Below are 56,952 nucleotides of genomic sequence, written 5' to 3'. Positions count from 1 at the left end.
ACCCTGATGCGGTGGGCAAGGTGGCCAATGGCACCAAGCTGCGCATCCTCGATGAGGAGGGCCACCCCGTTCCTCGCGGCGAGGTGGGCGAAATCTACCTCACCAATTCCACCGCCATGACCGGCTATACCAACCCCAAGCTCAAGCTCAATCGGATCGATGGATTGTTGTCGATCGGTGATCTTGGGTACATCGACAAGCAGGGCTTCCTCCACGTCGTGGGCCGGGCCGATGACATGATCATCGTGGGCGGCGAGAATGTCCACCCCCAGTCCGTGACCGAGGTGCTCGAGGCCATGCCCGGCATCGATGAAGTGCACGCGGGTGGTGTGGAGGATAGCGAGACCTTCAGCCGCATCGCCGTCTGGGCGGTGCCTACTGCCGATGCCGCCGGCCGCGAACTGACTGCCGATGCCATCCGCGCCTGGGTGCACGAAAAGCTCGCCGAGCACTCCGTGCCCCGCGATGTGCATTTCTTATCCAAGCTGCCGCGCAATGCCACCGGCAAGGTGGTTCCGCGCCTGCTCAAGCACGGCGATTAAATTTTTCAATGCCCCACCACATCGGTGGGGTAAAGAGCACGGCAATAAGCCAATAAATCAACCAGAAGCTGCCGTTTAGCCCTACCACCGCGATGCTAACTATAAGGATCGCAGCCGTCACCGCACTGGCATATACGGATTTTCTTAAATTATTATCGGACTGATTCCCAGACTCGGTTTTCGACTTCCCGCTGAGCTTCCGATCAACTGCGCGTATGATATCGCCGCCAAAGACCAGCGAAAATGCGATATAAAAAGCTGCGAAACCGTGCATGAATCCCGCTTCGCCGTCATTATGCAGAATGAAAAATGAGAAAATTAACAAGACTATGTCAATAATTGGCGTAGCGATAAAAAATGCCAGTCCAATTCTTGGGGCCTTAACGATGTAGCGGAGAACACCACCCAGAATGAGGCACGCCCAAAAGAGAATTTCTGCTGCGACGGTAGCAATAAGCAATGTATCGTCTGCTCCCTCATCAAGGCCATATGGCCTGCTTCAATTGAAAGAGAGTTTACATTAAGGAAGAAACCCGCACAGATAAAAATGGAGCCGCCTGCGAGAATCGAACTCGCGACCTTTTCATTACGAGTGAAATGCTCTACCGACTGAGCTAAGGCGGCGCGCTACTTAAGCAGCACTGGCGATTCTATCGCAGGGGTGGCGCGGAAAAGAAATCGGTGCCTAGGCCTGGTTTTTGGCGGGCCGGTGTTAAACTCCGGCCCGATACTAGCGACGGTCCCGGTACTAGACAGCCCCCCAGCGCTAAAGGCAGGCCCGCCGCAGCCTGCCCACCAAGCCGTCGAAGGCAATCTGCGTACCTACGTTCTGGGTCAGCTGCTCGCGGCAATAAGAAATGGCGGACTGGCACTCCAAGAGGCCCTCCTCGTTCACCCGCTGCGCCAGCTCGCCAGATAGCCCCGCGAAATCCGGGTGGGTCATCTCCACCTGCGCGCCCACCTTTGTCATCAGCGCGTCGCGGTAAATTCCGGAGAGATCGACGAGCACTAGGTCGAGGTTATCGATGACCCGTCGCTTCGCCCGCTTCTTGTGCTGTTCTTGTAGGTCCTTGATGGCGGAGCGGGCATCACGCTGCGCCTTCGCCGCGCCCTTGCCCTTCGCGCCCACGCCAAAGGTATTTTCCAGCTTGGCCAGCTCCGCTTCTTCTTCCTCCTTGTGCGATTCCTTCGCGTCCGCATCCACCAGCTTGAGAAGCGAGGTCACCGCCTGAAAGCCCTGGGATTCGTGGAAGATGTCCTCGGCCAGGTTGATGGCCACAGCGCGGCGTTTTTGCACCGTCGGCTCTGCCACCAAGTGGCGCGCCCTGCCCACGTGGCGCAGGGAAGTGACGGCGGCGAGGCGGGCATCGTGATCCGAGGCGCCTTCGCTCACCAGCTGGGCAACGATATTGTCCACCGACGGCGAGGGGATGTACAGGTGCCGGCAGCGCGAGCGCAGGGTCTGGGAGAAATCCTCGGGGGCATCGGAAGGCGCGCACATGATAATCACGGTGCGCTCCGGCGGCTCCTCCACCGTCTTGAGCAGCGCGTTGGCGCCGTTATTGTTGAGGCGATCCGCGTTATTGAAGATCACCACGCGCCACGGGGCGACCGTGGGCAGGCTCGCGGCGCGCCCAATGACCTCTCGCACCGTATCCACCGGGATTATGACCTCCTGCGGGTCCACCAAGACCAGGTCCGTGTGCTGCTTGGTGCCTAGCACGGCGCGGCAGGCCTCGCATTTTCCGCAGCCCGGTTCCTCCGGATCCGTGCACATGAGCGCGGCCGCGAAATCGATTGCGGCCAAGGAACGCCCCGAACCGGGCGGGCCGGTAAAGAGCCAGGAATGGCTCATCGCCCGCGGATCTGCCCCCGGCATCCCCCGCGCCGCCCGCGCGGCACCCAAGATAGTGCGGGCCACACCTGGGGTATCTGCCAATCGTTGCGCAACGCTTCCCGTATTCACTCGCTCTAGCCTACTGGTCTTACTACAGTAAGTAGTTATGAACAGACTATTGCGTGGCGCTCGTTGGCTTATGGGAACCCAATGGCCGGTATACGCTGCCTTGGTCTTGGGCGCCAATCTCATCGGCGCCATCGCGATCATGACCTTCATCCTCTATTTCCTGCCCATGCCGGAAATCGAGGACTTTGCCGCCGAGCTGCCCAACCTCAAGGGCGTGGCGGCGGTCTACCTCATCTTTGCCGTCATCATCGGCATCGCCGCTACCCTGCTGCTCTTCCGCCCCGTGCTGGACTGGCAGCGCAATCCCGATGCGCACGATCCAAATATGGTGCGCACCCTCGTACTGCGCATCCCTGTGTACCAATCCCTGGTCGCGGCCGCGGTCTGGCTCATCGGCATTATCCTGACGGTGGTTATCTCCAGCGGGCAGTCCGGGCGTCTCGGACTCGTCGTGGGGGTCTCCACCACCCTGGCGGGCCTAGTGGTCATCATCTTGACCTACCTGCAGGCAGAGCGCCTCGTGCGGCCCGTCGCCGCGCAGGCCGTCGCCCGCCGCTTTGAAGATTCCACCGTCGAACCGCCCATCAAGTATCGCCTCTTTTCGACCTGGCTGATGACCTCCGGGGTGCCGCTACTCGGCATCGTGTTGGTGCTGCTGGGGCAGCACACCGGGCTCTTCTCCGGCGATACCAGCGAAATCATCCCGGCCATCGTGGCACTGGCCCTCACGGCCTTGGCCACTGGGTTTATCGGCACCAGCTTCGCCATCATGAGCGTGGTCGATCCCATCGTGGAATTGCAGGATGCGATCAACCGCGTGCGCCGCGGCGAGTCCGATGCCGAGGTCGATATCTACGATGGATCCGAGCTCGGCGTCCTGCAGGCGGGATTTAATGAGATGATGCGCGGGCTGCGCGAGCGCCAACGCGTCCGCGATATCTTCGGCCGCTACGTGGGCACCGAGGTGGCCCAGCGCGCCCTTGATGAGCGCCCCGAATTGGGCGGGGAGGATCGGAAGGTCGCGGTGCTGTTCATCGATGTCATCGGTTCCACCACCTTCGCGGTCAACCACTCCCCCGAAGAAGTGGTCACGGAGCTCAATAAATTCTTCGAGCACGTCGTGACGGTGGTGCACCGCAATAAGGGCATCATCAATAAGTTCCAAGGCGATGCCGCCCTCGCCGTCTTTGGCGCGCCGCTCAACGTGTACGACTCGACTTCGATGGCGCTGCAGGCCGCCCGCGAGCTGCGCGGGGAATTGCGCGGGCTCGAGCTGCAGGCCGGCATCGGCGTCGCCTCCGGCCACGTGGTGGCAGGCCACATCGGCGGCGCGGATCGCTTCGAGTACACCGTCATCGGCGATGCCGTTAACGAGGCCGCCCGCCTGACCGAAATGGCCAAGGACACCCCCGGCCAGGTCCTGACCAACGCTGCTACCTTAAAGACCGCCAACGAGGCCGAGCAGGCCCGCTGGACCGTCATGAAATCCATCGAGCTGCGCGGGCGCCGCCGCATGACCCAGCTGGCGCGCCCCATCCGCGCCAGCCTGGCAGAAAGGTGCGAAATCTAATGGCCAGCACCCGCCTCATCGTGCCCGACGCGGCGCGCGGAATGGCGCTTTTAGGCATCGCGATAGCGAATATGACCACCGCGTGGATCATCACCGAGAATCGCCCGGGCGCGTATTTCGGCGGCATCCTCGATGACAGTGTGCTCGATAAAATCGCCGTCGTCTTCGGTGCTTTCTTCGTGCACAACCGCGGCCTGCCCATGTTTTCTACCCTGCTGGGCTTCGGCGTGGGGCTTATTGCGATGAGCCTGTGGCGGCGGGGATTTCCGCTGGGGGAGGCAAGGAGGGTCATCGCCAAGCGCTATGGCTTCCTCGCGCTGTTGGGCGCGGTGCACATGGTGCTGCTGTTTTGGGGCGATATCATGTTTGTCTACGGCATTGCGGGCATAGTCATTGCCCTGCTGCTCACGCTGCATAATTCTACGCTGCGCAAGATTTCTTATATCGCGCTCGGGGTGCTGACGATGCTCGGCATCGCCGCGTTTATTTTCTCCGCGGTGGACGGCGGGCTCGATATCCCCGTCGATGCCATTGGCACGGTGAATTCCTACGGTGACCTGCTGCTCAGCCAGCTTCTCACCCTGGGCGCGCAGATCATCTCCGCCCCACTCATCGTGCTGATGTACCTGCCGGTCATGCTGGTGGGCTTTGTGTGGGCGCGCGAGGGCGTGCTTGCCGATGTCCCCTCTCACCGCCCCCAACTCCTGCGCTGGGTGGCCATCGCCGCCGCCGTAACGCTGGTCATTGGCACGCTGTGGTCTTTGGGCACCCTCGGGGTCATTGATGAGCGTTGGGCGAACGCCGCCAGTAGCGCCAATTCCACCCTCGGCGTGCTAACCGGGCCGGGAATCCTCGCCGGGCTCGCCCTTATCTTGCAGCCCGTGCAAGAGCGCCTAGCAACCGGTGCCTCCGTGCCCGCGCTCTTGTGGCCCTTCGTCGCGCTGGGGAAACGATCCATGAGTGGTTATGTGGGCCAGTCGATGCTGTTTTTCCTTATCGTGCACCCCTTCACGCTGGACTACGGCCACGACTTAGGAGCCTTCGGCCAAGCCGGGCTCGCCTGCGGCGTGTGGCTGGTCACCGTGATTGGCGCGTGCGTGCTCGAAGCGCTGGGCCTGCGCGGGCCCTTCGAGGTGGTGCACCGCCGGCTGTCTTATGGCCCGAGCATGCAGCCGGAGCGGAGCTTGCCTAGGCAGGGCCTTACCTAGACAGGGCATCGACTAGCAGGAAGTGCCCGAGGGCCAAGGCACCAGCCTCCGCCGCGCCCACTGCTCTGGCCGCCTTCGAGGGCTTGGCATGTTTCTTGTCCTTCTGAGACCCGGCTGCTGCTATTCGCGCTCGCAGCGCAGTCAGGCCTTCCGCCGCGACCAAGAGATTGGCGCCGTGGCTCAAGCCCTTCGTCGCATCGGTGCGCAGGCGCGGATCGCCCGCCAGCGCCGAGGTGGTCAGCACCGCCGCGCCGCCCACCGCTACCGCGGTCCGAGTGGGCTGCTTGCGCGTGGCGACGAGCGCCGCCGCCCACGCCATGGCGCGCAGGCCCCAACCGCGGGCATCGTTGCGCGCGCCGCGCCGATAAAGCACCCACGAATACGCCGCGTGGCTAGCGGTAACGCCTGCCACCCCAAGGAGGGAGGGGCGGTGCAAGCGGCGCGACTTTTCCACCTGGCCCACCGCGCCGGCCAGCAGTGCGGGGCTCAGGGTGGGGTTTTGCGCCTCCGCCGCCAAAAGGGGCAAAAGCGGCGCGCTTGTGATGGTGTGGGCCTTCTTCCAGCCAAAGAGGCGGGCCCATACCGTGGATTCACCAAGCGCCAGGTACGCGAAACGCCGCCAGCCCCGCGGCGTGCGCCGGGCTGGGTCGGTGACATCGGCAAAGGTTTCGGACACCGCGCGGGTCAAGGCCGCGGCGCCTTCCTCGGTGCGGGCAAGAAAATCATTCATGCCCGCCACCTTACTAATTTCTTCGCTTATTTCTTCCGCGAGCCGGCCTTCACCACGTTCTTCGTGCCGGGCGAAGGCTTCGAGCTGGATTTCTTAGCCGCCTTCTTCGCGCCCTTCTTAGTGGCCTTCTTGCTGGACTTCTTGGTCGCCTTCTTCGTCGATTTCTTGGTCGACTTCTTTGTGCTCTTCTTAGAAGACTTCTTCTTCGTCTCCCCAGAGGCCTCTTTGGCGCGGCGCTCGGAAAGGAGCTCGTTGGCGCGGGCATCGGTAAGCTGCTCCGGATCGTCGCCGCGGCGCAGGGACGCATTGGTGGTGCCGTCCGTAACGTACGGGCCGAAGCGGCCATCCTTAACGGTCATAGGCTTGCCCGAGACGTCATTATCGCCGAGTTGCTTGAGCGGCGGCTGTGCGGCCGCGCGGCCACGGCGCTTCGGCTCCGCATAAATGCGGCGGGCCTCATCCAAGGTGATGCTAAAGATCTGCTCTTCCTTAGCCAGCGAGCGCGAATCCGATCCCTTCTTCAGGTAGGGGCCGTAGCGGCCGTTTTGGGCAGTGATCATCTCCCCGTCGTCCACGCCCACCTCGCGCGGCAGGGACAGCAGCTCAAGGGCCTGTTCCAGCGTGACGGTCAGCGGCTCCATCGAGCTAAAGAGCGAGGCCGTGCCCGGCTTCAGCTTCTCATCAATGTAGTCATTGATGCGCTTTTCCTTTTGCTTCGCGGCCGTCTTGGTCTCCCAATTCTTGGCGCGCTTGCCTTCCTCGGCGCGCTGCTTATCCTCTTCTGCGCGCTCCTTCGCGACGATCTCCAAGGCCTCCGCCTCGGCCTTTTCCCGCTCATCATCGCGGACGACCTCGGTGACATAGGGGCCAAAGCGGCCTTCCTTCGCCACCACCATGCGGCCGTTTTCGGGATTCTCGCCCAGCTGGCGCCCGCCCTGCGAGGTGGCGAAGAGCTTTTCCGCCAGCTGTTCATTCAGCCCGTCCGGGGTCACGGTTTCAGAGAGGTTGGCGCGCTGATATTCCACGCTGCCGTCCTCGTTGGTGCCGATCGCGCGCTCGATATAGGGCCCGTAGCGGCCGACGCGCACGAAGACCTCGCGGCCCTCCGAATCGGTATAGAGCTTCAGCGAGTTGACCTTGCGGGCATCGATGGCCTCGAGGTTGACATCGATAAGCGATTTCAGCCCGCCATGCCGCGCGATGGAGGCCGCCTTGTGCTCGTTGGCCTCAGCGTTGCCAAAGTAAAAGCCGTTCAGCCAGTCCGTGCCATCCTCCGTTCCGGTGGCAATCGAGTCCAGCTCATCTTCCATGGACGAGGTGAAGTCATAATCCACCAGCTCGGTGAAGTTTTCTTCCAAGAGGCCCACGACGGCGAAGGCTACCCACGAAGGCACTAGGGCGTTGCCGCGCGAGACCACGTAACCGCGGTCTTGGATGGTCTTGATGATGGAGGCATACGTCGACGGGCGCCCGATGCCCAAGTCTTCCATCTTTTTCACCAGGCTCGCTTCTGTATAGCGCGCCGGCGGGTTGGTGGAGTGGCCTTCTGCCGATACCTCTTCGGCCTTCAGATCGCGGCCCTCCTCCAGGTGCGGCAGGCGGTTCTCGCTCTTCTTGCTCGTATCCTCGTCGGCGCCGTAAGCCTTCAAGAAACCCGGGAAGGTAATGGTGCGGCCGGTTGCGGAGAACTCGACGTCATAGGTGCCGTTATCCGTGGTCGCGGTGCCAGCCACGGCCACCTTCATGGAGGTGCCCTTAGCATCGGCCATCTGCGAGGCCACGGTGCGCTTCCAAATCAGGTCATAGAGCTTAAATTCCTCCGCATCCAGCTGGCTAGACAGCTGGCCCGGGGTGGCAAAGGACTCACCGGCGGGGCGGATCGCCTCGTGCGCTTCCTGCGAGTTTTTGACGCGGCGGTCATAAACGCGCGGGGAATCCGAGACGTATTCTTCGCCATAAATGCTGGTGGCGGAGCTGCGCGCGGCGTTCAAACCCTGCTTAGACAGCGAAGAGGAGTCCGTACGCATATACGTAATGTGGCCGTTTTCGTAAAGGCGCTGTGCAATGCGCATCGTACGCTCAGAGGTAAAGTGCAGGCGCCGGCCCGCCTCCTGCTGCAGCGTCGAGGTCATAAACGGCGCATAAGGCTTGCGGGTATAGGGCTTGTGTTCTACCCCGGACACGGTCATGCCCGCGCCCTGCAGGGCCTTTTCCAAGGCCTCCGCCTGCGGCTGGGTGATGACGATGACGTCCTTGGTCTTCACGTTTCCGCGATCGTCGAAATCACGGCCCACAGCCACGCGCTTGCCATTAACGGCGGTCAGGCGCGCGTCAAAGGCCGACGGGCCCTCGCCGCTGCCCGCCCCCGCGTCCAGGGTGGCGAGCAAATCCCAGTAATCGGCGGAGATAAACGCCATGCGCTCGCGCTCGCGCTCGACGATGACCCGCGTGGCCACCGACTGCACGCGCCCGGCCGAAAGCCGCGGCATGACCTTCTTCCACAGCACGGGCGAGACTTCGTAGCCGTAGAGGCGGTCGAGGATGCGGCGGGTTTCTTGGGCATCAATAAGGTCATAGTCCAAGTCGCGGGTGTTTTCCGCCGCCTCCAAGATGGCGGACTTGGTGATCTCATTAAAGACCATGCGGCGCACCGGCACCTTGGGCTTTAAAACCTCCAATAGGTGCCAAGCAATGGCCTCGCCCTCGCGGTCCGGGTCTGTTGCCAGCAAGAGGCTATCGCACTGCTTCAGCTTGGATTTGAGGTCAGCGACCTTTTTCTTTTTATCCGGGCTGACGACGTAGAGCGGGGCGAAATCATCTTCCGGGTTAACACCCAAGCGGGCCCAAGATTCTTTCTTGAACTTCGCCGGCACGTCGGCAGCGCCCCGCGGGAGATCGCGGATATGCCCTACGGAGGCCTCCACGATGTAGTTATCTCCCAGGTACGGCTGGATCTTCTTCGCCTTAGTTGCCGACTCCACAATCACTAAAGTTTTGCCCGGCTCGGCCGCTTCTGCCACTTCGACTTCATCCCTTTCGATGATGCGAACATTAAAATTTGTGCGCTTTCAGCAATCGCCCCTAGCGTACACAGGTGGTTTATACCGTTCTTCGCACCATATACTCGGTAACACCAAAAGGCTTTGTAGGGGGCGCTTCGCACCCCCACCGAACCGGTCTATACTGACCTTTTTAGAAAGTCCAGCAGCTGTGAAAGCATTGTTGGGGACGATAGCACACCCACAACACACCCCGTGGAGGATTAGATGGTTGACACAGTAACGATGTGGATTGAAGCCATCATGGGCACGGAGTGGGTTTATCCAATCGTGGGCCTGCTCATTTTCGGGGACTGTTTCTTTCCAGTGCTCCCCTCTGAAATCCCGCTGAATATGGTCGGCGCTTGGGCCGGTTCGCAGGGATTTCCACACCTGCCCACCATGTTCTTTGTGGCGCTCGTAGCCGCCATGTTGGGTGATAACCTGTGCTTTTTGCTGGGCACGCGGTTTATGCCATTGCTTAACCGCATTCAAAAGGGAACGAAGGCCTACGAGGCCCTCACCTGGGTAAAACGCAATGTACGCCGCGGCGGTGGCGCGGCCATTATCATTGCCCGCTTTATCCCCTCGGCCAGGCTCTTTATGACCATTTTGCTAGGGTCAATGCGCTTTCCCTGGCCGGTCTTCCTCTTCTTCGACACCATTGGCGTGATGCTCTGGGTATTCCAGGCCTTGGCCATTGGTTATGTGGGCGGCATGGCGTTCTCCGATACCCCACTGTTTGCGATGGTTATCAGCATTATCGCCGCCGTATTCATCGGCTTCGGACTACAAAAGGCCCAAAACAGCATCACTGAGTGGTGGGATACCCGCCGCGGCTACGCCGAAACGCCCTAGGGCGATTAAAACCCTAGAGGGCGTTAGAGAATGGAAACGGCCTGCGCCTGGTCGCCCTTCGGGCCGGATCCAACCTCGAAGCTGACCTTCTGGTTTTCTTCCAAGGTGCGGAAGCCGCTGCCCTGAATTTCGGAGTAGTGCACGAAGATGTCTCCGCCGCCGTCCTCGCGCTCGATGAAGCCGTATCCCTTTTCGGAGTTAAACCACTTAACGGTTCCTTGTGTCATGGTGAACTGAGTTCCTTTTCTTAAAGAGGTAGCGCGCATTGCCGCGCCGGTAGTTATTCGGTAAATGGGTCCTCGAGCAGTACCGTGAAGTATAAAACCGCACCAAGACAACATTGGCCTGTCAACAGTGTGACACGTTCCACGCCAAAGCGATAGATTTAACTCACAAGGGGGTAAAAAATTGTCTCACCCGGCGGGCAACAACCCCATTGGTGAAGAGCTCCTAGACCTCATTCAACGGCGCCTTTCTGAGTCCACCCTGACGTTTCACACCACGCTCCCGGCAAAGCGGGCGCGCTACGCCGAATGGCCAGAGTGGGTGCTGCCGGGGTTGAAGGAGCAGGTGGTAGATGGGGGCATCGGCAAGCTCTATGCGCACCAGGCCGAGCTCGCCGAATGCGCGTGGCAGGGCCGTGACGCAGTAATTTCCACCGGCACCTCGTCCGGAAAGTCTTTGGGCTACCAGCTGCCCATCCTCACCCGGCTGGCAAAGGATCAGACCGCGTGCGCGCTCTACCTCACCCCCACCAAGGCCCTCGGATCGGACCAGCTGCAGTCCGCGCTTGAGCTGTGCCGCGGGATTCCGGAGCTCAAGAACGTGGTGCCCGCACCCTATGACGGCGATACGCCCCAGGAGTCGCGGGCGGGCGTGCGCGAGCATTCGCGCCTGGTGTTTTCCAATCCCGATATGGTGCACATGTCCATGCTGGCCGCGCACGCGCGGTGGGCGCGGGTGCTGCGCCACCTGGAGTTCATCGTCATCGATGAATGCCATTCCTATCGGGGCGTATTCGGCGCCAATGTGGCCCTGGTGGTGCGCCGCCTGCTCCGGCTGTGCCGCCATTATGGATCGCGGCCCACCATCATTTATGCCTCCGCAACCATGAATGATCCGGCGCGGCATGCCGAGCGCCTCACCGGCCGCCCGGCGCACGCGATTACTGAGGATTCCGCCCCCACCGGTGCGCGCACGGTCGCGCTCTGGGAGCCTGGGTTTTTAGAGGGTGCGGAGGGCGAGCACGGCGCCCCCGTGCGACGCGCGGCCACGACTGAGGCCGCCGAGATGATGGCAACCTTCATCGCGGAAGGCGCCCGGACCATGGCCTTTGTGCGCTCCCGCCGCTCCGCCGAGGTCGTGGCGATGGTAGCCGCCGAGACCCTCTCCGGCAGTTTGGGCCGGCCGGATTTCGCACAGCGCATCGCCGCCTACCGCGCAGGTTACTTAGCCGAGGACCGCCGCCGGTTGGAGCAGGCGCTTGACGATGCCTCCCTATTAGGCGTTGCCACCACCTCCGCCCTCGAGCTGGGCATCGACGTCGGCGGGCTCGATGCCGTGGTTACCGCCGGGTTTCCGGGCACCGTGGCCAGTTTTTGGCAGCAAGCCGGGCGCGCCGGCCGGCGTGGGCAAGGCTCGCTCGTGGTGCTTGTCGCCCGCGATGAACCCATGGATACCTACCTGGTGCACCACCCCGATGCTCTCTTGGGCAAGCCGGTGGAAGCGAGCGTGTTTAACCCCACGAACCCCTATATCCTCTTTGGCCATATCTACTGCGCGGCGGTGGAAAAGCCGCTGGATGATGCAACCATTGCTGAGTGGGGTGCCAGCGATGTCATCCACCAGCTTGCAGAGCAGGGCCTCGTGCGCCGCCGCGAGCGCGGGTGGTTTGCCGTACCCATTCCCGCCTCCAGCGCGGAAGAGCTCTCCCCGGAGACCGCCCACTCGGCGGTATCGCTGCGCGGCGGGGCGGGCGAGGAGGTCATGATCGTGGATGCCTCCGATGGGCGGCTACTGGGCACCATCGATGCAGCGCGCGCGACCAGCCAGGTCCACCCCGGCGCGGTCTACCTGCACCAGGGCGAAAGTTTTGTCATCGAGGAGCTCCTCCTATCCGATTATGTGGCACTCGCCCGCCCGGAGACCCCCGAGTATTCGACCACCCCGCGCTCTACTACGGATATTCGCATCGTGCGCGAGGCCGATAACCTGGTCAATTATTCCCCGAGCCTGTGGGTGGCGGACGTGGAGGTCGAGGTCACCGACCGCGTCACCGGGTACCAGGTGCGGCTTGCCAATGGCACCATCGGCGACGATATCCCCCTCGATCTCCCCGAACAGCGGCTGACCACCCGCGCCGTGGCTTATACCATCGACCCGCTGGCGCTTTCTGCGATGGGCATTACCGCCGCCGATATCCCCGGCACCCTCCATGCGGCCGAACACGCCGCCATTGGGCTGTTGCCGCTTATCGCTACCTGCGACCGCTGGGATATCGGCGGCGTATCCACCGCATTGCACGCGGATACGCAGCTTCCCACCGTCTTTGTCTACGACGGCCACCCCGGCGGCGCCGGGTTTGCCGAAGAAGGCTTTCGCCGCTTCCCCGAGTGGATCGCGGCCACCTTTGAGGCGGTGCGCTCCTGCCCCTGCGAGGCCGGGTGCCCATCGTGCGTGCAATCGCCCAAGTGCGGCAACGGCAATAACCCACTAAGCAAGGACGGTGCCATCAAGCTGCTCGGCGAGCTCGTCACCATGACGCAGGAATCCGCGGTTTAAACAGGGCCCGCCTTGGCCGTGGCGCTCTGGCCGCGCACCGCGGCAACGGCGATGATATCGGGCGCATTGTCGGTGCATTCCTCGAGGCTCGCGCCGTTATCCCGCGCGGTGCTTTCTGCGGCCGCACACGCATCCTTGCCGGTGGCCAAGGCCCACGCGCCGGCCACGGCGGCAAGGTCCGCGGCTACCTGCGCTTCGTGGCGCGCGGTCACGCGAGACCCCACCGCCGCGATGACCAGCAATAAGCTGATGATGGCGACGATGATTCCGGTGGCGGCGATGGTGGCGTACCCGTCCTCACCGCGGAGTTTGCTAGTCATTGCCGGCCACCTCCGCGGGAAAGACCGCTTCCGCGCTCATGGTGCCGATGGGAGCATCGACGCTTACCGATGCCCTGATAAGCCCCGCGCTTTCCTGCACGCTTACCCGGGCATCCTCGCGGGCCGGTTGGTACTCGACGCCGATGGCGTGCGACCTAGCCGCCGCGCCCGCCATGTCCACCGCCGCGATATAGGACGCCATCGTCGCGATCGCACCGATAATGCCCGCCGCCACGAGGACGAGGGAGCTTAATGCCAGGGCGGCTTCGATGGTCACGGAACCATCGTCATCGACTACCGTGCGCATGATTCCTCCTTTCTTGTGTTCTAGTGCGCCCGGTTAGCTCGGGGTATTCGACAGCGCATCGGTGATGATTCCCTCGATGGCATCGACCACGCCGCCGCCGTTAATGACCATGTACAGCACGCCGGCAAGTGCCGCAGGCGCAAGCGATCCCATGGCGTATTCAATGGTGCTCATCCCCTCATCGTTGCGGACGAGGGCGCGGGTGAGCTGGGAGTACTTAATAAATAGTGCAGACATAATGGGAAGTCCTTTCTTATAAGGTGTGGTGGTTGAGTAGAAGTGAAAAATGGTGCATCTAGAAAAGCTGCGCGCCCAAGCTGATCACTACGGGCGCGAGGCCTAGAACGATGAATGCTGGCAGGAAGCACACCGCCAGCGGGAGGGCAATGAATACTCCTGCGCGCTCTGCTTTAGCCGTAGCGTGAGCAGATGCTTCGGCGCGCAAAGAAGTACAGATTCGCGTGCATCCGGCGGCTATGGTGGCGCCGGATTGGCCCGATAAGATGACAAGCCCCGCCACGTCCTCTAGTCCCGCATGGCCCTTCATGTGGTCCCATGCAGATTCCGTGGGCACGCCAACTCCCAGGAGCGCGGATACCGTCTCCCACAAGTGCTGGGTATCGGCCTCTGCCGTACGCGCGACCGCCGTAGCAGCGGCGTGCACCGTCAGGCCCGCACTCAGGCAAGCTGCGAAAAGTTCGATATCCCCGGCCACGAGGAGTGGATCCACGGTGCTAGAGGGCTGGAGTTTGCTCATCAATCCCCCGCGCACTGTTGCGCCATTGAGCTTTCTTGGGCCGGCGCGCGGGGTCTTCGCCGTGTGCTGCGCTGTGTTTTGTGCCGTAGAAGGTCCCAGCCGCCCCTTGGTGGCCGGCAGCCCAACGAGCACGGCCAGCGCTAAGCAAATAAAGGCCATCATGGTGCCGCCTTCCTGATGATGACGCGGGACCAGGCAAAGCCGCCGCAGGCAAGCCCCACCCCGATGACCAGCAGGATTCCGCCCAATCCGCCGCCGAGCAAGAAGCCAAGCGAATTAGCACCCATCGCCCCGCCCATGGCGATGCCCGCGATGGGAAGGCAGGCCAAGACCGTGGCTGTAGCTTGGGGTCCTTGCAGCCCGGCCGCGGTGGATTGGTGGTGGCGGCGCAGGGCATCCATCCTGCTTTGGGCCTGCTCAAAGAGGCTTGCCACCGCGATGCCGTGCTGTGTGGATAATTCGAGCAGGTGGCCTAACCGGGTAAGTTCTGCATCCGCATGGGCGCCAGAGAGCGCCACGTGTGGGGGCGCGCCGCGGGCCGCCGCGGTAGCGGTGGATTCTAAGGCCGCGCTCATATCCCGCGGCGTCGTCGAGGGAAGGGACTCCGCCCCGCGCGATAGCGCGCTTGCGAGGGTCGCCCCGGCGCGCAGATCAGCGGTGACGACCCCGAAGTATCCGGCTAGGGCCTCGCGGCCGCGCCGGCGCGTGCGGGCGGCCATGACGTCCTTGATATACCACGACACGCACCAGGCGATGATCGCCGCCGCGACCGCAATGCTTATCCGCCCAACCGAGAAGAAGACCAAGCTGCCGCAGAATACGGCGCCCAAAATGACCAAGGAGCTGGCCTTTATCCGGCTGTCCTTGCCAGCAATGCGGGATGCGCTCGAGGGCGCAGACAGCAAGAGGGCTGCGGCGAGCAATAAGAAGCTAAGCATCCGCCTGACCTCCTGCTTCTTCGCGCCGTTCCTCCAACAGCGCGGCGGAGAATTTCGCAAAGCCGGGGGCGGACCCCTCGGTTGCGCTCCAGACAATGCGCGGGGTGACCGGATTGCCCTCTAAGACGCCGATATGGGCCAGGCGCCGGCCGTGCGGCGTGCGCTCCATGGTGAGCACCACGTTGACGGCAGCCGCCAATTGCGAGTGCAGGGCGCTGCGGTCCAGGCCGCCGAGTGCGCCGAGGGCCTCCATGCGGGCGGGTACCTCAAAGAGGGAATTGGCGTGCAAGGTACCCGCACCGCCATCGTGGCCCGTATTCAGCGCGGCGAGGAGATCGACTACCTCTGGGCCGCGAATCTCACCGACGACGATGCGGTCTGGGCGCATGCGCAGCGCTTGCCGCAGCAATTGCGCCATGGTGATTTCCCCGCTGCCTTCAGCGTTTGCCCGGCGCGAGACGATGCTCACGCAATGCGGGTGGTGGGGTGATAGCTCCGCCGTATCTTCGATGACCACGATGCGCTCGCGCTCGGATACGGTTCCCAATAGCGCCGAGAGCAGCGTCGTCTTGCCGGAGCCGGTACCTCCGATAACGAGGAAGGACACTCGCTTTTTCACCATCGCGGCAAGCAGCTGGCTGATGTCCTCCGGCACGGTGCCATTGGCCACCAACTGCGGCAGGGTGGTCTGCGCCTGCCGCAATACGCGCAGGCTAATGCACGTTCCGCCCACTGCGGGTGGGCTTAAAAGGGCATGCACGCGGAGCACGACGCCATCGGGGCGCGTGACGCGGCCATCGGCAAAAGGCTGGGCATCATCAAGCCGCGTGCCCGATGCCGCGGCCAACCGAGAGGCAAGCTGGCGCACCTCCCCATCGTTGCGAAAGGTGATATCGCTGCGCTCTAGCCCCTCTCCTCGGTCCATAAAGACGTGTTCAGGCCCGTTAACCACGACATCGGTCACGCCCTGCCGGGCCAATAAGGCATCCAGTGGCCCCATGCCGGTGGCATCTTGGCGCAAGCGCCGGAGCAGATCCACCACGGCGACATCACTGATAACCCCTGCTTCCTCCCGGATCCGCCGGGCCAGGCTAGGGGCGTCGTGCACCAGATCCGGCTCGGCGGCAATGACGCGCTGCATCTTCTCCATGGTCTTTTCCATGGTCTCGACCGAGCTATCCATCGCTGCGCTCATGCCCCTACCTCCTCGCGCACCGCACGGGCGGTCTTGGCCAGTGCTGCGGGAAGCCGGGCTGGGAGTCCACCGATCTCTATGCTGCGGGTGAGCCCGCGCACACTGGGCAATTGGGCACTGACTCGGTGGTGGATAATGTCTTCTACCTCGGGTGCGCTGAGAGCCGCCCACTGCCGTTGGCGCAGCACCACCACGATGTCGCGCCGCGCCTCATCCAGTCGCAGGATAAGTTGTGCGGCCGCCGCGGCCGATCGCACTTCCGCGGCCACCACCAGCACCACGTGCGTGCAGGCAGCCGGGATATTTTCGGCCGTGCAATCCACCACGCACAGGCCCTCGGCCGCGTGCGCCGCAGACGTCACCGCCGCCAAGAGCGTGGCATCCAGCTTGAACGAGTCCTTGACCGTGCTGCGCGCTGCGGATAGAACCGCTATGCCATCAGCGGTAGAGGGCAAGGCGCGGTAAAGGTCGGCGGCGTCAATGCTGCCATCGCCAATGTTGAGCTCCGGCCAGCGGGCACCCGGCGCGGTTTCCACGCCGAGGAGGAGATCGAGGCCGCCGGAGTGCGCGGTGGCATCGATAAGCAGCGCTCGCGCCTGCTCACTCGCCGTGCAGTGGGATCGCGCCAAGGCGGCAGCAAAGGTGGAGGTGCCTACCCCTCCGCTGGCGCCCACCACCGCGATGGTGGCGGTACCGAGGCGATCTTCTGGCGGGTGCGCCGCCTGGGCAATAGCCGCCAGCAACTCTTTAATTTCCGCGGGGATAATAAAGGCGCGGTCCGCATGGCAGGCAAGCGCCGCTTCATAATCGATGGGCCCCGGATCCGCGGCGAGGAAAAGCACTGGGACGGGCGTGGTCTGTGCGGCTTGGGCAGAGGCGATAACGCGCGCCATGAGCGCGTCGACCAAGACCGTATAGGCCCCGGCGAGGCTGCGCGGAATATCGCGGGGATCGGTCACCGTAATAACCTCGTGGCTGGTCGCGGCGGCGGCATGGACCGCCTCGGCGCGCAAGGCTTCCTCGCCAATGGCGACGACGATGGTGGAGCGAGAGTGTGCTGTATTCATGCCCCCTAGCCTGAAGCACCCGCTCCAGCTGCACTAGAGACGTGCCTTCCCGCCTGTGGATAAATGCGCGAAAGTTACCACTTAGTACCCGGTTAGTTGCATTTTCAACAAAGTCTTGTGGATAACCGTAGATATAGGTGACGGCCCGCGCATCGGGGGGTGCGCGCGGGCCGTCAGTAACCCGGCCTCGGGGGGCGAGCCGGGGCAGGCCGCACAGTATATCGGGGCCTTGCACCGATTATTATGACACGTTCATTACCCGATCACAACAGCTAAGAAAAACTATCTACCTGCACGGCCCTGACCTGCACCGAATGGATGTTCACTGCCTACCGGGGACGGGCGTACGGTTAAGCGGCGCGGACGATGGCATCGGCTTCTTTGCCACCTACCTCCCAGGCGGAAAGGTGAAAAAGCACCACCTCACCAGGCTTGTCGCGGTAGTTCGCGCGGCACTCGCGGTAGGCCTTGGATTGGCGGTGGAAATACACCTCTGGCACGGCGAACCCGCGGGGATCGAAGCCGGTGTGTATGGCGGCCAGGCGGGCGGCAATCCGCGCCACCACGCCGCTGCGCGGGCCAAAGAATTCACCGGCCGCGATTTCGGCGTGCACGACGCTCGGCAAAAGGTCGCGGAACGCAGGGCCGCTGCCCTGCGCAATCAGGCGCGCGAGGCCCTGCAAGCGCGCGCTATCGCCGCTGGGGATCCCGTTTCCGCCGGCGGCGACGTCGATGCGCGCGAACACTTGCAGCGGCGCGCGGGCAAAGGAGCGGACGGTGGAATCTACCACCTCAGGTGCTGCCACGGAATACGCGCTGACCGCGCCGGCGAGCGGCCCGCTTTCCACATCGCCTGGGCCAGGATGCGGGGGGATGGCGTGCCCATCCAAGGCCACGCTGGCGCGCGCCCCGCGCATCAAGGACTCCGCGGAGATGACCTCATACCTGCGCAGCCCGGCGGGCCTGCGGTGGGCGCGCGCGATGGCAGCCGCGGCCTTTTCCGCACCTTCTTTCACCCCCGGGAGGCGAAATAGCGGGGATAACGCGTCATTTTCTGGCATATACATTAGGATAGCCCTAGACGCCCCGAGCCCCGAAGACCCCTGTGACTGGCGCGGCACCATAAAACCGCACTGTTTCTATTATCATTGGGGCCGTTACAAGGTTTAGATGAAAAACGAGGAGAATTAATCGTGAGCAACGATGGACTATTTACTGACGGCACCGATCAATTCGCACCAAAGGTTAATTCGATTCCTTTGAGCGATGTAGATGCATCGTCCTCCGAAACCTCCATCGGCAAGTTGGTCTCCAATGCCACCGAGCAGATGTCCCAGCTCGTGCGCTCTGAGGTAGAGCTGGCCAAGACGGAGCTGGCGCAGTCCGCCAAGAAGGGCGGCATCGGCGCCGGCTTCTTCGGTGCAGCCGGTACCATCGCGCTGTACAGCTCTTTCTTCTTTTTCTTCTTCCTCGCTGAGCTCCTCGCCCTCTGGCTGGAGCGCTGGGCTGCCTTCTTGATCGTCTTCCTCGTGATGATCGTGGCGGCCGGTGTCCTCGCTCTGCTCGGCGTTAAGAATGTCAAAAAGGTTAAGGCCCCGCAGAAGACCATAGATTCCACCAAGGAACTCAAGAACCTGATTCCGGGTAAGGCGCAGAAGTCGCTGGACCGGAAGGACACTCACGGCCTGTACACCTAAACCGCACGCACCATTAGATCCGCCTCAGCCTTTCCTGGGGCGGATTTTCTGTACACATAGAAAGGCGCCTTGTCCTCCATGGCCTTTGCACCATTTCCCCCCTCCACGGTTGAGCTGGAAGGACCCTTTGCGCACGAGTTTGTCCACACCCGGGGCATCCGCCTGCACGTGGCCATAGCGGGCGATAGCGCCGATCCCCTCGTCGTTTTTATTCACGGCGCATTCGGCGGCTGGTTCGATTTCCAGGAGGTCATTGGGCCCCTCGCCCAGAGCGGGTACCACGTCGCCGCGGTGGATATGCGCGGCTTTGGCATGTCCGATAAGCCGCCCATCGATCCCGGCCAGGATATCCGCACCTTGGTCGGGGATCTGGATGGCCTCATCCAGGCATTGGGCCACGATGATGCCTATGTCGTCGGCGCCGATACCGGTGGCGCGGTGGCCTGGTGCCTGGCCGCCGAGCGTCCCAATCGCGTGCGCGGCTTGGTTTCGGTCTCGGCCGCGCACCCAGTTGATATCCGCCGCGCCATCGCCGCGCGCCCTTGGGACTTTGGGTGGATGATCCTGCGTTCCCTCCTCTGCCACCTACCAAAGGTCACCCGCGCGAATACCCTGCTGCTCAGCCCCCGGGCCTACCGCAAGGAGCTCAGCCTGGATACGGGGCCCGCGCTTGCCGATGCCACCCTAGAGTCCATCCTTGCCCTGCGCCTGCGCGCCTCCCAGATTGGCAAGGTGCGCCGCGGGATCCTGTGGAACCACCGGATGCGCACCGCCGTGGTGCCCTTGAACTGGTCCGAATTAGCCGTCAAACGCCCCGTCCTTTTCATCCACGCCCAACAGCGATTGTGGAACCCCCTTATCCAGAGGGCCTCCCTCCGCGCCCGCGCTGGTTTTAGCGCCACCTCGATTCCAGGTGCCAAGAACCTGCCCTTCCTCGAGGCCCCCGAGCAGTTCGTAGACGAGCTGCGCCGCTGGCTCGACGCAGTAGGTGACCGCGCGAGCGCGTGCGGCGCGTAGGGCGCGTGGGGCGCGTAGGGCGGCGCGTGGGGGACATACCCCACGCGGATCTAGTACGAAAGCTAGTGCGCCACGCACTCGCCCGTTTCTACCGGGCGTTTCAACTGGGTGACATCCCCAATGTGGCCGATGACCTCGTCTGCAGTCAGCGCGTATCCGGTCTCAGAATCATCCACTGAGGCGCCGAAGATAACGCCCAAGACCTCGCCCGCGGTATTGACCAGGGGGCCGCCAGAATTGCCCTGTTGGATATTGCCGCGCACCGTATAGGAATCGCGCTCTACCCGGCCTTGGGAGTAGATATCTGGCCCGGCGATGGTGATGCGATCGCGCACGCGGGCCATTTCCGCATTAAATGGGCCGGAGTGTGGGAAGCCCATGACCATGGCATCGTCGCCGGTCTGGGCCGGCTGCTGCGCCCACGGCAGGGGCTGGATGCCCAAATCCGGCGCGTGCAAGACGGCGATATCGACCTCTGGGTTGTAGTAGACCACCGTGGCGTCTTTCAGCCCTAGCTTCGTATCCAACCTCACCGTTTGGGTGCCGGCCACCACGTGAGCATTGGTGACCACATAGTCATTGTCCACCACGAAACCGGAACCCATGAGGCGGCGGGAGCACTCTTCGGCATCGCCAAGCACATGAATGATAGACGGGCGGATGCTGCGCACCAGCTCCGGATCCTGCACATCTGGGGCGGGGTCCTCGACGTCCTTGCCGCTGATGGAATTTTCCCAAGGCGAGACCAAAGGCGGAAGCCCGGATTCATTGAGCATCGCCGCCACGCCATTGGGAAGGGAAGCCAGGCGCGTCGGGGCGGCTGCGTTGAGGTTGCTCAGGATGCGGGAATCGCGCAGCCCCTGCCCCGCGGATCCGCCCAAATTGGTGGCCACGGGAATGGAAATCATCCAGATGACGATGAGCGCGATGAAGGACTGAAAGACCGCGCCGAATAGCGAATCTATCCGCTGGGTGCTGCGCGCCTTCATGCGGTCGCGCACGCTGGTGCCCAAGGAGGAACCAATGATCTGCCCAATACCCACCAGCAGAACCAGGATGCCCACGAGCAGGAGCAGGCGCAGCGAAAGCTCCTCCACTGTGCGCAATACGCTGGGGGCTACGGCGATGCCCACCACGAGGCCCGCGCCCACGCCGATGGCGGAGAGTACCGCGGCAAGCGCACCATTGCGCCAACCACTTAGCAATGCTGCTAATACGGCAAGCACAATCAGGCCGTCAACAACGAGCGCAGCAGTCATGGCTTTGGTTCTTTCTCGATCGAAATCTCGTGCGTCCTCCGGCGCCTTTAGCGCACGGGCAATTAGGACATCTTCTCATTATTGCGGGACTTTTTGAGGGTGTCACGCAGGTCTATGACCGAATTGTTATCCCACGGTACGCTCCACCCAGAATGATCCAATAATGCTGCCAGCACCCCGGCAGTAAAGCCCCAAATCACGTAGTCATTGGCATAAAACGCCGGGCCTTGCCACTGCTTGAATCCCACCAGCAGGCGGTTGCGGGGGTCAATGAGCTCCCTAATCGGGACGAAGAACACATCATCGGTCTCCGCCGGGCTAGCGGGATAGACCTCGCCCGGCTCCGCCCAGTGGGCCAAAATTGGGCTTACCGGATTCCCCGTGGCGCGAATGTGCAGCTGTTCCCACTGCTCTAAGGGCGTGACCGTGTGGCGCTGCAGGTCGGTTTCCTCCCACGCCTCCCGCAGGGCGGTATCTACCAGCGAGGTATCGCCCGGATCCCGCCGGCCGCCGGGAAAGGCAATCTGCCCGGAATGCGAGCGCAGGGACGGCGAGCGGTGCGTAAGCAAAATTTCGCCATCCTCCACGCTGTTCCCGCTAAGCAGCATCAGCACCGCGGCTTCCCGCTTGACTGGCACTTCTTCCTCCGAGCCATTGAGCTGGGATGCTTGCCGCTGCCCAATAAGCTCCTGCACCTGACTCGGATCGACGCCCAGCGCGGGTTTTATCCACTCGGGCGCGTATTCGGGCCATAATTTACTCATCCGGCAAGCGCCTCCTCAACCGTCTTTTCGATCTCGGCCGCAGAGGTAAACGGCTGCGCCGCCTGCTTGATCACTTCCCCATCGCGGAGAATGACGGTCACGGGAACCACGCCCGGCAGGCCCAACGTGCCCGCGAAGCTATTATCCGGATCCTGGAAGCTCGGCAGGTCTACTCCAACATCGTTAAGGAATGCAGCCCCGTTGCCGGCATTTTTATCCGCGTGCACCCCAATGACCTTCCAATCAGGGTGAGATTCCGCCACCTCGTCCAAGTAGGGCAATTCCGCGCGGCACGGCTCGCACCACCACGCCCACACGTTGGCGATGGTAATTCCTTCATCCGCCTTGTCCCCTTCGCTTGCATCATCGCCGCCCAGGCACTCCAGATCCACCCCGGCGATGGGCCCCGCGGGGCAATCTGGGCGCTCTGCTACGTCCTGGTCGCCCGCAGATCCCGAGCCCGCGCTAGGGGCCTGCGCCGAATCGCCCGCGCCGGTGTCATCCCCACGCAGCTGCATGACCCCCACGACCACGAGGACAGCGATGACAATGGCCGCAATGACGGTGCCGAAGACGTATTTTTTCATACCGCTAGCTTAATGCAGCCGGGCACAGATCCCGCACCACGCAATTCCCACACTCCGGGTTCCGGGCATGGCAGACCCGCCGGCCATGAAAAATGACGCGGTGGGAAAACATCGTCCACTCGGCCTCTGCAATGAGCTTGGCGATGTCCCTTTCTATCTTCACCGGCGTCTTCTCCCCCGTCAGCTCCAGGCGCTGCATCAGGCGGCTAAAGTGCGTATCCACGGTAAGGCCGGGCACCCCGAAGGCATCGCCCAGCACCACCAGCGCCGTCTTGCGGCCCACCCCAGGCAGGGAGGTCAGTTCCTTTACGGTCTGCGGCACCTCGCCGTCGAATTCAGAAACTAGGCGCTCACCAATGCCCATGAGATGCCCCGCCTTTGCCCGCTGAAACCCCAGCGGGCGCAGGATTGCCTCCAGGTCCTCCCGCCTGGCCGCCGCATAATCGGCCGCAGTGGGATAGGTGCGGAAAAGCTCAGGGGTTACCGAGTTCACGCGCGCATCCGTGCACTGCGCGGAGAGCACCGTAGCCACCAAGAGCTGGAGGGGAGAGTCAAAATCGAGCTCGCACTGCGCATCGGGGTGTTCGCGTGCCAATCGCTCATTAATGACGGGCGCTCTCTTGCTCGGGGCCGCGGTGGCCGACAGTGATGAACTCATGCCGCCAAACTTAGTAGGATAGGAATACATGATTTCACTTGTTATTTTTGTTCCGCTCGGCATCGCCCTTTTCGCGCTCCTCATGGAAAAATTGGAAGCGATTGTCTTCGCGGATTAATAGAAAACGCGCTGGCTGTAACGCTGGGGGCGTAAGTGATCCCATTTCTGTTATGTGAACGAAACTAGGGCAGTACCCAAAAGTGACGAACTGCACTGTAAAATGGGGTACGCTAAAAATTGACCCCGCTTGTTCCGCATTAGCGTGCCTCCCTGGAGCCCGCAAAAGGATGTGGCCCAAGCACTTTAGTGACTTTTCGCAGTCGACATCCAAGGAGTAAAACGTGGAAGGCGTACAGGACACCCTCTCCCGCGCCGGAATCTTCCAAGGCGTTGATCCCGTAGCAGTGCAGAATCTTCTCGAGCAGATGGAGACAGTGCGCTTCCCGCGCGGTACCACCATCTTCGATGAAGGCGAGCCTGGTGACCGTTTGTATATCATCACCTCCGGCAAGATTAAGCTCGCCCGCCACGCCCCGGATGGCCGCGAAAACCTCCTGACCGTGATGGGTCCTTCCGATATGTTCGGTGAGCTCTCCATCTTCGATCCGGGCCCACGCACCTCGTCTGCCGTCTGCGTGACCGAGGTTCAGGCCGCCACCATGAACTCCGAGCTGCTGGATAAGTGGGTAAGCGATCACCCCGCCATCGCCCAGCAGCTGCTGCGCGTGCTGGCCCGCCGCCTGCGCCGCACTAACGCAAATCTGGCGGACCTTATCTTCACCGACGTGCCTGGCCGTGTTGCCAAGACCCTGCTGCAGCTGGCTAACCGCTTTGGTGTCCAGGAAGGCAGCGCGCTGCGCGTCAACCACGATCTCACCCAGGAAGAGATTGCCCAGTTGGTCGGCGCTTCCCGCGAGACCGTCAACAAGGCCCTGGCTACCTTCGCCCACCGCGGCTGGATTCGCCTCGAGGGCAAGTCCGTGCTCATCGTCGATACCGAGCACCTCGCCCGCCGCGCGCGATAAAACCAAAAATCCCCTCCGCCCCCGTGCATAAGCACTAAGGGTGGAGGGAATATGCGTTTTAGCAGGCTTCCTGCCGCGCCGCGCGTTAGCTGTCGGTACCGTCGAGGTACTTCAACGCGGTGCGCGTAGATTGCTCGGCGGCATGGCGCAGCACCGGATCCACATCGTCATACATTTCATTGACCAAGGTGGTCAGGTCCACGTCATCGCCCAGCCGGGAGCGGATTTCCCGGATCTGATCCAAGCGGTAATGGCGGCGGTCAATGTACTTGCGCGCCACCTGCGAGGTATCCTCCAAATCCGGCCCGTGGCCCGGGAAGAGCGGAACATCCTTGCCGCGAGATTCCAGCACATCCAGGGCATGCAGGTAATCGGCCAAATCGCCGTCGGTTTCAGAAAGCAAAACGGTGTGGCGCCCCGCGATGGTATCGCCGGTAACGATGCCTTCTAGCCGAGAATTTTCTACCTCCCCGCTCCACACGAAAAAGGACGTGGAGTCCGCAGTGTGGCCCGGTGTATGCAGGACCTCCAGTTGCGGGGTGATGCCCTCCAAAGTCAGGATTTCGCCCTTCTGCAACGCCTCCGCGCCATTGCAATAGCTAGGATCAAAGGCACGGATAGGTGCGCCGGTCATCTGCCGGAGCCGTTGCGCGCCCGAAGCGTGGTCATCGTGGCGGTGGGTAAGCAGAATTAAAGCCACCTCACCGGCATGGCGATGCACAACGTTGAGGTGGCCTTCATCCTCCGGCCCCGGGTCTACGACGATCGACCGAGAGTCTTCAGCGGCGCTGATAATCCAGGTATTCGTGCCCTCGAGGGCGGTATAGCTGGGATTATCACAAAGAACTACGCCGACGGATTGGCTTACGGGACGCAATTGACTGTATGCGGGGTGCTCCATGCCTACCAGCCTAACCGATCACTCAGCGATCTCTACGATCAATTCGATCTCCACCGGGGCATTCTTGGGCAAGGCGGCAACGCCGACTGCAGAACGCGCGTGCGTGCCAGCCTCGCCGAATACCTCCCCGATGAAATCCGATGCCCCGTTAACCACCGCGGGCTGTTCTTCGTAGCTGGGATCCGAGGCCACGAAGCCAACGATCTTGATCACGCGGGAGATATTGTCCAGCCCGATCTCTGCATCAACGGCCGCCAGGGCGTTGAGGACGGCGGTGCGGGCCTGTTCTTGGGCCTGCTCCGTGGTGACTTCAGCGCCGACCTTGCCGGTCACCGGCAGGGAGCCATCCACCAAGGGAAGCTGGCCAGAGGTCCATACCTGGTTGCCCACGCGCAGTGCGGGCACATAGGAAGCCAGAGGCTTAGCGACGCCCGGCAGCTCCACCCCTAGCTCTTTCAAGCGAGCGGAAAAGCTCATTTACTCTGCCACCTCGCGCTTGAAGTAGGCCACCACGTTCTCCGGGTTGGGGCCAGGGGTGATGGAGACCAATTCCCATCCGTCTTCGCCCCAAGAGTCAAGGATCTGCTTGGTGGCGTGGGTCAGTACTGGTGCGGTTGCGTATTCCCATTTAGTCATGGGGTTCATTCTAGCGATTTAATACGACTTATGCCGCCCCTATTCCGCAGCGCTGTCGCCACTGCGAGGACAGTCACACCCCCTGACCGCCTTAAATGCCGACGAGTTCGCCACCCTTAGCCAGGTAATTGGCCCAGTCCGTGATGTGGGGGTTCTTGCGCAGGAGCGCGCGGCGCTGACGCTCGGTCAACCCGCCCCACACGCCAAATTCCACGCGGTTATCAAGGGCGTCTGCGCGGCATTCCGTTAAAACGGGGCAGTGGCGGCAAATGACGGCGGCTTTGCGCTGTTCAGCGCCGCGTACGAATAATGCGTCTGGGTCCTCATTGCGGCACTTTGCTTGAGTGACCCACTCACCACGCTCGGGATTTCGGGCTGTATTGGACATCCCCGCAGTCTTCACTCGAACGGTCATGGGTGAGTGTTCTCCTTCCCAGACGGAATACTATGTACCGAGACCTGAGTCTATTCACTAGAACGCGAGATTGTCTACGAGGTCACACTTTAGGGGGTGCAGGTCACCTTCCCCATTGCTAGGCAGACCACGTAGGGTATTGGGCGTGACTGTCTTCAAATCTTTGTCCAAGATAGCCCTGTCCACGGTCTTGGTAGCCGCGCTCATCGCGCTCGCGCTTGCCCCCTTCGCGGGCATTTCCGGCGTGGCGATCGCCCGCACCAACCAGACCATGCAATCGGACCTGCAAGACCTAACAGCGGGCAATATCCCTGGTGTTACCACGGTGCAGGATGCCTCGGGCAAAGATATGGCCTATGTCTATAGCCAACGCCGCCACCCCGTAAGTGGCGATGAGATTTCGGACGCGATGAAAAACGCCATCGTCTCCATTGAGGACGAGCGCTTTTACGAACACGGCGGCGTTGATCTCCAAGGCAATTTCCGCGCCCTGTGGACCAACCTCACCTCCGGCGGGGTATCCCAGGGCGCGTCCACCATTGACCAGCAGTACGTCAAGAACTACCTCCTGCTCGTCTCCGCACAAAACGATGAAGAACGGGCCGCGGCGACCGAGCAATCCGTCACCCGCAAGTTGCGTGAAATGCGCATGGCAACGCAGATGAATGAGGAATTGGATAAGAAGGAAATCCTTACCAATTACCTCAACTTGGTCTCTTTTGGCAACCATGCCTACGGCGTGGAGGCCGCCGCGCGGACCTACTTTGATAGCCACGCCGCGGACCTCACGGTGCCGCAGGCGGCGATGCTGGCGGGCATGGTGCAGTCCTCAGAGCGCCTCAACCCCTATACCAATGAGGAAGAGGTGCTTGACCGCCGCAACGTCGTGCTGCAGTCCATGGTGGATAACGGCTATCTGGAGCAGGCGGATGCGGATGAGTATAAGGGGGAAGAATTGGGCGTCGGCAAGCGGCCCAATACCTTGGACAATGGCTGCATCGGCGCAGCTGATCGCGGCTTTTTCTGCGATTTTGTGCTGCAGTACCTTGAGGAAAAGGGTATGGACCAAGATCAGCTTGCCAACGGTGGATATACCGTAAAGACCACGTTGGACCCGCAGGTGCAGGATACGGCGCTATCTGCGGTGCAGTCGCGCACCAACCCGAATGCTCAGGGCGTCGCCGAGGTGATGGACGTTATCGAACCGGGCACGTCAGACCGCAAGGTCTTGGCCATGGTCTCTTCCCGTGCGTACGGGCTGGACCAAGATAATAATGAAACCCTGCTGCCGCAGACCAACTCCTTGGTGGGCAATGGCGCCGGCTCGGTTTTTAAGGCCTTTACCGCCGCGGCCGCCCTCGAGGCTGGCTACGGCATTAAGAATACGGTGGATGTGCCCACCCGCTATGAGGCCGAAGGCCTTGGCCACGGCGGCGCCGATAACTGCCCCGCCAACCGCTACTGTGTGGAAAACGCGGGCAACTATAAGGCCACGATGACGCTGCAAGAGGCCTTGGCCCACTCGCCCAATACGCCATTTATCAAGCTCACCGAACAGGTTGGCGTGGCACCCATCGTGGATATGGCGGTGCGCCTCGGCCTGCGCTCCTACGACGAAAAGGGCACCTTTGATAAGGACACTTCCATTGCGCAGCGCACAAAGGACGCCAATTCCGGTTCCTTTACCCTGGGCCCCAACCCGGTAAATCCGCTGGAACTATCCAATGTCGGCGCAACGATTGCCTCCAATGGCCGGTGGTGCGAGCCCAATCCCATTGACGAGGTCCTGGACAAGAACGGCAACGAGGTCTACCTCAAGGAGACCCCGTGCGAGCAGGCGGTAGACCAGGATGTAGCCCACGCCCTGGCCAATGCGCTGTCTGAAGATGCCACACAGGGAACCGCCAAGGATGCCGCCCAGGCTGCTGGCTTTAGCTCCCCCATCGCCGCCAAGACCGGTACCACCGAGTCCAACCAGTCCTCGGCATTTTTGGGATTCAACGACGGACTCGCCGCCGCTCCTTATATTTATAACGACGGCACCGATACCCAGCCGCTGTGTACCTCACCCGTGCGCCAGTGCACCGGCTCCGGCAACCTCTTTGGTGGCTTAGAGCCCGCGCAGACATTTTTCACCATGGCATCGCAGCTGCCGCAAGCTACCCAGGGCGGGCTGCCCAACTACAACAAAAAATACGATGACGGCACCACCGGAGATAAATTGCTCGATAGCTTGCGCGGGAAAAACGAGTCACAGGCCCGCAGCACCCTTGAGGCCAAGGGCTATGTGGTAAAAACCTCCCGCGTTGTCGGCGGGGATGTTCCCTACGGCCGAGTGGTGCGCGCGATTACCGGCAAGGATGGCAAGAAGGACGGCGCCGAGATTACCCTGCAGCTTTCCGATGGCACCTCTGCCACCCAATCCCCCTCCAGCGGCGTAGGCAGTGCGAATACGACCGGCACACAAAATAACACCGGTAGCGGGAACACTACCGGCGTGAGCAACTGGGGAGGAAATAACGGCGGCGGATTGAACCTCAGCCCAGAGGACTTTGGAATCCGCCAGGAAGATATCGATAACTTCCGCAACGATATCCGCAATCTCCTCGGCCGCTAAAGATTAGTTAAGCTGGCCTTTTACCTCCGCGGAAAGGCGCTTGCCGTCGGCTTGGCCGGCGGCTTTTGCATTAGCAACCTTCATGACCGCACCCATCTGCTTCATAGTGGGTGCTTCGCCGTTTTCTTTTTCAACCTCAGCAATTGCTTCTTCTACCAAAGCCTTAAGCTCCGCATCATCGAGCTGGCGCGGCTGGTAGGCCTCGAAGAAGGGGACATCGACAAGCTCAGCCTCTGCCAATTCCGGGCGGCCATTTTCTTCATAGACCTCTGCGGACTCGCGGCGCTTTTTAATCTCGCGCGCGATGACCTTGAGGATATCTTCATCCTCCAGCTCGTGGCGGGAGCCAGTGGTTTCTTCGGCCTGGATTGCCGCGAGCAGCGCGCGAATGGCGCTGGTGCGCTGCTTTTCCTTGGTCTTCATCGACGTTTTCAGATCTGCTCGGATAGTATCTTTTAGCTCGCTCATGCCTTTCAATATACGTCCATTTAAGGCAGGTAGTGTAGAAGCTGTGAAACTTCAACGGATTCTTGGCGGCGTCGCCGCAGGCCTAGGTGTTGCTGCTTGGGGCTTTAGCGAGCTCACGAAATTCGAGCTCAAGGAATTTACCCTTCCACTCCTTCCCAAGGGCACCCTGCGCGGCGAAGAAGAGTTCCGCCTGCTGCACATTTCTGACCTGCACATGATCCCGGGACAGCAGACCAAGATCGATTGGGTCTCCGCCCTCGATGCGCTGGAGCCAGACCTCGTGGTCAATACCGGCGACAACCTCTCCGATAAGCAGGCCGTGCCCGATACCCTGCGCGCGCTCGGCCCGCTGCTCGCCCGGCCCGGCGTCTTCGTGTTTGGCACCAATGATTATTGGGCGCCGCGCCCGGTCAACCCCTTCAAATACCTACTGGGTAAAAAGCGCGAGCCCTCCTACGTTGACCTTCCTTGGCGCGGCATGCGCGCGGCCTTCGTGGAGCACGGTTGGTACGACGGCAACCAGGCACGTCACGAGTTCAAGGTGGGCAATGTTCGCCTTGCCGTGGCCGGAGTGGACGATCCGCATCACGACTTGGACGATTATTCCGAAATCGCCGGCCCACCCCACGAGGATGCCGATCTATCGCTTGCCCTGCTCCACGCCCCCGAGCCGCGCGTGCTCGAAAAGTTCGCCGCCGATGGTTACCAGCTCTCCCTTTCCGGCCATACCCACGGTGGGCAGGTGTGCCTGCCCGGTTCGCGCGCCATCGTGACCAATTGCGGCATCGACCGCCCGCGCGCACAGGGCCTGCATGATTTCGGCCCTATGAAGATGCACGTCTCCAATGGCTTGGGCACGTCCAAATTCGCCCCGGTGCGTTTATTCTGCCGCCCCTCGGCCACCCTGCTGAGGATCACTGAGGTGGACTAGACCTGCCGTTTTGCCGATCGCATTCACCGTGCGTTAAAGTATTTCAGTACTGCTTTTAAGCAGTGACCGGGATATGGCGCAGGTTGGTAGCGCGCTTCGTTCGGGACGAAGAGGTCGCAGGTTCAAATCCTGTTATCCCGACAGTAGCCCGCAGGAAACTGCGGGCTTTTCCATGCCTACAGGGCCCTTGGATTCCAGGGCCCGCTTAGGCCAGCATTCCGGTAAAGAAGGCGATGGCGACGAGGATGATGGAAAATACCCATGCGATGGGGAAAGCTATCTTGAGGTACTTGCCCATCTGACCGTCCGCCAGTCCAAGCGCCAGCCACAGTGCTGGCGAAAATGGGGAGACGAAGGTTCCCACCACGTTGCCGATAATGAGGGCGCTCGCAGCGCCCATACCGCTGACGCCGAAGGACTCCACCGTGCCCTGGACGATGGGCAATACCGAGAAGTAATACGCATCGGTGGAGGTCAACAGATCTAGCGGAACCCCAAAGAATCCCACGATGACGTGCAGATACGGCGCCACTCCTTCCGGGAGAATATTCACCAGGCTCAGCGCGATTTCTTCTAGCATCTTGGTCTCATTGAGCACGCCCAAAAACATCGCGGCTGCAATGATCACTCCGGCCATGGACAAGGCGTTGGGGGCGTGACGCCGCAAGGCATCGCCCTGCTCCATCGCGCCATCGAAGTTCACTACCAAGGCAATGGTGGTAGCAATAAGGAACGCGGGTGCCGGTGGCAGCAAGCCCGAAAGCAGGGCTGCGAGCACGGCCAAGGCAACGACGATATTCGCGATAGTAACCCACCGGGATTTCCGGTACCTGAACCCGAGTTTTTGTTGTTCCTCAGCCTGCTTGGCGGAAAAATCATCCGCCAAGGAATTCACGTCCACTGAGATGGTGCCCTTAATCTCGCCGCTTTCCTGCAGCTTGGCTAAGCGGCTCTTTTCGCGCCACCCCAACAGGGCGGCAATGGCGAAGATGAGGACCACTGCCACACCTTGGATGGGCAATAAGTGCAGCCAGATATCGTTCGGGTCTTGCTCAACCACCGCACCGGCACGCCCCAGTGGTCCGCCCCACGGGACCATATTCATCACCGAAGCGGCTAGGGCCACGATGGTAATCAGCACATAACGCGACATGTGCAGCGCCCGGTACAGCGGCAGCAATGCGGGAATCGTAATAAGGAAGGTCGTGGAACCCGATCCATCGAGGTGCGCCACGATGCCGATGGCGGCCGTGCCTATAGTCACGGCCATGACATTGCCGCGGGTCGCCTTGATGAGGCTGCGGATCACCGGGGTAAAAAGCCCCACATCCTGCAAAATGCCGAAGAAAATGATGGCGAAGATGAACATCACCACGACGTTGATGACAGAACTTAAGCCTTCGCCAAAGAAATCCGCGATATCTTCTACCCCAAAACCGGCTATCACAGCGCCGAGGACGGGCACCAAGGTCATGGGAATAATGGGATTAACGCGGCCACGGATGAGGATTCCCACCGTCACAAAGATGATGGCCAGTCCCATCAGGGTCAGCCCTAGGGAGGTCTGCATTGCGCTCCTTTAAAAGTCACTGGCGCCCGCATGGCGCACGCCATTAGCCAAAAGACGTATGGCTAATGCTAAACATTGCTGTGTGGTAGCGCACATTCCTGCCGTGGGCCGCATTTATCAACCCTGGCCCGCCGTGAATATATACCTTTGGGTAAAAACGGGAAACGACGCGGCGCCCCTACAGCACCGCGTCGCCCCTATTCCCTATCACTCACAACGGCGCAAGCCGTTCGCCTACCCCCTAAGTAGGCGGTGTGAGCACTAGTAAGAATAACACTCCTCGTATTCCAGCCATAGCGCTGGCAAACCATTGCCAGCTTTATACAAGCTTTTGGCCATTTAAGTATTAAATTTCAGACTTTAGCGGCTGTTTTTGGGTTCTCCCTGGCAGGCACGAGCCATTTCACTGCACTCAGACCTACAAGAGTGATAGCGCCCAAAACGGCAAGGCCGGTCCACAGCACCACTGTCTCACCATCGTTGCCCGCCACGGTGACGGCGGCCGTTGTCCAGTTGAGCGGCAAAAGGTTAGCTACTACCTGCCATACCTTGTCCACCCCGGCGATGGCCGCGGATTTCCACAGCCACCCCCCCAACGCGGTCTGCCCAATGCCAAAGATCGCGGCGAGGATCGATCCCACGGTCATGCCACACAGTTCGAGCAAGCCACGCACGATAAGCGCGGAGGACAGGGCACCCAAGAATAGGGCTCCTCCGGCGGCCACGGCGGCGATGGGGGTAAGGCCGATGGACAAGACGAAGAGCAGGATCTCCCCGATGGCCACCGCTGCCAGCGATCCGCCGAGAACCATCAGCCACGGGCGGAATCCCAATTTCCACGCCACCCCGGCCGCGGATCCAGCCAAGAGGACGAGCGCGGAAATGAGCATGGCGATGACCGGGCTCAGCTGGCGCGCATCTTCCTCTGCAGCCACGTGCGCGGGAGGCAGGGCGCGCTGCACCTCCCCCAGGTTCGATTGGTTTTGTTCGGCCATGCCGGTGAGCTTGCCGGCGCCATCGTCAAGCTGGCCCACCCCATCGAGCGCCTCATCCACGCGGCTATTGAGCTCCGCGATGGACTGGTTGAGCTGCTGCGCGCCTGCCACAGCCTGGTTGATGCCATCGTGATAGGCATAACCGCTTACCGCCAGCTGATTGGAGAGATCGCGCGAGCCATCCTTCAGCTTTTTCAACTCCCCGGTCAGGGATTCATCGAGGCGGAAGTTTTCCACCTGCTTGCGCAGATCTCCCAGCTGGGAGCGGACTTGTTTCGCTTCCTTGGAATCATTTCCCTCCAGGTCGCGCACCGTACCATCGATGGCTTCCAAGATTTGGCCTTGGACGGCCCCCAGGCCCACGACCTGGTCGACGGCCCCGCCGACGGTATTTGCCAGTTCCGTCGCCCCTCCGCCGAGGGTATTGGTCCCGGACTGCAGCTGGTTAAGGCCCGAGACCAGCTCTTGCGAGCCGCCGGCGAGCTTTTCGACGCCCTCGCCTAATTCCCCGGCACCCTTATCCAGCTCACTAGTACCCTTGTTCAAGCGATCCGCGCCGGATTTCAGGATGCTGGCCTGCGCTTGGGCGCGGCTGGCGGCCTCGGCGGCTTCCTTAAGCTCCGGCGATGCCGAATTCGCCTGTGGTGCGCCATAAGGCTGCGCGGCGCTCGACCACGCATGCGCCGGTTCCCACTGCGCCCAGGCCGCCACTGCGGTACCAACGATAAGCGGTACGGCGAGCAATACGAGCAGGAAGAAGTTGCGCCACCGCGAAGAGCTCGCGGACGCGGTGGGCGCGGTCGAGGCAAGGCGTTTGGTCATGCTAGTAACCTATCGCTGCAGGTCATTCCCTTTCCGCAGGCGCGCCGATCCCCACGCATAACAAAGAGAATCTACTATTAAGACATGCCTATCCCCCTGAAATCCCCGTTCTCCCGCACGCTAGCGTGCGCGGCCGCGTTTCCGCTGTGCATGGCATTGGTGTCCTGCGCCGATGATGCCGATACCTCCGCCCGCCCCAGTGAGCCCCAGTTTTCTGATGCCGTGGCGCAATCCAGTTCCGGATCTGCAAGCTCCGCGGAAGGCACGGCAGCCACTACAACCGATGCCCCTGCGACCTCACCCAAAAAGACGCAGGCACAACAACCCACTCCAAAGGAAGTCACGGTCACCACAACCACCACGCAGGCCAAGGGCGATTGCTCCCCCGCGTCCTTTGCTCCCGTTGTTCCCAAAATGGACAACATTGTGGTGATAGATTGTGACGGTGCCTGGGCTCACTTTGGCAAAGACCAAACAGATTGGACCGTATGGGCGCGTTATAGCGATGGCGAGTGGACGGCCATCCGCGCGATCGGACAAGCCACCTCAGGGATGAGCGAACCGTGTTATGACGTGGACAAATGGATCAAGCAGGGCGCTCCTATCTTTGTCTCAGACAATATGCGCCGCTGCGATTAATACCGCCTAACGTACAGGCCGCCTTCGACCAACTGTCTCCGCTGCACCCAACTCACAGCAACTCGCTGTGGGTTGAGGACGTGGGGTTGGTCGAAGGCGGCCTGTATTTTATGCCTCTAAGAAGCAGTACAACCGCAGTGGCGGGCTACTTCTTTTCGGCAAAGACCTCGCGCACGCGCTGGCCCAGATCCGGGTGGACGTTGGTCCAGTACTGGTACACGCGCTCTTCGGTTTCCTCGGACACGCCGGCCATCGCGTTGGTGATATTGGTGACCAAGCGCTCCTTGGCGCCGTCGTCGTAGACGTTTTCGTACAGGTCGCGCGCTTGGACGAAGTCATCGTCTTCCGCATGGCGTACGTACGGCGCGCGGACCAAGTCCTGACCGTGGGGATCCGGGTTCACGTAGAGGTCCGCCGCAGTGGTGGTCTCTAGGTCCTCGCGGTTGTTGACGGAGGCATCATCAAGCACGCCCGTACCCTTCGCATGGCGGTTGGGCGAGTACACCGGATCCTCTGGTGCATTGTAGAAGTACTGCATTGGACCCTCGTGCTCGTAGGTATTGACCTTCTCCGCATTACGAGGCTGGTTGACCGGCAAGTGCTTGTAGTTCGGCCCGATGCGATAGCGCTGCTGATCTGCATAGGCAAAGACGCGGGCCTGAAGCATCTTATCCGGAGATAGGCCAACACCCGGCACGATATTGGAGGGATCGAGTGCAACCTGCTCGATCTGGGCAAAGAAATTGCGCGGGTTGCGGTTGAGCTCGAAGTAGCCCACATCGTGCAGCGGGTAGTCCTTCTTGGACCAGACCTTGGTCAGATCGAAGGGATTGAAGCGGTAGTCCTCTGCCTCCGCAAGCGGCATGATCTGCACCTTGACATCCCAGATGGGGTAGTTGCCCTCTTCGATGGCGTTGTAGAGATCCGCGCGGTGGCTATCCGGGTTCTGGCCAGCTTCCACGGTGGCCTCTTCATCAGTGAAGTTCTCTACACCCTGGCGGGAGATGAAGTGGTACTTCACCCAGAATGCCTCGCCGTCTTCGTTGACCCACTGGAAGGTGTGGGAACCGTAGCCATTTTGGTGGCGGGTGGTCTTCGGGGTGCCGCGGTCACCCATCAGGTAGGTCACCTGGTGGGCGGATTCCGGGTTGCGGGTCCAGAAATCCCACTGCATATCGGCATCGCGCAGGCCATTGGAACCCAGGCGCTTTTGGGAGTGGATGAAGTCTGGGAACTTCATGCCATCGCGCAGGAAGAATACCGGGGTGTTATTGCCCACGATGTCGAAGTTGCCGTCTTCGGTGTAGAAGCGCAGGGCAAAGCCGTGCACGTCGCGCCAGGTATCCGGGGAGCCCTGCTCGCCAGCGACGGTGGAAAAACGGCCCATCATCGGGGTGACGGTGCCCTTCTGGAAGACCTTAGCCTTGGTGTAGGCGGACACATCTTCGGTGATGTGCAGCTCACCGTAGGCGCCGTGGCCCTTGGCGTGCGGGGTACGCTCGGGCACGCGCTCGCGGTTGAAGTGGGCGAGCTTTTCAATGAGGTGAATATCGTTAAGCGCGACCGGACCCTGGGGTCCGGCGGTCACGGACGTGTTCTCAGAAGGAACGGGCTGGCCGGAAGGGCGGGTCGTGGTGCCCTTGCCTGCGGGACGCTGTCCCTTGTTCAAGATGTCATCAGCGGTGGAATCAGTCATGGTATGTCTTTGCCTCCTGGCAATCAGTCGATAATTTGGGGTCAATTATCAATCACGGACAACCCATAGCTTACTACGTATAACGGCGCTGCGCTACTTTTTCCGCGCATAAGCCGCTTGCTTTTGCCCCAGCCACCGCAACCTTGGATAAGAAATCCAGGGGCTACTGGTAGATTCATTCAGGTGACCCACCACTCCGCAGCAGACGACGCCCGCGTCACCGAGCTCGCCCTCCGGGCTGGGCGCGGCGACCGAGCAGCGCTTACGGAGTTCATCAAGGCCACCCAGGATGATGTCTGGCGTCTGCTCGCCCACCTGGGCGGCCCCGAAATCGCCGACGACCTCACCCAGGAGACCTACCTGCGCGTCATCGGCGCCTTGCCGCGCTTTGCCGCCCGCTCTTCCGCGCGCACCTGGTTGCTCTCGCTGGCCCGGCGCGTGTGGGTGGATAATATCCGCCACGATATGGCCCGGCCCCGCAAGTCCGCCACGCAATACGAGGACGCCATGAGCTCCACCGCGGAAAACTCCGGTTCCTGGAGCGATTGGATTGATGCCCGTACGCTTATCGATGCCCTGCCGGCCGACCGCCGCGAAGCCCTCATCCTCACCCAGGTACTGGGCTATACCTATGAGGAAGCGGCCAAGATTGCCGGGGTGCGCGTTGGCACCATTCGCTCCCGCGTGGCGCGCGCCCGCAAGGACCTCATTGAGGGCGCAAATTAATACCCCCGAAAGTTTGAGCGTCTGGACGCATACTTTCGCCGCAATACTTATCAAAGTGCAGGTACTTAGGGCAGCGCAGGGGGCGCATGCGGCCTGAGGTCGGGGTAGAAAAATACTAAAGTGACGCGATTTCAGCTGTGAAGTAACGGGTGAAATGTGATTCTATTAGATACACACACGTGATAAATCGACCGTCGATCCGGGCCCGCGCGTTCCCAAAGCCGGGCCCGGCGAGTGTGAGTAAGAGAGTTTCTCCCCTCATGATTAAACGCGCAATCGGAATTTCCATGGCGTTTATTGGCGTCGTGGTGGGCGCAGGCTTTGCCTCGGGCCAAGAAGCCATGCAGTACTTCGTAGCTTTCGGTGAATGGGGCCTGTGGGGCATCGCCCTCGCCGCCGCCCTCATGATGGTCACCGGCGTGTCCATCCTGCAGCTGGGCTCCTATTTCCAGGCGGTGGAGCACACCGCTGTCTACAACAAGATCGCTTCACCAGTCACCGCCAAGATCTTGGACTGGTCCACGCTGATTACGCTGTTTTCCATCGGCTTCGTCATGTTCGCCGGTGGTGGCTCCAATATCAACCAGCAATTCCCCAGCATCCCCGTGTGGGTCGGCGGCACCGTCATGCTGATCCTCGTGCTGCTGGTGGGCCTTATGGACGTGGACCGCGTTACCCGCGTCATCGGTACCATCACCCCGTTCATCATCATCTTCGTGGTGCTGGCCACTGGCTACACCATCCTTACGGCCGATGTGGACTTCGCGTCCCTGAATACCTGGGCCATCGATAACGTCAATACCTCGCTGCCTAACTGGTGGCTTTCTGCGCTGAACTACACCGGCCTGAACGTCATGACGGCCGTATCCATGTCCATCGTCATCGGCGGTAACTTCCTAGATAACCGCGCCGTGGGCATCGGCGGCCTCATCGGTGGTTTCCTTTACCTCATCTTGCTGGCCCTGCTCGTCTTCGCCCTCTTCTTCGAGGCTAAGGACGTCAACGGCGAGGACATGCCGGTACTGAAGCTGATTACGGGCATCCACCCGGTTCTCGGCATCTTGATGACCTTCGTTATCTACGGCATGGTCTTTAACACTGCCATCGGTATGTTCTACGCCCTGGGCAAGCGCCTGACCCGCAATAACCCACAGCGCTTCTACCCCGTATACGCCGCATCCTGCATCATCGGCTTCATCCTGTCCTTCATCGGCTTCCAGTCCTTGGTCAGCAACGTCTACCCCATCCTGGGTTACCTCGGCCTGCTGATGATTGTCGTGATGGTTTATAACCGCATTAAAAACCGCGGCATGCTTGCCGATGAATCCGATCGCCGCATGCGCGCCCACGATCTCGTCGCCCGCAAGCTGGACCCGCGCGAGCGCTTTACCAAGAAGAACGAGCGCGAGCTGCGCATGCTAGCCGCGGCCTCCAATATGCACACGCAAGAATTCATCGATCACCTCGCCGAGGATATCCACGAGGAGCTCGAAGAGGACGATGAACTCGACTACGACCGTTCAGAGCCCGCGCCTTCCGTCACCTACGTCCAGCACACGAAGCCGGAAGTACCTTCCGTTGATAGTGACTTGGACTTTGGCAAGAAAGACGAAGACTAAGGCTTAAGCTTTAGAAGCCACACGCAATTCGGCTCCTCGCTTCCCATTACAGGAACGAGGAGCCGAATTTTTATGCGCCGGGCAAGGCTTCGCGGCTATACCAAAAGTTCTGCGATCTGGATGGTGTTGAGCGCAGCGCCCTTGCGCAGGTTATCGCCAGAGACGACGAGGACGAGGCCCTTATTGTCATCTACCGTCTGATCCTGGCGGATGCGCCCGACCAAGGAATCGTCCTTGCCGGCGGCGGCGAGGGGGGTGGGGACATCGGCAACCGTCACGCCTGGGGCATCGCTTAGAAGCTCGGTGGCCTGCTCGGGGGTGATGGGCTTGTCGAACTCCGCGTGGATGGTCAGGGTGTGACCGGTAAAGACGGGAATGCGCACGCAGGTGCCGGCAACCTTGAGGTCCGGCAGGCCGAGAATCTTGCGGGATTCATTGCGCAGCTTCTGTTCTTCGTTGGTCTCGTTGCTGCCGTCATCGACGAGGTTACCGGCAAAGGGCAGCGCGTTATAGGCAATGGGCGCGACGAAAGGTCCCAGGTCCTCATCATCGAGGGCAGAACCATCGTGGACTAGGTTCACGTTGTGATCGCCCACGCTGTAGACCTGCGCGGCCAGCGTCTGCACGCCCGCCAGGCCGGAACCGGATACCGCCTGATAGGACGATACGTGCAGCTTGTTGAGGCCGGCGGCATCGTGCAGAACCTTCAGCACCGGCATGGCGGCCATGGTGGTGCAGTTCGGATTGGCGATAATGCCCTTCGGCGGGTTCTTCGCCTCCTCAGGGTTTACCTCAGATACCACGAGCGGGACCTCCGGGTCCTTGCGGTAGGCCGAAGAATTATCCACCACGGTAGCGCCCGCGGCGGCAAAGACCGGGGCCCACTTCTCAGAGGTGGAACCGCCCGCGGAAAATACCGCGATATCGACATCGGCAACGGATTCTTCGGTGACCTCGGCCAAGTCCTCCACTTCAATCTGCTCGCCGCGGAATTCCAGCTCGGTGCCTGCGGAACGGGCAGAGGCGAAAAAGCGCACCTTATCCGCCGGGAAATTACGTTCTTCCAAAATGGAGCGCATCACGCGGCCGACCTGGCCGGTGGCGCCGACGACTGCAACGGTAGTCATTGTCTTCCTTTTTACTGCTCTGTAGTGCTCTGGTTTATCGTCCGGTTCCAGCATAGACGGTGGCTTCTTCCTCGCCGCCGAGCTGGAACTTATCGTGCAGGGCGCGCGCCGCCTTTTCCAGGTCTGCCTCGCGCGTCAGCATGGAGATGCGGATTTCGGAGGTGGAAATAAGCTCCATATTCACTCCCACATCGCGCAGGGCCTCGGTAAAGTCCGCCGTCACGCCGGGGTGGGACTTCATGCCGGCGCCGACGAGGGAGACCTTGCCCACCTGGTCATCGTAAAGCACATTGGACCAGCCGCCCTCAGACTGCAGCTTGCTCAATAGCTCCATCGCGCGGGGGCCATCGGCGCGCGGGCAGGTGAAGGTGATGTCGGTGGTGCCATCCTCCAGGGAGGAGACGTTTTGCAGCACCATATCGATATTGATCTCCGCATCGGCGATGACGCGGAAAAGCTTCGCGGCCTCGCCCGGGCGATCTGGGATGCCCAGCACGGTTACCTTCGCCTCGGATTTATCAGTTGCTACACCAGTAAGTACTGCTTCTTCCACGGGGATATCCTCCATCGAGCCGGTCACCAACGTGCCGGGGTCATTTGAATAAGACGAGCGAACTCGCAACGGAACATTGAAAGCGCGGGCGTATTCCACGCTGCGCAGGACCAGAATCTTGGATCCTACGGCGGCCATTTCCAGCATCTCTTCAAAAGAGAGCTTTTCTAGCTTTTGCGCATCCGGAACAATGCGCGGATCGGCGGTATAGACGCCATCGACATCGGAGTAGATTTCGCACACATCCGCCTTGAGCGCCGCCGCCAGGGCGACCGCGGTGGTATCGGACCCGCCGCGGCCCAGCGTGGTCACATCGCGCGAGTCCTTATTCACGCCCTGGAATCCGGCGACGATGCAGATCTGTCCATCCTCTAAGGCCTCGGTCAGGCGGCCGGGGGTGACGTCAACGATGCGCGCATTGCCGTGGCGCTCGGTCGTCAGCACGCCCGCCTGGGAGCCGGTAAAAGACTGGGCCTTCGCGCCCAGGGACTCCACCGCCATGGCCACTAGCGCATTGGAGATGCGCTCGCCGGCGGTAAGGAGCATATCCATTTCGCGCTGCGGGGGAACGGGATTGACTTGCGCTGCAAGGTCAAGAAGCTCATCGGTGGTATCCCCCATAGCGGAGCACACCACGACGACATCATTGCCCTGCTTTTTAGTGGCCACAATCCGCTCCGCTACCGCGCGGATGCGATCTGCGGATTCGAGGGAGGAGCCGCCGTATTTTTGAACGATCAGGGCCACGGTGTGGTTGCCACCTTTCGTTTTAAAAGGCACCCCTGCGCGCAGACGCGCCACAGAAATACCTGTCGGACACTAGTCAAATTCCTATGCTACCCCGCAAGGCGCTACACCTCATCATAATTCCGAGACAATACTTTTATTTTATTCACATACACCCCCGTGCGCGCGCTAGGCGCCGGGCCGGGGGCGGCATCGATAAGCAAAATGCATCTCCGTCACTTTTTTACTAGCGTTGAGCGGGTGTTAAGCAACCTCCTCGCCGTATTCTTCGCGCTCGCCTCCGCGCTTACGGTTGCTTGGGGCACGGTCGTTCGCCACCGCATCGCCCTTGAAGCAGACGATTCAGTCATGCGCTCCGCTATGACCAACCCACTGTGGTGGGTCGGCACTGGCGCAGCCATCCTCGCCTATGGCCTCCAGGTCGTCGCCCTGGGCTTTGGTACCTTGCTGGTAGTCCAGCCCATTTTGGTCCTCTCGCTCATGTTTACCCTGCCGCTTTCGGCCTGGTATGCCAAGCGCCCCATGCCCGTGCACGAGACGTTCTGGTCCATTGCGCTCACGGTGGCGGTCGGCGTGATGGTGGTCTACGGCCGCCCCGTTGCCGGCAATCCCCGGCCGGAGTGGAGCCAGTGGTGGCCCGCCCTGCTATTGGGCCTGGCCACCCTGGTCGCGTTGGGCGTGGCCGGCCATAAATTCCGCGAGCAGCGCCCGCTCGCCCTGGGCACGGCCTGCGGCGTCATCTACGGTTTCGTCGCCCTGCTTTCCAAGGCCGTGGTCGATATCTTCACCCACGAAGGCTTGAGCGTCCTGGTGGGCAGCTGGCAGTTCTACGGCCTCATCGGCCTCGCCCTGACCGGCACCGTAGTGCAGCAATACTCCTTTAACGCCGGCCCGCTGGCGCAGTCGCTGCCGGCCATGACCATCTTCGAGCCCATCGTCGCCTTCGGCCTGGGCTATATGGTCTTGGGCGAAAAGTTCCTCATTGATTCCACCGCCGGCTGGCTCGTCATGGTGGCCGCGCTCGGCGTCATGATTGCCGCGACCATCATTTTGTCCCGCAACCCGGTCAGCCAGCGCAGCTAGATCGCCCACTCGAATACGGTCAGCATATAGGCCGAAAACCAGGCTCCGAAGAGCACCCAGGCACCCACGCTTGCCGATGCCCCCTTCTTGCCCACCCACGGCACCAATACCACCGCTGCGGGCAGTAAGAGGCGGGGGCGGGAGTGCATGATGCCATCGGAAAGCAGCACATTGGCCATCAGCACCGCGGCAAAGAGCCAGGCTGGCAGCGGCAGGCGCCCCCAGGCCAGCAGCAGGAAGATGGGGGCGGCGATGATGACTGCGGCGCTGAGCAAATACCCACCATTCGTGGCGCTAGACAGCGTCTCTGCTACCCAGGACACCGTCGCCCGGCCACCATCGAAACCGGAATTCCAGTGCTTTTCCTGCAGGCCAAAGTAGCCGCCGGCGCCGGGTAAATGGCGATTGGCCCACCAGATATAGCCAGCTAAGGGCAGCGCCGATACCGCCACGCTCAGCCAAGCCCACCAGGTGCGCCGCGCCTTGCAGAGCACCATGAGCGCGAAGACCACGATGAGATCTACCACGGTGAGGCGGACGAAAGAGGCAAGAAAGATCAGCACCCCGGCCGCGATCCAGCGCTGATCATGCAACATCACCACGGCCCAGATCGCGAGCGCGCCGAAGAGCGCCTCCGTATAGGGCATGGCAAAAACGATGCTCATGGGCGCGCTGGTGACCACCGTCGCGCCGAGCACCTGGCCGCGCACCCCCAGCCCCATCTGCCTAGCCAGCGCCATGACGCCCGCTGCCAAGGCGATGGTGAAAAAGAGGTTGAGGACCATCGCCGTGCCTGCAACGTCCGTGCCCAGCAGGTTGCTAACTGCCCGCACCACCAGCGGGAAGCCGGGAAAGAACGCAAGGGTCGTTTCATCCGCCGGGGCATAGCCCGCGCGGGCGATATCCACGTAGTAGTTGGCGTCCCATTTATTCAGCAGCCCCCAGAGGGAATCGCCCTGCGCCGCGGCCAGCGCCGCGAGCACGCTGAGGCGAATCGCCGTTCCCGCAACCGCCACTAGTGCAGCATAAAACCAGCAGCGCAGCGCGGGCGCGGCTGTGGGGCGGCGGGTGGTAGGAACAGTAGGCACATCAGTATGGTACGCCACGGGCCCGCGCGTCCCGCTGAATGAAATATGTTGCCACACCGTGAGATCCTCTGTAGTGTGACCGGTATGACATTGCGGAACGACCTACTCCTTATCTGCCGCGGCGGGATTTCGGCCTAAACCTACGGCCAGCGCCCCGTCGCGGAGTCTGGCAATCCTTAGCCCAGCTGGCCGTCGCACTTCCCGACACCAAACACATTAAGGACACCGCACCCCCATGTCTCCCAACGATTCCTTCATTAGCGCACCCCGCGAAATCACCACCCCTGCAGGCCCTCCCCGCGAGGGACAGCCTGCGTGGAATAAGCAGCGCGGCTCCTCCATGCCCTTCGAGCGCTACCAACCCTTCGCCGTAGAGGTCGAGGACATCGACCTGCCGGACCGCACCTGGCCGGGAAAGAAGATCACCCACGCCCCGCAGTGGTGCGCCGTGGACCTGCGCGACGGCAACCAGGCACTGATCGATCCCATGAGCCCCGAGCGCAAGCACCGCATGTTCGACCTGCTGGTGCAGATGGGCTACAAGGAAATCGAGGTCGGCTTCCCGTCCGCCTCCCAGACGGACTTCAACTTCGTCCGCGAAATCATCGAGGGCGATAAGATTCCAGAGGACGTGACCATCCAGGTCCTCGTCCAAGCCCGCGAACACCTGATCCGCCGCACCTTCGAGGCCTGCGCCGGCGCCAAGAACGTCATCGTGCACTTTTATAACTCCACCTCGAAGCTGCAGCGCCGCGTGGTCTTCCGCAAGGACAAGCCGGCAATCAAGAAGCTGGCTACCGATGCCGCCGAGCTCATCAAATCCATCGCCGCCGACTACCCCGATACCAACTGGCGCTGGGAATACTCCCCCGAGTCCTTTACCGGCACCGAGCTGGATTTCGCCCGCGAGGTCTGCGATGACGTGGTCGCCATCATGGATCCCAGCCCCGAGAACCCAATGATCATCAACCTGCCGTCCACGGTGGAGATGATTTCGCCGAATGTCTACGCCGATTCCATCGAGTGGATGGACCGCAACCTGGCCCGGCGCGATTCCATCTTGATTTCGCTGCACCCCCACAATGACCGCGGCGAGGGCGTTGCCGCCGCCGAGCTGGGCTATATGGCCGGCGCCGACCGCATTGAGGGCTGCCTGTTTGGCAATGGCGAGCGCACCGGCAACGTGGACCTGGTGACCTTGGGCCTGAACATGCTCACTCAGGGCGTTGACCCCCAGATCGATTTCACCGATCTGCCCAAGATCCGCGAAACCGTGGAGTACTGTAACCAGCTGCGTGTCCCGGAGCGCCACCCCTACGGCGGTGAACTGGTCTTTACCGCGTTCTCCGGCTCGCACCAGGATGCCATCAATAAGGGCTTGGACGCGCTGGCCGCAACGGTGCGTCCGGAGGCCAATTCCACCGACGTCAGCTGGGAAGAGCTGCGCGATGCCATCTGGGAGGTGCCCTACCTGCCCATCGACCCGAAGGACGTGGGCCGCGATTACCAGGCCGTTATCCGCGTCAACTCCCAGTCCGGCAAGGGCGGCGTCGCCTACATCATGAAGACCGACCACGGCATCAATATGCCGCGCGCCATGCAGGCGGAGTTTTCCACCGTCGTGCAGGAAATCACCGATACCGAAGGCGGCGAGGTCAACTCCAAGAATATGTGGGACATCTTCGCCACCGAATTCTTGGACCGCACCACCCCGTTGCACCTGGAATCGTTTGAGATCGACAATATTTCCGCCGATGATACCGATGCCACCGTGACCGCCACCGTGACTTATAACGGCAAGGAATCCGAGGTCACCGGCACCGGCAACGGCCCCATTGCCGCCTACGCCAATGCGCTGGAGTCCTTGGGCATCGATTTCGATGTCATCGACTACTCCCAGCAATCGCGCTCGGCCGGCGATGATGCCGAGGCCGCCTGCTACATTGCCGCCGACGTCAACCAGAACAAGGTCTGGGGCGCAGGCATCGCCGCTTCCACGACCCGCGCCTCCATCAACGCGATTACCTCCGCAGTAAACCGCGCGTTGGCATAACGCGGGCGCGGGCCGACATGGTAGAAGATCGACTATGCCTTCTTCTACCTACCTCATCCCCCACCGCGGCCTCGGCGCGGTGCAGGCCTTGCCCATTCACGGCGCATCGGTGAAGGGCACGGAGGATTTTACCGTCACCCTGGCTCCCAGCCAGGAGGGCGGTTTAAGCGTGGAAGCACAGGGCCAGATCGGCACCATCAGCGCCGCGGACCGCACGGAATACCCCGAGATCGACCTCCTTTTCCGCGCCGGTCTCACCCCAGCCGCCACAGCCCAGCCGCATGCCGATGGCCACGTCGCCCTCCTGCTTCCCCGCCCCGGGCTCTGCCTGCCGGCGAATAATCCGCCCGGCGGGCCCTATACGATGCTCGGCTATGCCCCGCCCATCGATATCACCGATCTCCCCGCAGATCTCGATATCCCGGCCCAGGCCCGGATGCACGTGCTAGTCAACCTGGTGCCTTCCACCGACGCCGTCGATGTCTTCTTCGGCCCTAAATTCCTCACCACCCTGTCCCCGGGTCCCTCGCTGCCCCCGCTTGCCGATGCCCCCATCCTCGCCCACGCCTACCACGCCCCGCGCGGCAACGATCGCGTGCTGAGCATCTACGCCGGCGATCCGCTGCCCGCTTCCAACGAAGACTCCGTGGCCGTTGCCACCCCGACCACGCAGGCGGCGACCGAGACCTTCGAAACCAGCAGCTTTCGCGCCGTAACGGCCACCCCGGAACCCACACGCCACACTGGGTGGTGGGTCACGGCCATAGCCGTGGTCGCCGTCGTGGCGCTGGTGACCGTACTCATCGTCGCGGTTTAGTTTCCACTAAACCGGATTAGGCACCGAAAAGGCACGGCGCGCCCTGTCCCGCCACAGGAATTCCGGGATACTAGACTAAGGCTGATGAATAACACACCTGGCCCCTCCCCACAGTCGCCGCAGGCTCCCTCGCCGGCGACTATGGCGTCCCAGCATGCGGCTAGGACCCACGCCCAGGCGTCCCCTCACTCCGCAGCCAACTCCGCCGCCCAACCGGAGACCAAGGCTGCGGCACAGCAGCGCAAGCCGGGCCCCAACTCCCAAAGCGAATCCAGCACCAGCGTCCCCAACAGCACAGGTATGGCCAAACCAGGCCCGCGCCGGCCTCGGCCCCGTCCACGCCGCGCCGTCCGCCCCTCCGGCGGGCCGGCGACACCGAAAACCCCAGCCGACCCCGCTGCTTCAGCTGCTCCGTCCGCATCCAGCGCGGACAGCGCACCGCAAAAGCAGCCGGACAAGGCCGAGACCGTCACCAAGCACCCCTACGTAGCCCTCACGCTGCAGACCACGGGCATCCACCCGTCGACCGGGCGCATCGTCACCATTGATGCGGTGGCCTTTGATAACGCCGGCGATATTGGCCAGCGCTTCCACGCCGTGCTCAAGCCGGATATCGATGCCGGCCCACACCACCTCCACGGGCTGACCGTCGCGGATATTGAGCAGGCCCCTGCCTTTAGCAGAGTCCTCAAATCGCTGGATAAGCTTATCGATGGCCGCACCCTCGTCGTCCACGATATCCCCTATACCTGGGGCTTTATCGTCGCCGAGGCCCGCCGCGCCATGATGACCGCCGCCCGCCAAAACCGCGCGCGCAACCGCGGGCGCAATAAGGGCAAACGGCGCCGCCAAAAGGTGGGACACATGCCCGCCCCCGTACGCATCATCGATACCCTGGCCACCTCGTATGCGCAGGGGGTACGGTCGAATGATGTGCGGCTGAGGGGCGTCGCTAAGCAGAATGGCCTGGCTGCCGAGCCTAAGGCAACGGTGGAACGCGCCCGCCGCCCGGAGCAGGAGACCTCGCGCGAGGAGACGGAGCTGCTCATCCAGCTCTACCAGCACCAACAGCGCGGCCCCGTGCGCAGCTATGCCCCAGACGATGTCCGCGCCGACCGCTTTGGCCTGCAACGCTCGCACGTGCGCGTCGATGCCGCCGAGGCCCCCGTGCAGCACCACAACCCCGGAAAATACGAGCCCGGCAAGGAACTGCGCCGCGGCATGGAAATTGTCGTGGCCCCCGAAATCCTAGAGGACCCGGATACGATTATCTCCGCCCTCATGCGCGAGGAGCTGAACTATTCGGAAAAGCTCACCCGCGAGGCATCGCTTGTCGTGTGCAATGTCACCACGGATCTCGTGGGCAAGGCCATGCACGCCCAGCGCAAGGGCATCCCGCTGATGTCTGATGCCGCGTTTCTCGATGCCCTCACCCGCATCGAAGACCCCACCACAGCCCAGCCGCCGGCGCGGCGCCAGCCCCCGCAAAAGAGCGGCGGGAATAACCAGAGCAAGAGCCAGAAACGGCGGCGCAGGCGCGGCGGGCGCGGCCGGGGGCGGCGAAATTCTGGCGGCTCGGCACCCAAGAACAACGCCTAGCCCACTTCCCCGGCTACCCTAGAGGGCATGAGTTTTTCAGTCCCGGGTGCCTTGAAGAAGTTGCGCACCACCGCCGCGACATCCGCCGCGAAGCTGGCCACCACCGCTTCCCGCGCCACCGGCCGGGGCGCCGGCGGAATGATCGGCGGCCTTATCGCCAATGCCATTGACCCCTCCATCATGACCAACCTGGGCGGCGGGCGCCCGGCCGTGCTGGTCACCGGCACCAACGGCAAGTCCACCACCACCCGCATGCTCGCCGCCGCGGTCCGCGCCGAACACCAGGTCGCCACCAATGACGGCGGCGATAACATGGACGCCGGCATCATCTCCGCGCTCATGGCGGGCAAGGACGCCTCACACCTCGTCCTCGAGGTCGACGAGCTGCACGTGCCGCACGTCGCCGATAACCTCAACCCGCAGGCGCTTGTGCTGCTCAACCTCACCCGCGATCAGCTCGACCGCGTCGGCGAGATCAACAAGATCGAGCGCGCTCTCCGCGGCGCCGTGGAGGCCCACCCGGACATGTTGGTCATCGCCAATTGCGATGACGTGCTCATGACCTCGGTTGCCTACGACGCCAAGAACGTCATCTGGGTTTCTGCCGGTGCCGGCTGGCTCGGCGATTCCGTCACCTGCCCGCGCACCGGCGGCCACGTCGTGCGCACCGAGGATGACTGGTACGCAGTAAAGCCGCTTGCCGATGGCCGCGAGTTCCGCCGCCCGCAGCCGACGTGGGGCATCGACAAGCATGGCGTTATTACCCCCACCGCAAAGCGCCCGCTGAACCTGGCGCTGCCGGGCCGTGCCAACCGCGGTAACGCGGCGCAGGCCATCGCCGCGGCTGTCGAGGGCTTCGGCGTGGACTTGGATCGCGCTATTGCCGCGGCAGAAAGCATCGATGACGTCGCCGGCCGGTATTCCACCATCCACTGGAAGGGCCGCGAGATTCGCCTGCTGCTGGCCAAGAACCCCGCCGGCTGGCAAGAGGCCCTGTCCATGGTGGACCGCAGCGCCGATGGGCTGGTCATCGCCACGAACGGGCAGGTTGCCGATGGCATCGACATGTCCTGGCTCTGGGACGTAAAATTCGAGGGCTTTAACGGGCTCAGCGTCAAGGCCGCCGGCGAGCGCGGAACCGACCTTGCCGTCCGCCTCGTCTACGCGGATATCACCCACGAGCTCATCCCGGACCCCATGGATGCGCTCACCGCCTGCCCCGAGGGCCGCATCGAGGTCCTTGCCAATTACACCGCCTTCCGCGATCTGAAAAAGGCCCTGTCCAAGGAGGCTAATAATGCTTAATATCGGCCTAGTGCTTCCCGATGTCCTCGGTACCTACGGCGATGACGGCAACGCCCTCGTGCTGCGCCAGCGAGCCCGCATGCGCGGCCTCGACGCCGAGATCCACCCCATCCGGCTGGGCGAGCCGGTGCCCGAGACGCTGGATATTTATACCATCGGCGGCGGCGAAGACACCGCGCAGATTCTTGCCGCAGAGCACCTCATTGCCGATGGCGGGCTGACCCGCGCCGCCACGTCCGGCCGCCCCATCTTGGCCATTTGCGCCGGCCTGCAGGTCCTCGGCGAGTCCTTCCGCGCTTCCGGCCGGGTTATCGATGGCGTCGGGCTTATCGATGCCACCACCGCCGGCATGCAAGACCGCGCCATCGGCGAGGTATCCTCCACTCCTACCGGCGCCGGCGTGACCGCAGATCTCACCGAGCCGCTCACCGGCTTCGAAAACCACTTGGGCGCGACCATCCTCGGCCCGTCCGCCCAACCGCTGGGAACCCTCACCCGCGGCAATGGCAATGCCGACCAGGCCGCCACCGCAGACCTCGCCGACGGCTCCACCCAACGCACCTACGAAGGCGCCGTGCAGGGCAGCGTCATCGCCACCTATATGCACGGCCCCGCCCTGGCCCGCAACCCGCAGCTCGCGGATCTGCTCCTCGCCCAAGCCATGGGCATCCCGCTCGCCGATCTCGATCCGCTGGATATCCCCGCCGTCGACCGCCTGCGCACCGAGCGCTTCAACGCCGCCGAGCCGCCGCGCTCCCAGCGCTAAACCTGTGGATAACTTCGCCAATTCTCGGCCCTCACAGCCAAAAAGAGCCGAGTTATCCACAGGCCGGGCGCGGCCGCCTTGTAGCTCCCAGGCCCCAACCCTAGGCTGCGGGGCATGACGTTATTGGAGCAGCTGGGGGACATCGCCAAGCGCGGCGTAGACCTGATTGAAGAGGCCTACGCCGCCGCTGACCTGCCCCTGCCTGCGGACCACGCGCGCGAGCTGCGCCGCACCGCCGAGGCTTTCCTCGCACCTACCAGCCACTCGCGCTATCAGCGCCGCGCGCTGGCCGCCGCGCGCCGCAACCAGCACAGCCTGGCCACGCTCGCGCTCATCGCCCGCCGTTCCCGGCGCGTGAAAAATCCCACCGAGCGCTGGCGCTTCCGCGAAACCCTGTGCGCTACCGCCGGGACCACCGCCGAAGTGTCCCGCGCCGCCACACGCCTGCTGCGCGAAATCGCCCCACCGCCCGAGCGCGAAGACGGCGGGCGCCGCATCCTGCACGGCGAGAAAACCACGCTGAGCTTTACCGGCCCCGCCGCCGAAATGGCCGATATCTGGGCCACCGCGAAGGATAATCCCCTCGCCTGGCTCACCGGCTCCCGTGCCGTCGCGCCGGCCAGCGTGACCACCAATGTCATCATCGAGCTGCCGGATTACCTGAAAATCCTGCGCGGCGAGGGCTCAGAAGTCCGCCTCGCCATGACCAACGGTGCCACCATCACCGGCGCTGATCTCCTCCGTCGCACGCTCGCCGGCGCCGGGCTTTTTACCCTCATCCACCCCGCGGAAGGCCCCGTCAACCTCTACCGTGCCCGCCACGCCTCCGCCAAGCAGCGCCGCATGCTCGAGGCCGAAGGCGCGCGCTGCGCCTGGCCCGCTTGCAGGCGCCCCGCCGCTGAATGCCAAGCCCACCACATCTTCGAATACGCCCGCGGTGGCCACACCCACCCGGCGAATATGTGCCTTTTGTGCCCGTACCACAATTCCATCAACGGCCTTCCGGGGCGGGGGCGGATGGCGCGCATCAACGGGCGCATCGCCTGGCTGCCGCCGCATCCGCGCCACGCGGGCCGCCCCGCCCCGTCATCAGACCCTCCGGGTTCCGCTGCACGGCCGCACTCGGCCTCGCCACCGGAGCCGAATGCGCCTCCCCCAGTCTTTACTGGCCGCGCGCCACGCGGGCCCACCGCCAACGTGCCCTAAACCCCAAGAAACCAAAAGTCCCGGGCCGGTGCTGCGGACACCTAGATAGTCAAGCGCCCCGAAAGCGCACGGGACAAGGTGAGCTCGTCCACGAACTCCAAATCGCCTCCGAGCGGCATGCCGGAGGCCAATCTAGTGATCTTTAAATCGGGATAATCCCGCAATAACCGCACCAGGTATGCCGCGGTGGCCTCGCCCTCCGTATTCGGATCTGTGGCGAGGATGACCTCGCGGATGGTGGGGGTGTCGTCGTAAAGCGGGGCCTCTGGCGTGGAATCCGCCAACTCCCTATCCGGCAGCACCCCGCCCAGCCGCTGGAGGAGCGTGGAAATATTCAAATCCTTCGGCCCAACATTAGCCAGCGGGTCCAGCGCACCGCCAAGCACATGGTAGCGCCCCTCGTACTCACCCGTACGCTCGATGACCTGGATGTCCTTCGGCTCCTCCACGACGCAAATGGTGGAGGCATCGCGCTGCGAATTGATGCAAATCCGGCACACATCCTCGCGCGAAATATTGCAACAAATGCGGCAGAAAGTAACGCCGTCGCGCACGCCGCCTAAGGCATTTTGCAGGCGCTCAATATCCTCCGGTTCCATGTGCAACACATGAAACGCGATACGCTGCGCCGACTTCGGGCCGATGCCCGGCAGGCGCGAAAACTCATCAATGAGGTCCTGCAGAGGTCCTTCAAACACCACAACTCCCAAAATTACGTCAAGGCCGCGACCCCATCATCGGGGCAACGGCCTTTGTAGAATATCGCGCAGCTAGAAGCCGCCGAACATGTCATCCATCGACGGCCCACCCTGGCCGCCCATGCCCTGCGACAGGGGCCCAATCTTTTCCTGTGCCAACTTGCCCGCAGCGGCGTGGGCATCCTTAAACGCGCCCATCACCAAGTCCTGCAGCGTATCGATGTCCTCAGGGTCAACCACGGACTTATCAATCTGCAGGTCTACCAGCTCGGCGCCGCCGGTCATGGTCACCTTAACCAGGCCATTGCCCGCGCTGCCCTCAACGTTGGTGGCCAGGATTTCTTCCTGCGCCTTCTGCAGCTCGGCCTGCACCTGCGCTGCCTGCGCGATGAGGTCGTTCATGTCGTTGGGTTGTGGGGTGGAATCTTGTTCAGCCATAGTTTTCGTCCTTTCTCAATAGCTTTGCTACCGCCCGAGTCTACCGTGCCACAGTCCTAAACACGGCGTGCGCCTAGTTCCTTTTCCACGAGCTCCATCGCCACCTCGGTGGCGCTGCGGTGGTCCATTTCGCCTGCGGACTGCGCGGCTTCGACCATGTCGCGTTCTTCGTCATCGCGGGTATAGGCCGGCGGTTCTTCCGGCGGCGGTTCGTCCGCGGGGCCCTCCGGCTCGGGCGGCAGCGGCACCCCGTTGCTAAATTGCGGCGTGCGCGCAATTTCGTCATCGCGTTGCTTCGCCGCCTCGGTTGCCTTGGCGATGCGCGAGCGCCACCCGGGCTTACTCTCTGCCTCCTTGTCGTCGCTCGGCTCGCGTTCGGGCGCGTTGGGGTTCCATTCGGGTTTGCTTTGCGGCGCCCGCGGCGCATCGAACCCGGCGGTCTTTGGGTCCGTGCCCACCACGCAGTTGACCTGAATATCGCGTTGGAATTCTTCCCGTAGCACGTCCACGATGACGGAATTATTCGCCGGCGCATTGATGCGTTCTGCCAGCGCACCTGTGGTATGCCCCAGCGTCAGCGTGTTATCGCGGAATCCGAGCACGCGGGCTTCGGCAAGCATGATTTCAGCGACCTTATTCCGCTTGCCGACGCTCCCCCTCAGCTCCACCCATTTCCTCTTCACTGCCTCCACGAAGTCACCGTCATCGCCGCTTGCCGATGCCCCTTGCTGTTGCGGTTGTTCTGCCTGGGCTTGTTGCTGCCCCTCCGACTGCTCTGTCGCCGCCGGCACCGGTTTCTCCAGTGGTTCCGCCTGGCCGTTGCCGCGGGCTGGCGCATTCTGCGGAACCTGGCGCTCCTGGCCCCATGGATTCGCGCTACCGTCAGTTTCTACGTCGCCGCCTGCCGCGGTAGCCGAAGCTTCCTTTTCAGGCACATCGCTAGACTGCGAATCCGCGGACTGCTGCTCAGGCCGCCCAGACCCATCAGCTCTTTCTGACTTCTCCACCTGGTCAGACGGCCCAGCCTGGCCAGCCCAATCAGCCTGCACCGATTGCGCATGCTCCGCGCTCGGTTGTTCTTGGGACAACTCAGATCGTCCCTGATTCTCAGCCCCTGTCGACTCCGTTTGCGCTGGCTGTTCATGTTGCGCCGCCGGTGCTGGCTGCGCAGACTGCTCAGCCGGGGTGGCCTGCGCCGACTGCGCAGGACCCTCATGCTCGCCACGCGATTGCTGCGCCGTTGCCTCCGGTTGAGACGATGGTGACGGTGATGTTGCTTGCCCCGACTGTGCCTCGGTGCCAGCGGCCGCTTGATTTGATTGTTGTGCAGGCACCTCTGAGCCAGTAGGGCCCGTGGCGGCCTGGTTTTGTCGTTGCTGTGGCTCCGCCGGTGCGGTGGAGCCCGGAGCAGGCTGGTTTTGCTGGGCCTGGGACTTTGCGCGGCGCCGCGCGATGATGGCGGCCGCTGCCGACTGCGGGTCTTGGGCCCCCGAAAAGGCCGGGCCGTTTCCCGCAGAGGGTGCCGCCTGGCCCGATTGTCCTGGCTGCCCTGACTGCGCTGCCTGCGCCGACTGTGCCGACTGCACCCCTTGGCCGGCCTGGTTGGGCTGGCCAGACTGTGCGGATTGCGGGGCGCCGCTGGGTTGGGCGGCCTGAGGCAATTGGCCTGGCTGGCTCGCGGCGCCGAGAGCTGCACCCGGCGCCGCGGCGGACGAGGTACCGATGAGCAGGTGCGCGCACATGATCTCGAGCAACAGGCGCGGCGAGGTGGCCCCGGTCAGATCGCTGATGCGGTCATTGACCGTCGAGGCAAGATAAGTCAGCTGCGGGCCGGAAAAACGCTGCGCTTGGGAGGTGAGCACCTCGGCGCGGTCGGTGGGCGCGGAAACCAGGCCTGCATCGATAGCCCCCGGCACGGCCTGCAGGATCATCAGATCGCGCAAACGGTCGAGCAGATCCACCGCAAACCGGCGCGGGTCGTGGCCGGCCTCGATAACGTTGTCGATCTGTGCGAAAAGGCCGGCCTTGTCGTTCTCGGCGAGGGTGGCGATGGTGTCATCGAGAAGCGTGACGTCCGTAACGCCGAGCAGCGGACGCGCTAGGTCATAGGTCAGGCCATCGGGCCCCGCGCCCGCCAAAAGCTGGTCCAGCAGCGACAGGGTATCGCGCGGGGAACCGCCGCCGGCCTCAATGACCATGGGATAGACGGCGTCTTCGACCTGCACGCCCTCGGAAGCCACGGTCTTTTGCAGCAGCCCCTTCATCGCGGGCGGGGTAAGCAGGCGGAAGGGATAGTGGTGCGTACGGGAGCGAATGGTGCCGATGATCTTTTCCGGCTCGGTCGTCGCAAAGATGAAAATCACGTGCTCCGGCGGCTCTTCAACCACCTTGAGCAACGCATTGGCACCGGAGGGGGAAATCATGTGCGCCTCGTCGATGATGAAGATGCGGTAGCGCGATTCTGCCGGCGCATAGTAGGCGCGGTCGCGCAGCTCGCGCATGTCCTCCACGCCATTGTGCGAGGCGGCGTCGAGCTCCGTCACGTCCAGGTTGCCCGGGCCGCCGGGCGCGAGCGACACGCACGAATCGCACTTGCCGCACGGCGTCGAGGTGGGCCCGTGCTCGCAGTTGAGCGAGCGGGCCATAATCCGCGCCGAAGACGTCTTACCGCAGCCGCGCGGGCCGGAAAAGAGGTAGGCGTGGTTGATGCGCCCCGCGTCGAGGGCGGCAGATAGCGGCGTGGTGACCTGCTCTTGCCCCACGACCTCGGCAAACGTTGCTGGACGGTATTTCCGGTATAAAGCCACGGTTAGCCAGTTTACCGGCTAACCCTCGCGCGACCAGTCCAGCAGGTCAATGCCCTGCTCCGCCACGGCTTCCTGCAGCTTGCCGACGCCCTCTTCCACCCCAAACGCATATTCCGCATCCGTCAGCATCACCAGCTGCAGCACGAGCGTCAGGCGGTTCTCCTCGCGGTATTGCGGCGTCTGCCCGCCCCAGAGGTACGGGGCGATGAGCAGCCCGTGGTGCACGGTCAGCTCGCCGGGGAGATCCAAAAGTGACGGCAGCAAGACGCCGGGTTGCGCGGGCAAGAGGCCGCCCGCCTTCTCCAACTTCGCGGCCGCAGCCCCCACGGCGGCGGCGACTTCGGGCTGGCCCACGCGCGCCACAGTGACGAGTTCGCAGCGCACGTCCAGGCCTTCGGCATCGCTGCGCAGGCCGGTATCGACGTCGTTGAAGGTGGTGGTGAGGGCGAGGGATTGGGCATCGGCAAGCGTGGCTAAACCCAGCCTGCGCCCGTCGACGTACCGGAACTCCAGCGGAGCCGGGATGACCTCGCTAAGCCACACGGCAGATTCGTCGGCGTTGATTTTAGCCCTCCGCCTTTTCGATGGCTGCCAGGAGCACGCAGGTGGCGACGCCGTCGATGGCTTCCTCGATTTCCTCCTGCGGCGGCAGCGAAACCGCCAGGCGGATATTGCGGTCATTCTCATCGCGGCCGTGCGGGTAGGCCGCGCCCGCCTTGGTGAGCACGATGCCGGCGTCCTTGGCCAGCTCCCACACGCGGGTGGCGGTGCCGTCGACGACGTCCATGGAGATGAAGTAGCCGCCCTCCGGGTCGGTCCATTCCGCGACGCCGTACTCACCTAGGCGCTCATCCAGGATGCGGCGCGCGGCAGCGAACTTCGGCGCCAGCAGCTCGGCGTGGCTGCGCATCAGCTCGCGCACGCCGTCTGCGGAGCCGAAGAACTCGGCGTGGGCGAACTGGTTAATCTTATTCGGCCCAATGCCGCGGATGCCCGCGTGCTCCAGGTACCAGTCGAGGTTCTCCGCCGAGGAGCCGAAGAAGCTCACGCCGGAACCCGCGAAGGTGACCTTGGAGCTCGAGGACATGGCCCAGAAGCGGTTGGGATGCCCGCTCTGCTTGGCGATGTCCAGCACCGGCAAGACTTCCGGAAACTCGTCTGTCAGCGTGTGCACGGCATAGGCGTTATCCCACACGATGCGGAAATCCGGCGCCGCGGTATCCATTTCCGCCAGGCGGCGGGTCTTTTCCTCTGAGATGAGTACGCCGGTGGGGTTGGAGAACATGGGGATGAGCCACATGCCCTTGACCTGCGGGTCTTGGGTGAGCTTCGCGATGGCCTCGACATCTGGGCCGTCGTCTTCCATCGGCACCGTCACCAACTCGAAGCCGAAGAGTTCCGTGATGGCGAAGTGGCGGTCATAGCCAGGCACGGGGCAGATCCACTTGACGTTTTCTTCCTCGCTCCACGGACGCGGCGAATCGTTGGTACCGAAGGTATAGGCCCAAGAAATGAGGTCGAACATGATGTTGAGCGAGGAGCTATCGCCGGCCAGCAAGAGCTCCGGGTCAATATTGGTAAGCTCACCCCACAGCTCGCGCAGCTTCTTGACGCCCTTCAGGTTGCCGTAGTTGCGCAGGTCAGCGCCTTCAGAATCGGTGTAGTTTCCCTCACCTGGCAGCGACAACAGCGCATTGGAGAGATCGAGCTGCGCCTTCGACGGCTTGCCACGGGTCAGATCCAGCTTGAGACCCTTTGCTTTCAGGTCCGCGTATTCTTCGCGGACTTTCGCGGCAAGTTCTGCCAAGGCGGATGATTCCAGAGTAAGAAGCGACATTAGTATGTCTACCTTCCGTAGTGTGGTGCGACGTTTAGCCACCAATACTAACGCACCCTGCATAAAAAAGGGACCCCGCGCACCCGTCAGAGCCTCCTGACCCTTGCTGCATTCCTGCCCTGGGGGAGTTCAGAGGATGGACGCCACGCGGAATCCTGCCTTTACTCTAACGCCCGCGGGCCACATTAGCCAAATACGCGTCTCTCGGAGCGAGACGGAGGCTGCGGGCGGCATCGGTAAGCGGCAGCAGTACGGTAAGCGCGCCACCCTGCCCCACCGAAGCCCAATAATTGCCCAGAAATTACGTCTGACCAGGCGATTGGCATTCTAATTGCCACGGCTGCTAATGTTTCTTCTCGGAGGATTCGACTAGCGGCCTATGTCACACGCCTGGAACGCGTGCGGGGTTCACGCCCCTCGTGGGTTCAAATCCCACATCCTCCGCCATTGTCATGAGTCGCGACATGCTTGACAGGTCAGTCGCGACATCGTTGACAAACCGGCATCTC

The 56,952-nt window shown here is 62.4% G+C and carries 53 protein-coding genes, 3 tRNA genes and 1 other RNA gene (1 of these 57 only partly in view); 22 read left to right on the top strand and 35 right to left on the bottom strand.

Features of this window, described 5'->3' with window-relative positions; translation table 11 throughout:
- Positions 1–542, top strand: partial view of an AMP-binding protein gene (locus tag ABRP64_RS05900; protein ID WP_349839380.1) — the 3' portion only. 1,081 nt of this gene lie to the left of the window's left edge; 542 of the gene's 1,623 nt are visible here — the last part of the coding sequence; the start codon falls outside the window, past its left edge; it ends in the stop codon at positions 540–542.
- Here ABRP64_RS05900 and ABRP64_RS05895 read toward each other — a convergent pair.
- The 3 genes from ABRP64_RS05895 to ABRP64_RS05885 all read right to left on the bottom strand — a co-directional run bounded on the left by ABRP64_RS05895 (position 526) and on the right by ABRP64_RS05885 (position 2,508).
- Complete coding sequence (locus ABRP64_RS05895; RefSeq protein ID WP_349865801.1) at positions 526–1,002, bottom strand: hypothetical protein; 477 nt, start codon at positions 1,000–1,002, stop codon at positions 526–528. The two genes, ABRP64_RS05900 and ABRP64_RS05895, sit on opposite strands and share 17 nt — an antisense overlap.
- Before the next feature lie 88 nt (positions 1,003–1,090).
- Positions 1,091–1,166: transfer RNA gene (locus ABRP64_RS05890), tRNA-Thr, on the bottom strand.
- 142 nt (positions 1,167–1,308) lie between these two features.
- A complete protein-coding gene (locus ABRP64_RS05885; RefSeq protein WP_284785471.1) occupies positions 1,309–2,508 on the bottom strand; it encodes a DNA polymerase III subunit delta' in 1,200 nt (399 codons plus the stop codon).
- Between the two features lie 37 nt (positions 2,509–2,545).
- On the opposite strand from ABRP64_RS05885, the gene ABRP64_RS05880 reads away from it, so the two are divergent.
- Positions 2,546–4,078 carry an adenylate/guanylate cyclase domain-containing protein gene (locus ABRP64_RS05880; RefSeq protein WP_349838525.1) on the top strand — a complete coding sequence of 511 codons (1,533 nt, stop codon included), beginning with the start codon at positions 2,546–2,548 and terminating at the stop codon, positions 4,076–4,078.
- A complete protein-coding gene (locus ABRP64_RS05875; RefSeq protein ID WP_349865798.1) occupies positions 4,078–5,286 on the top strand; it encodes a DUF418 domain-containing protein in 1,209 nt (402 codons plus the stop codon). The genes ABRP64_RS05880 and ABRP64_RS05875 overlap by 1 nt, the downstream gene beginning before the upstream one ends.
- On the opposite strand, the gene ABRP64_RS05870 is transcribed toward ABRP64_RS05875, so the two are convergent.
- Together ABRP64_RS05870 and topA are read right to left on the bottom strand one after the other, a co-directional pair.
- Complete coding sequence (locus ABRP64_RS05870) at positions 5,279–6,016, bottom strand: hypothetical protein (RefSeq protein ID WP_284770755.1); 738 nt, start codon at positions 6,014–6,016, stop codon at positions 5,279–5,281. The genes ABRP64_RS05875 and ABRP64_RS05870 overlap by 8 nt on opposite strands.
- A gap of 26 nt (positions 6,017–6,042) precedes the next feature.
- Positions 6,043–9,036 (bottom strand): type I DNA topoisomerase, encoded by a 2,994-nt coding sequence (topA, locus tag ABRP64_RS05865; protein WP_349865797.1) that lies wholly within the window; start codon positions 9,034–9,036, stop codon positions 6,043–6,045.
- A 246-nt stretch (positions 9,037–9,282) separates the two neighbouring features.
- Here topA and ABRP64_RS05860 point away from each other — a divergent pair, with 246 nt between their 5' ends.
- Positions 9,283–9,912, top strand: coding sequence for a DedA family protein (locus tag ABRP64_RS05860; RefSeq protein ID WP_284783204.1), 630 nt, complete (start codon positions 9,283–9,285; stop codon positions 9,910–9,912).
- 23 nt (positions 9,913–9,935) lie between these two features.
- Here the strand turns inward: ABRP64_RS05860 and ABRP64_RS05855 are convergent, their stop codons facing one another.
- On the bottom strand, positions 9,936–10,139 hold the full coding sequence (locus tag ABRP64_RS05855) for a cold-shock protein (RefSeq protein ID WP_005276524.1): 204 nt from the start codon (positions 10,137–10,139) through the stop codon (positions 9,936–9,938).
- Positions 10,140–10,320: 181 nt separating this feature from the next.
- Between ABRP64_RS05855 and ABRP64_RS05850 the strand changes: the two genes are divergently transcribed.
- Positions 10,321–12,693, top strand: coding sequence for a DEAD/DEAH box helicase (locus ABRP64_RS05850; protein ID WP_349865795.1), 2,373 nt, complete (start codon positions 10,321–10,323; stop codon positions 12,691–12,693).
- Here the strand turns inward: ABRP64_RS05850 and ABRP64_RS05845 are convergent.
- From ABRP64_RS05845 to ABRP64_RS05810, 8 genes are all read right to left on the bottom strand, one after another.
- Positions 12,690–13,013: an Rv3654c family TadE-like protein gene (locus ABRP64_RS05845; protein WP_237791613.1), complete on the bottom strand. Its 324-nt coding sequence runs from the start codon at positions 13,011–13,013 to the stop codon at positions 12,690–12,692. The two genes, ABRP64_RS05850 and ABRP64_RS05845, sit on opposite strands and share 4 nt — an antisense overlap.
- Positions 13,006–13,320 carry a hypothetical protein gene (locus ABRP64_RS05840; RefSeq protein WP_023016597.1) on the bottom strand — a complete coding sequence of 105 codons (315 nt, stop codon included), beginning with the start codon at positions 13,318–13,320 and terminating at the stop codon, positions 13,006–13,008. The genes ABRP64_RS05845 and ABRP64_RS05840 overlap by 8 nt, the downstream gene beginning before the upstream one ends.
- A gap of 33 nt (positions 13,321–13,353) precedes the next feature.
- A complete protein-coding gene (locus ABRP64_RS05835) occupies positions 13,354–13,557 on the bottom strand; it encodes a DUF4244 domain-containing protein (RefSeq protein WP_349865793.1) in 204 nt (67 codons plus the stop codon).
- Positions 13,558–13,615: 58 nt separating this feature from the next.
- A complete protein-coding gene (locus ABRP64_RS05830; protein WP_284785463.1) occupies positions 13,616–14,239 on the bottom strand; it encodes a type II secretion system F family protein in 624 nt (207 codons plus the stop codon).
- A complete protein-coding gene (locus ABRP64_RS05825) occupies positions 14,236–15,015 on the bottom strand; it encodes a type II secretion system F family protein (protein WP_349865792.1) in 780 nt (259 codons plus the stop codon). The genes ABRP64_RS05830 and ABRP64_RS05825 overlap by 4 nt, the downstream gene beginning before the upstream one ends.
- Complete coding sequence (locus ABRP64_RS05820; protein WP_349865790.1) at positions 15,008–16,210, bottom strand: TadA family conjugal transfer-associated ATPase; 1,203 nt, start codon at positions 16,208–16,210, stop codon at positions 15,008–15,010. Before ABRP64_RS05820 ends, ABRP64_RS05825 begins: the two co-directional genes overlap by 8 nt.
- Complete coding sequence (gene ssd / locus ABRP64_RS05815; protein WP_349865788.1) at positions 16,207–17,277, bottom strand: septum site-determining protein Ssd; 1,071 nt, start codon at positions 17,275–17,277, stop codon at positions 16,207–16,209. Before ssd ends, ABRP64_RS05820 begins: the two co-directional genes overlap by 4 nt.
- 350 nt (positions 17,278–17,627) lie before the next feature.
- A complete protein-coding gene (locus tag ABRP64_RS05810; protein ID WP_349865786.1) occupies positions 17,628–18,344 on the bottom strand; it encodes an oxidoreductase in 717 nt (238 codons plus the stop codon).
- Between the two features lie 126 nt (positions 18,345–18,470).
- On the opposite strand from ABRP64_RS05810, the gene ABRP64_RS05805 reads away from it, so the two are divergent.
- Both ABRP64_RS05805 and ABRP64_RS05800 read left to right on the top strand, forming a co-directional pair.
- Entirely contained in the window at positions 18,471–18,974 is a 504-nt protein-coding gene (locus ABRP64_RS05805) for a phage holin family protein (RefSeq protein ID WP_410757377.1), read from the top strand.
- A gap of 78 nt (positions 18,975–19,052) precedes the next feature.
- On the top strand, positions 19,053–19,991 hold the full coding sequence (locus ABRP64_RS05800; RefSeq protein WP_349865784.1) for an alpha/beta fold hydrolase: 939 nt from the start codon (positions 19,053–19,055) through the stop codon (positions 19,989–19,991).
- 62 nt (positions 19,992–20,053) lie between these two features.
- Here the strand turns inward: ABRP64_RS05800 and ABRP64_RS05795 are convergent, their stop codons facing one another.
- The 4 genes from ABRP64_RS05795 to nth all read right to left on the bottom strand — a co-directional run bounded on the left by ABRP64_RS05795 (position 20,054) and on the right by nth (position 23,259).
- The gene (locus ABRP64_RS05795; protein WP_349865782.1) at positions 20,054–21,250 is read right to left on the bottom strand and encodes a MarP family serine protease; all 1,197 of its coding nucleotides are present in this window, start codon (positions 21,248–21,250) and stop codon (positions 20,054–20,056) included.
- A 62-nt stretch (positions 21,251–21,312) separates the two neighbouring features.
- Positions 21,313–22,014, bottom strand: a complete 702-nt coding sequence (locus ABRP64_RS05790; protein WP_296088703.1) for an NUDIX hydrolase — start codon at positions 22,012–22,014, stop codon at positions 21,313–21,315.
- The gene (locus tag ABRP64_RS05785; protein ID WP_349836990.1) at positions 22,011–22,601 is read right to left on the bottom strand and encodes a TlpA family protein disulfide reductase; all 591 of its coding nucleotides are present in this window, start codon (positions 22,599–22,601) and stop codon (positions 22,011–22,013) included. Before ABRP64_RS05785 ends, ABRP64_RS05790 begins: the two co-directional genes overlap by 4 nt.
- A 4-nt stretch (positions 22,602–22,605) precedes the next feature.
- The gene (gene nth / locus ABRP64_RS05780) at positions 22,606–23,259 is read right to left on the bottom strand and encodes an endonuclease III (protein ID WP_349857605.1); all 654 of its coding nucleotides are present in this window, start codon (positions 23,257–23,259) and stop codon (positions 22,606–22,608) included.
- Positions 23,260–23,600: 341 nt separating this feature from the next.
- Here nth and glxR point away from each other — a divergent pair, with 341 nt between their 5' ends.
- A complete protein-coding gene (glxR, locus tag ABRP64_RS05775; RefSeq protein WP_005276495.1) occupies positions 23,601–24,284 on the top strand; it encodes a CRP-like cAMP-activated global transcriptional regulator GlxR in 684 nt (227 codons plus the stop codon).
- Between the two features lie 85 nt (positions 24,285–24,369).
- Here the strand turns inward: glxR and ABRP64_RS05770 are convergent, their stop codons facing one another.
- The 4 genes from ABRP64_RS05770 to ABRP64_RS05755 form a co-directional block, all read right to left on the bottom strand.
- Complete coding sequence (locus tag ABRP64_RS05770; RefSeq protein ID WP_284770742.1) at positions 24,370–25,185, bottom strand: MBL fold metallo-hydrolase; 816 nt, start codon at positions 25,183–25,185, stop codon at positions 24,370–24,372.
- An 18-nt stretch (positions 25,186–25,203) separates the two neighbouring features.
- The gene (locus tag ABRP64_RS05765) at positions 25,204–25,662 is read right to left on the bottom strand and encodes a RidA family protein (protein WP_284770741.1); all 459 of its coding nucleotides are present in this window, start codon (positions 25,660–25,662) and stop codon (positions 25,204–25,206) included.
- Entirely contained in the window at positions 25,663–25,821 is a 159-nt protein-coding gene (gene sp36 / locus ABRP64_RS05760) for a Sp36 family protein (protein WP_126318073.1), read from the bottom strand.
- A gap of 91 nt (positions 25,822–25,912) precedes the next feature.
- The gene (locus ABRP64_RS05755; RefSeq protein ID WP_005276491.1) at positions 25,913–26,236 is read right to left on the bottom strand and encodes a WhiB family transcriptional regulator; all 324 of its coding nucleotides are present in this window, start codon (positions 26,234–26,236) and stop codon (positions 25,913–25,915) included.
- Positions 26,237–26,381: 145 nt separating this feature from the next.
- Here ABRP64_RS05755 and ABRP64_RS05750 point away from each other — a divergent pair, with 145 nt between their 5' ends.
- Positions 26,382–28,853 (top strand): transglycosylase domain-containing protein, encoded by a 2,472-nt coding sequence (locus ABRP64_RS05750; protein WP_349865780.1) that lies wholly within the window; start codon positions 26,382–26,384, stop codon positions 28,851–28,853.
- 3 nt (positions 28,854–28,856) lie between these two features.
- On the opposite strand, the gene ABRP64_RS05745 is transcribed toward ABRP64_RS05750, so the two are convergent.
- The gene (locus ABRP64_RS05745) at positions 28,857–29,321 is read right to left on the bottom strand and encodes a GatB/YqeY domain-containing protein (protein WP_349865778.1); all 465 of its coding nucleotides are present in this window, start codon (positions 29,319–29,321) and stop codon (positions 28,857–28,859) included.
- Between the two features lie 43 nt (positions 29,322–29,364).
- Between ABRP64_RS05745 and ABRP64_RS05740 the strand changes: the two genes are divergently transcribed.
- A complete protein-coding gene (locus tag ABRP64_RS05740; protein WP_284770738.1) occupies positions 29,365–30,252 on the top strand; it encodes a metallophosphoesterase in 888 nt (295 codons plus the stop codon).
- A gap of 67 nt (positions 30,253–30,319) precedes the next feature.
- A tRNA-Pro gene (locus tag ABRP64_RS05735) sits at positions 30,320–30,393 on the top strand.
- Positions 30,394–30,457: 64 nt separating this feature from the next.
- Here the strand turns inward: ABRP64_RS05735 and ABRP64_RS05730 are convergent.
- Together ABRP64_RS05730 and ABRP64_RS05725 are read right to left on the bottom strand one after the other, a co-directional pair.
- Positions 30,458–31,822 carry a CitMHS family transporter gene (locus ABRP64_RS05730; RefSeq protein ID WP_296088729.1) on the bottom strand — a complete coding sequence of 455 codons (1,365 nt, stop codon included), beginning with the start codon at positions 31,820–31,822 and terminating at the stop codon, positions 30,458–30,460.
- A gap of 353 nt (positions 31,823–32,175) precedes the next feature.
- Complete coding sequence (locus tag ABRP64_RS05725) at positions 32,176–33,639, bottom strand: hypothetical protein (protein WP_349865776.1); 1,464 nt, start codon at positions 33,637–33,639, stop codon at positions 32,176–32,178.
- An 84-nt stretch (positions 33,640–33,723) separates the two neighbouring features.
- Here ABRP64_RS05725 and ABRP64_RS05720 point away from each other — a divergent pair, with 84 nt between their 5' ends.
- Positions 33,724–34,278 carry a hypothetical protein gene (locus tag ABRP64_RS05720; RefSeq protein ID WP_349865774.1) on the top strand — a complete coding sequence of 185 codons (555 nt, stop codon included), beginning with the start codon at positions 33,724–33,726 and terminating at the stop codon, positions 34,276–34,278.
- Between the two features lie 145 nt (positions 34,279–34,423).
- Here the strand turns inward: ABRP64_RS05720 and ABRP64_RS05715 are convergent, their stop codons facing one another.
- Positions 34,424–35,974 carry a catalase gene (locus tag ABRP64_RS05715; protein ID WP_349865772.1) on the bottom strand — a complete coding sequence of 517 codons (1,551 nt, stop codon included), beginning with the start codon at positions 35,972–35,974 and terminating at the stop codon, positions 34,424–34,426.
- A 183-nt stretch (positions 35,975–36,157) separates the two neighbouring features.
- On the opposite strand from ABRP64_RS05715, the gene ABRP64_RS05710 reads away from it, so the two are divergent.
- The gene (locus ABRP64_RS05710) at positions 36,158–36,700 is read left to right on the top strand and encodes an RNA polymerase sigma factor (protein WP_284770734.1); all 543 of its coding nucleotides are present in this window, start codon (positions 36,158–36,160) and stop codon (positions 36,698–36,700) included.
- Between the two features lie 260 nt (positions 36,701–36,960).
- Positions 36,961–38,319: a YkvI family membrane protein gene (locus tag ABRP64_RS05705; RefSeq protein WP_284783227.1), complete on the top strand. Its 1,359-nt coding sequence runs from the start codon at positions 36,961–36,963 to the stop codon at positions 38,317–38,319.
- 95 nt (positions 38,320–38,414) lie between these two features.
- On the opposite strand, the gene ABRP64_RS05700 is transcribed toward ABRP64_RS05705, so the two are convergent.
- Together ABRP64_RS05700 and ABRP64_RS05695 are read right to left on the bottom strand one after the other, a co-directional pair.
- Positions 38,415–39,446, bottom strand: coding sequence for an aspartate-semialdehyde dehydrogenase (locus tag ABRP64_RS05700; RefSeq protein WP_349839274.1), 1,032 nt, complete (start codon positions 39,444–39,446; stop codon positions 38,415–38,417).
- A gap of 34 nt (positions 39,447–39,480) precedes the next feature.
- Complete coding sequence (locus tag ABRP64_RS05695; RefSeq protein ID WP_023016575.1) at positions 39,481–40,746, bottom strand: aspartate kinase; 1,266 nt, start codon at positions 40,744–40,746, stop codon at positions 39,481–39,483.
- 240 nt (positions 40,747–40,986) lie between these two features.
- Between ABRP64_RS05695 and ABRP64_RS05690 the strand changes: the two genes are divergently transcribed.
- Positions 40,987–41,829 (top strand): DMT family transporter, encoded by an 843-nt coding sequence (locus ABRP64_RS05690; protein ID WP_284770731.1) that lies wholly within the window; start codon positions 40,987–40,989, stop codon positions 41,827–41,829.
- On the opposite strand, the gene ABRP64_RS05685 is transcribed toward ABRP64_RS05690, so the two are convergent.
- Positions 41,826–42,917 carry a hypothetical protein gene (locus tag ABRP64_RS05685; RefSeq protein ID WP_349865770.1) on the bottom strand — a complete coding sequence of 364 codons (1,092 nt, stop codon included), beginning with the start codon at positions 42,915–42,917 and terminating at the stop codon, positions 41,826–41,828. The genes ABRP64_RS05690 and ABRP64_RS05685 overlap by 4 nt on opposite strands.
- A 235-nt stretch (positions 42,918–43,152) precedes the next feature.
- Here ABRP64_RS05685 and leuA point away from each other — a divergent pair, with 235 nt between their 5' ends.
- The 6 genes from leuA to ABRP64_RS05655 all read left to right on the top strand — a co-directional run bounded on the left by leuA (position 43,153) and on the right by ABRP64_RS05655 (position 50,663).
- Positions 43,153–44,970 (top strand): 2-isopropylmalate synthase, encoded by a 1,818-nt coding sequence (gene leuA / locus ABRP64_RS05680; RefSeq protein WP_284770729.1) that lies wholly within the window; start codon positions 43,153–43,155, stop codon positions 44,968–44,970.
- A 34-nt stretch (positions 44,971–45,004) separates the two neighbouring features.
- Entirely contained in the window at positions 45,005–45,787 is a 783-nt protein-coding gene (locus tag ABRP64_RS05675) for a hypothetical protein (protein WP_349865768.1), read from the top strand.
- 300 nt (positions 45,788–46,087) lie between these two features.
- The gene (locus ABRP64_RS05670) at positions 46,088–47,386 is read left to right on the top strand and encodes an exonuclease domain-containing protein (protein WP_410756170.1); all 1,299 of its coding nucleotides are present in this window, start codon (positions 46,088–46,090) and stop codon (positions 47,384–47,386) included.
- A 27-nt stretch (positions 47,387–47,413) separates the two neighbouring features.
- Positions 47,414–48,691, top strand: coding sequence for a Mur ligase family protein (locus ABRP64_RS05665; RefSeq protein WP_349865766.1), 1,278 nt, complete (start codon positions 47,414–47,416; stop codon positions 48,689–48,691).
- Positions 48,684–49,457, top strand: a complete 774-nt coding sequence (locus ABRP64_RS05660) for a type 1 glutamine amidotransferase (protein WP_284796617.1) — start codon at positions 48,684–48,686, stop codon at positions 49,455–49,457. The genes ABRP64_RS05665 and ABRP64_RS05660 overlap by 8 nt, the downstream gene beginning before the upstream one ends.
- A gap of 114 nt (positions 49,458–49,571) precedes the next feature.
- Entirely contained in the window at positions 49,572–50,663 is a 1,092-nt protein-coding gene (locus ABRP64_RS05655; protein ID WP_349836977.1) for an HNH endonuclease signature motif containing protein, read from the top strand.
- 41 nt (positions 50,664–50,704) lie between these two features.
- Here ABRP64_RS05655 and ABRP64_RS05650 read toward each other — a convergent pair whose 3' ends face one another.
- From ABRP64_RS05650 to ffs, 6 genes are all read right to left on the bottom strand, one after another.
- A complete protein-coding gene (locus ABRP64_RS05650; protein WP_349865764.1) occupies positions 50,705–51,361 on the bottom strand; it encodes a recombination mediator RecR in 657 nt (218 codons plus the stop codon).
- Between the two features lie 72 nt (positions 51,362–51,433).
- The gene (locus ABRP64_RS05645; protein WP_023024999.1) at positions 51,434–51,799 is read right to left on the bottom strand and encodes a YbaB/EbfC family nucleoid-associated protein; all 366 of its coding nucleotides are present in this window, start codon (positions 51,797–51,799) and stop codon (positions 51,434–51,436) included.
- A 56-nt stretch (positions 51,800–51,855) separates the two neighbouring features.
- Entirely contained in the window at positions 51,856–54,606 is a 2,751-nt protein-coding gene (locus ABRP64_RS05640; RefSeq protein ID WP_349865762.1) for a DNA polymerase III subunit gamma and tau, read from the bottom strand.
- A gap of 18 nt (positions 54,607–54,624) precedes the next feature.
- Positions 54,625–55,149 carry a hypothetical protein gene (locus tag ABRP64_RS05635; protein ID WP_349865760.1) on the bottom strand — a complete coding sequence of 175 codons (525 nt, stop codon included), beginning with the start codon at positions 55,147–55,149 and terminating at the stop codon, positions 54,625–54,627.
- A gap of 22 nt (positions 55,150–55,171) precedes the next feature.
- The gene (locus ABRP64_RS05630) at positions 55,172–56,443 is read right to left on the bottom strand and encodes an aspartate aminotransferase type Ic (RefSeq protein WP_284854000.1); all 1,272 of its coding nucleotides are present in this window, start codon (positions 56,441–56,443) and stop codon (positions 55,172–55,174) included.
- 63 nt (positions 56,444–56,506) lie between these two features.
- An RNA gene (ffs, locus tag ABRP64_RS05625) (signal recognition particle sRNA small type) lies at positions 56,507–56,603 on the bottom strand.
- Between the two features lie 198 nt (positions 56,604–56,801).
- On the opposite strand from ffs, the gene ABRP64_RS05620 reads away from it, so the two are divergent.
- Positions 56,802–56,890, top strand: a tRNA-Ser gene (locus tag ABRP64_RS05620).
- Positions 56,891–56,952: the final 62 nt, after the last annotated feature.

Origin of the sequence: Corynebacterium sp. KPL4015 (assembly GCF_040225725.1) — a bacterium.
Classification (GTDB): domain Bacteria; phylum Actinomycetota; class Actinomycetes; order Mycobacteriales; family Mycobacteriaceae; genus Corynebacterium; species Corynebacterium rhinophilum.
Note: the sequence above shows the minus strand (reverse complement) of the source record. Positions and strands in the feature narration are given on the sequence as shown.

Bases quoted from the DNA above. Each gene is read 5' to 3' on its own strand.
- ABRP64_RS05830 (WP_284785463.1), bottom strand. From the start codon at position 14,239: ATGATGGCCTTTATTTGCTTAGCGCTGGCCGTGCTCGTTGGGCTGCCG.
- ABRP64_RS05870 (WP_284770755.1), bottom strand. From the start codon at position 6,016: ATGAATGATTTTCTTGCCCGCACCGAGGAAGGCGCCGCGGCCTTGACC.
- ABRP64_RS05820 (WP_349865790.1), bottom strand. From the start codon at position 16,210: ATGAGCGCAGCGATGGATAGCTCGGTCGAGACCATGGAAAAGACCATG.
- ssd (WP_349865788.1), bottom strand. From the start codon at position 17,277: ATGAATACAGCACACTCTCGCTCCACCATCGTCGTCGCCATTGGCGAG.
- leuA (WP_284770729.1), top strand. From the start codon at position 43,153: ATGTCTCCCAACGATTCCTTCATTAGCGCACCCCGCGAAATCACCACC.
- ABRP64_RS05800 (WP_349865784.1), top strand. From the start codon at position 19,053: ATGGCCTTTGCACCATTTCCCCCCTCCACGGTTGAGCTGGAAGGACCC.
- sp36 (WP_126318073.1), bottom strand. From the start codon at position 25,821: ATGACTAAATGGGAATACGCAACCGCACCAGTACTGACCCACGCCACC.
- ABRP64_RS05725 (WP_349865776.1), bottom strand. From the start codon at position 33,639: ATGACCAAACGCCTTGCCTCGACCGCGCCCACCGCGTCCGCGAGCTCT.
- ABRP64_RS05835 (WP_349865793.1), bottom strand. From the start codon at position 13,557: ATGTCTGCACTATTTATTAAGTACTCCCAGCTCACCCGCGCCCTCGTC.
- ABRP64_RS05770 (WP_284770742.1), bottom strand. From the start codon at position 25,185: ATGGAGCACCCCGCATACAGTCAATTGCGTCCCGTAAGCCAATCCGTC.
- ABRP64_RS05795 (WP_349865782.1), bottom strand. From the start codon at position 21,250: ATGACTGCTGCGCTCGTTGTTGACGGCCTGATTGTGCTTGCCGTATTA.
- ABRP64_RS05810 (WP_349865786.1), bottom strand. From the start codon at position 18,344: ATGTATATGCCAGAAAATGACGCGTTATCCCCGCTATTTCGCCTCCCG.
- ABRP64_RS05860 (WP_284783204.1), top strand. From the start codon at position 9,283: ATGGTTGACACAGTAACGATGTGGATTGAAGCCATCATGGGCACGGAG.
- nth (WP_349857605.1), bottom strand. From the start codon at position 23,259: ATGAGTTCATCACTGTCGGCCACCGCGGCCCCGAGCAAGAGAGCGCCC.
- ABRP64_RS05730 (WP_296088729.1), bottom strand. From the start codon at position 31,822: ATGCAGACCTCCCTAGGGCTGACCCTGATGGGACTGGCCATCATCTTT.
- ABRP64_RS05880 (WP_349838525.1), top strand. From the start codon at position 2,546: ATGAACAGACTATTGCGTGGCGCTCGTTGGCTTATGGGAACCCAATGG.
- ABRP64_RS05825 (WP_349865792.1), bottom strand. From the start codon at position 15,015: ATGCTTAGCTTCTTATTGCTCGCCGCAGCCCTCTTGCTGTCTGCGCCC.
- ABRP64_RS05745 (WP_349865778.1), bottom strand. From the start codon at position 29,321: ATGAGCGAGCTAAAAGATACTATCCGAGCAGATCTGAAAACGTCGATG.
- ABRP64_RS05755 (WP_005276491.1), bottom strand. From the start codon at position 26,236: ATGACCGTTCGAGTGAAGACTGCGGGGATGTCCAATACAGCCCGAAAT.
- ABRP64_RS05660 (WP_284796617.1), top strand. From the start codon at position 48,684: ATGCTTAATATCGGCCTAGTGCTTCCCGATGTCCTCGGTACCTACGGC.
- ABRP64_RS05715 (WP_349865772.1), bottom strand. From the start codon at position 35,974: ATGACTGATTCCACCGCTGATGACATCTTGAACAAGGGACAGCGTCCC.
- ABRP64_RS05645 (WP_023024999.1), bottom strand. From the start codon at position 51,799: ATGGCTGAACAAGATTCCACCCCACAACCCAACGACATGAACGACCTC.
- ABRP64_RS05785 (WP_349836990.1), bottom strand. From the start codon at position 22,601: ATGAAAAAATACGTCTTCGGCACCGTCATTGCGGCCATTGTCATCGCT.
- ABRP64_RS05675 (WP_349865768.1), top strand. From the start codon at position 45,005: ATGCCTTCTTCTACCTACCTCATCCCCCACCGCGGCCTCGGCGCGGTG.
- ABRP64_RS05700 (WP_349839274.1), bottom strand. From the start codon at position 39,446: ATGACTACCGTTGCAGTCGTCGGCGCCACCGGCCAGGTCGGCCGCGTG.
- ABRP64_RS05720 (WP_349865774.1), top strand. From the start codon at position 33,724: ATGCCTATCCCCCTGAAATCCCCGTTCTCCCGCACGCTAGCGTGCGCG.
- ABRP64_RS05630 (WP_284854000.1), bottom strand. From the start codon at position 56,443: ATGTCGCTTCTTACTCTGGAATCATCCGCCTTGGCAGAACTTGCCGCG.
- ABRP64_RS05765 (WP_284770741.1), bottom strand. From the start codon at position 25,662: ATGAGCTTTTCCGCTCGCTTGAAAGAGCTAGGGGTGGAGCTGCCGGGC.
- ABRP64_RS05855 (WP_005276524.1), bottom strand. From the start codon at position 10,139: ATGACACAAGGAACCGTTAAGTGGTTTAACTCCGAAAAGGGATACGGC.
- ABRP64_RS05845 (WP_237791613.1), bottom strand. From the start codon at position 13,013: ATGACTAGCAAACTCCGCGGTGAGGACGGGTACGCCACCATCGCCGCC.
- ABRP64_RS05790 (WP_296088703.1), bottom strand. From the start codon at position 22,014: ATGAGTAAATTATGGCCCGAATACGCGCCCGAGTGGATAAAACCCGCG.
- ABRP64_RS05840 (WP_023016597.1), bottom strand. From the start codon at position 13,320: ATGCGCACGGTAGTCGATGACGATGGTTCCGTGACCATCGAAGCCGCC.
- ABRP64_RS05665 (WP_349865766.1), top strand. From the start codon at position 47,414: ATGAGTTTTTCAGTCCCGGGTGCCTTGAAGAAGTTGCGCACCACCGCC.
- ABRP64_RS05670 (WP_410756170.1), top strand. From the start codon at position 46,088: ATGGCCAAACCAGGCCCGCGCCGGCCTCGGCCCCGTCCACGCCGCGCC.
- ABRP64_RS05655 (WP_349836977.1), top strand. From the start codon at position 49,572: ATGACGTTATTGGAGCAGCTGGGGGACATCGCCAAGCGCGGCGTAGAC.
- ABRP64_RS05875 (WP_349865798.1), top strand. From the start codon at position 4,078: ATGGCCAGCACCCGCCTCATCGTGCCCGACGCGGCGCGCGGAATGGCG.
- ABRP64_RS05705 (WP_284783227.1), top strand. From the start codon at position 36,961: ATGATTAAACGCGCAATCGGAATTTCCATGGCGTTTATTGGCGTCGTG.